Consider the following 56,745-nt stretch of genomic DNA (forward strand, 5'->3'; position numbering starts at 1 on the left):
GTCGTTGCGCTATGCGCCCTCGGCCACGCTGGCGCCGATGCAGTACCTCGAGATCCCGGTGGCCACGCTGATCGGATGGGCCATCTTCGGCAACCTTCCGAACGGGCTGGCGGCTGTCGGCATCGCGATCACCGTGGCCGCCGGGCTCTACATCATCCTGCGGGAGAGGGCCATTGCGCAGCAGACCGTGACAGCGCCTCAAGCAGCGGGCGGAGGGCCGGGCGCGGCAGTATGAGCAGCATCCCCGGCGTCTCGATCCGCAGCCGCACCGGGCCGGAGGTGACGCGGTTGGAGGTGCCGGTGCGGTCGTCCGGGCGCAGGGTCAGCCCGTCGATCGGCCAGTCGATGCCTTCGGAGCGGCCCCGAACCTCGGCCAGCGGGTAGAGCGACAGCCGGTCCCCGGCGGTCAGTTGCAGGGTGAGGTCGGGCGGACAGAGACAGAGCACGTCCTCCGCCCCCGCCAGCACGCAACGCCGGTCCGGGTGTCGCGCCAACACCGTCAGCGCGGCCAGCTGGTGGTCGATCCGCCCGCCAAGGAAGCCCGCGCCAACGACAACCGGCGCGCGCGTCATCCTCAGCGCCTTGTCGAAATCGGTGGTTTCCTGTTCGGTCACGTGGTGCAGTGTGGCGGGGTCCAGCCGGGCGCGGTCGGCCCCTTTCAGACTGTCGAAGTCACCGATCACCGCATCCGGGGTCAGACCCGCCGCCAGCGCAAGCCCCGCGCCACCGTCCGCGGCCACCACCGGCGCGCCCTGCAAGGCAGGCTCCGCACGCAGGAAGGACAGGACCTCTGCCGCCTCCGCTCCCGCGCCGCCGACCATCAGGACCGGGCGGTCGGCGTTCACCACATGTTCAGGGCCGTTGCGGCATAATTCGGTCAGATCGGAGCGCTGCATTGTCGTCAATCCGGGGTCAAAGTGGACAGCTACCATGAAATTGTCACAAAATGAGACGACCCATTCCTTAGATTCGAACCTGTTGGGTCGCATGGTCTGGTCGCAAGAGGTGGCAAATACGAGCAGTCCCACCCAAGTGGCGCATGACAAGAAGCGAGTATCAACGTGGCTGAGTCAAACAAAATCCTGACCGTGTCCTACGGGACCTTCTCCTGCACGCTGGAGGGGTTCGATGACGCCTTCACCACCATGAAGGCGATTGCGGAATACTTCCGCGATCTCGCTGCGGACGACCGCTACTTCGGTGCCGAACCGCCGACCCCCGATCCCGAACTGCTGGCCCAGCTTGCCAGCCGCGCCGCCGCCCGCCGGGTCGAGGCACGCCGGAGCGACGACGGGATCGTGCTGCGCCAGGACAAGACCGCCCTGCCGGTCGAGGACGCCGTGACGGATGAAGCCGCGCCGGCGGCCGATGCGCCCGTTGCGGAAGCTCCGGTCGCAGCCGCGCCCGTTTCCGAACCCGTCGCCGAGACCCCCGCGCCCGAAGCCGTGACCTCTCCTGCCCCCGCGCCGGAAGAGATCAGCGCGCCTGTCGCCACTGATGAAGATACCGAGGCTGATGCCTTCGAGGATGTCGTGGAAGAAGAGGTTGCGCCGGTCGAAGCCGTTGCGGACGAAACCGTTTCCGCGCCCGAGACAGAGGCATCCGCCACGCCGAAGGGCCTTGCCCGCCCCGCGCGCCATGTGGTGGTGACCGCACCGCGCACCGCCCCTGCCCGCCCGCGTGTCCGTGTGACCGCAACAACCCAGCCGGCCCGCCCCGCTGCGCCGCGCCCGGCGCCGCATCCGGATGCCAATTCTGTCGCAGCCAAGCTGCAGCGGATCCGCGACGTGGTCTCCCGCGATCAGGCGGCGATGACGGCTGCCGGGTTCAGCGAAGATCAGCACGCCGACGACACCGGTGCCCGCGCCTATGCCGAGGAATTCGAAACCGAAGCCGACATGATCGAACCGGCCGCCGCCCTGATGCCGGACGTGGCCGACGACGCGGGTTCCGAAGATGACGCCGACGTGGGGGAAGCCCCGGTCGTTGCCGAAGAACAGACGGAAGACGCCGACGACGCGGTAGAGATGGATTTCTCCTTCCTCGACGACGATGTCGCCGAAGAACTCGAACCCGAGGTCGCGGAAGAGTCCGACGACATCGACCTCAGCGCCGCAATGGCCATCGCCAACACCCCCGACGCCGATGAGGCGGAGGCGGAGGACATCGCCGACGCGGACGAGGCCGCCGCGCCCGAGGTGGCCGAAACCGCCCCTATGCCCCAGCCCCGCCCGGTGGCCCGTGTCGTCAAGGTCAAGCGCAGCGACTTCGAAGCTGCCGTCCGCGACGGCGTGATCGAGGCCGAGGATGAGGATCAGGACGAAACGTCCGCGGCCATTGCCGGGGTCGAATTCGGCGAAAGCTCCCTTAGCCCCGAGGATGAGGCGGAACTGCAGAGTGAACTGAAGGCCCTCGAAGCCGAGATCGCACGCGACTCCGCCGGACGCAGCTCCGATGTTGCGGACGTGGTGGCCGAGGACGAGGGTGACGAGGACACGGACTTCTGGGCCGAGGAGGACGATGTCCTGGCCGGTGACGCCTCCGACGACTTTGCGGATGACGCGGAAGAGGATGACGCGGACGAGGCATGGGCCGACGACTTCGCCGCAGACGAGGACGGCGAAGACGATTTCGACCGGGGAGAGGCGGAGTATGACGCCGAGGCCGCCGATGCAGAGTTCGACGATGTCGAGATGGACGACGAAGAGGACGACGCGCCCGCCGCGCCAGTGAATCCGCGCAGCCGCCTGCTGCGTCGCGCCGATGACGACATGGACCGCATCCTCGCCGAAACCAACAACCAGCTTGGCGACACTGACGGGACACGCCGCCGCAGCGCAATCGCGCATCTGCGCGCCGCCGTGGCCGCGACCAAGGCCGAAAAGCAGGCCGGGACCGATCTGGACGACGATGCGGACGAGGAAACCGACGCCTATCGCGACGACCTGGCGCAGGTCGTGCGCCCCCGCCGCCCGGTGGTGCGCAGCGAAGGTCAGGCCCGCCGGGCCGAGGATCGCCCCGCCCCGCTGAAACTGGTGGCGGAGCAGCGGGTCGACCGCGAAACCGTGACGGAGGGCCGCCCCGTGCGCCCGCGCCGGGTCCGTGTCTCCGACCTCGCCGCGAAGGCCGAGGCGCAGGAGAACGCTGTCGCCGCCCGCGACGACATGGACCACGAAGCAGAGGCGCACGCACGCGCCGCCGCCGCCCATGCCGCATCGTTCAACGAATTCGCTGACCGCGTCGGCGCGGTGGACCTGCCCGACATCCTCGAAGCGGCAGCATCCTACCTGGCCTTCGTGGAAGGGCGCGACCAGTTCACCCGCCCGCAGCTGATGTTCAAGGCACGGCAGGCACTGGACGAGGAATTCTCGCGTGAGGACGGGCTGCGCTACTTTGGCCGCCTGCTGCGCGAGGGCAAGCTGCGCAAGGTTGCGGCGGGGCATTTCGCGGTCTCTGACCGGATCAACTTCCGGCCCGAGGAACGCGCCGCCGGCTGACCGGGGCCGACCTTTCAGACATGGAAACAGCCGGTCTCAGCGCCGGCTGTTTCGCATTTCGGGGGGACAAAGCTTGCCAGCAGACACGCCGCCGGGCAATCTGAATCCACGAACAAACAGGGAACGATCGAGATGGGCAATATCGCCGTTCTGGGCGCCACCGGCGTCTACGCCCGCCACCTGATACCCCGCCTCGCGGAGGATGGGCATGTCGTCACCGCCCTCGTCCGGTCCGCCGATCGCGCGGCAACGGCGCGCGCGCTCGGGGCAGAGGTCCGCATCGCAGACATCTTCGATGCGGACAGCCTGACGCTCGGGCTGGCGGGAGCGGAGCTTTGCATCAACCTCGCAACCGCACTGCCCGGGCCATCGGGACGCGGCTCCTTCGCCGATAACGACCGGCTGCGGCGCGACGGGGTTCCGGTGCTGCTCATGGCGCTCGAACAGGCCGGGGTGCCGCGGCTGATCCAGCAGAGCATCGCGATGATCGCCTCCTCCGCCACCCCGACCGACGGCACGATCAGCCCGGACCCGCAGGGCGACGGGCCCGCCGCCAGCGCCTTTCGCGCAGCGCTTGAAATGGAGCGGGCGGTTCAGGCGAGCGCGACGGACTGGATGATCCTGCGCGGCGGGCTGTTCTACGGCCCCGGCACCGGGTTCGACGAAACGTGGTTCGCCCAGGCGGCGACGGGCAAGCTGACCCTGCCCGGCGACGGGTCGGAGATTGTCAGCCTGATCCACATCTCCGACATGGCTGCCGCGACCGCCCGCGCGGTGACCCGCTGGCACAGCCGCAGCACGATTGCGATCACCGACGACGCCCCGGTCAGCTGGCACGACCTTTTCACGCACATCGCCACGCTTGCCGGTGGCCCCACACCACAGGTCGGCGGGCCACCCCGCTTCCCGTCCTTCCCGGTCTCCAACGCCCGCGCGAGGGACCTGCTCGGCTGGAGGCCGCACTTTGCGAGCTACCGTAGCGGGCTGGCGCGCTGAAACCTCTTTGGCCTTGAAAATACTCCGAGGGATCTGAGCCCGAACGAGCTCAAAGGGGGCAAGGCCCCCGTATCGCCGCCGGCCACCCGTATCAGAAGACCGGCTTGCGCCCCGCCATGTTGGCAGCGACGATTTCCTTCTGATGCGCGCCGCCGATCAGCTTGGCCTGTTCGACCGATTCCGCCATCAGAACCTCCGCTTCGGAGGCACCGCTTTCCGCCTGCGCAATCAGCGACTTGGCGAGCCGGGTGGCCGAAGGCGACTTCTCCGCGATCAGCGTCACGATCTCCAGTGCGCGGGCGTGCGGATCATCGGCGATCTCGGTCACGAAACCCCAATCGAGCCCCTTCTCCGCCGCGACAGGTTCGGCCGTGTAGGTCATCAGCCGGATCACGTCCGACCGCATCAGCGTCGGCATAAGCACCATGCCCCCCATGTCGGGGACGAGGCCCCATTTGGCCTCCATCACCGCGAATTTCGTGCCCGGCGCGGCGATGCGCACATCCGCGCCAAGCGCCAACTGGAAGCCCGCGCCAAACGCGACACCCTGCACGGCGGCTATCACCGGGACCGGCACCTTGCGCCAGATCATCGCGACTTCCTGCATGAGGTTGGAGTCTCCGTGCGTGCGCTTCACGATCCGGTCGGTCTGGTCCCCGCCCGAGGCGTGCTTGCCGAAGCTCGCCACGTCGAGTCCGGCGCAGAAGGCGCGGCCCTCGCCCGACAACAGCACTGCGCGGATCTCGTCATTGCCGACCAGCGCCTCCCCGGCGGCGACGATGGCCTCGGCCATGTCGGGGTCGACCGCGTTCATCTTGTCGGCGCGGGTCAGGGTGACGTGGGCGACGTGGTCGCGGATTTCGGTGATAACTCGGGTCATGGCGGTCCTCCCTCGGCCGGTTCCGGGCGATCCTGCCCGCGCGCGCGGCGAAGCGCCAGCCCCCGGCACGCGGAACTGCGCTCTTGCCCCCTGCCCTGCCGCAGGGTTATCTGCACCACCCGCCCCGGCGGGCGAAGAGGAGGATCCGACATGCCGCCGCGCTACACCCGACTGGTCGACAGCCTGCCTGCCACCGTGCCCTTCGTCGGGCCCGAAACGATGGAGCGCGACCGCGGCGCGCCCTTCGACGCCCGGCTTGGCGCCAACGAGAACGTCTTCGGCCCCAGCCCGAAGGCGCTGGAGGCGATGCGCGCGGCGGATGCGGAGATCTGGAAATACGGGGATTCCACCAGCCACGACCTGCGCCACGCGCTCGCCGCGCATCACGGGGTTGCCGCCACGAACATCGTCGTGGGCGAGGGGATCGACGGGCTGCTTGGCTACCTCGTCCGGCTGGTGGTGGAGCCGGGCGACACCGTCGTCACCTCTGCCGGGGCCTATCCGACCTTCAACTACCATGTGGCAGGTTATGGCGGTGTGCTCACCTCCCTGCCCTTCCGCGACGACCGCGAGGATCTGCCAGCCCTGATCGCCCGCGCGACGGAAACGGGCGCGAAGCTGGTCTACCTCGCCAATCCCGACAATCCCATGGGCACCTGCTGGAGCGGCGCGGAGATCGCGGCGGCGCTGGACGGGCTGGGTCACGGCTGCCTGCTGGTGCTGGACGAGGCCTATGCGGAATTCGCGCCCGATGGTTGTGCTGTCGGGCTGCCGGTGGAGGATGAGCGGCTGATCCGGATGCGCACCTTCTCAAAGGCCTACGGCATGGCGGGGGCGCGGGTCGGATATGCCATCGGGGCGGAACCGCTGATCCGGTCGTTCGAGAAAATCCGCAACCATTTCGGCATGAACCGGTCGGCGCAGGCGGCAGCGCTCGCGGCGCTGGCGGATCAGGCGTATCTGGCGGATGTGGTCGCGCAGGTCATCGGCTCCCGCGCAGAGATCGCACGGATCGCCGGAGCATGTGGTCTGCCGGTGATCCCCTCGGCGACGAATTTCGTGACCGTGGACTGCGGCGGAAACGGCGATCTCGCGCGGGCGATGGTCGGAACCCTGGGTGCACGCGGGATATTCGTGCGCATGCCCTTCGTGGCGCCTCAGGACCGGTGCATCCGGGTCAGCTGCGGGACGGCGGCGGACATGGCAGCGCTAGAGGCGGCATTCGCCGGGGCGCTGGCCGAGGCACGGGACAAGGTCGGGGCGACGGTCTGAGCGGCGGAGGGGCCGCCCCCTCACCCTGCCCCTCTCCCCGCGGGGGGAGAGGGAATGGGCCTGTGGCGGGAGGTGCCTGTTCGTTCGGGGCGTCCTCCTGTGGTCAGTCCTGTCATCCTCGGGCCTGACCCAAGGATCTCATGCCGGGAAGATCCTCGGGTCAGGCCCGAGGGTGACAGTTGCGCCCGAGGATGACGGCGCGCCCGGGACGCGCCGGCAATGCCCCCGAAATCATGCTGCTGAAATAGATGATGACCTCGCAGCACACCGCGCTACACTGATCCGAGGGAGGATCCCGACAAGGACCGCTGCACCGTGAACGATCACCGCATGGCCTCCGCCCCGGACTATACCACCGCCGTCCTCTGGATGGCGCTTCTCAACCTGCTCTGGATGCTGGGTGTGGTCTGGGCGCTGTTCGGGCTGCCCGCCGTGATGGCGGCGGGCTACGTGCTGAACCTCGGGATCGACCGGCTGCGCCGCTAGGCCGCCGCGATCACCTTGGCCGCCGCACCAAGGGCTCCGGGACCGTGGTGAACGCCGATGGCCTGCATCCCGGCTTCAAGCGTGCCGAGCATGCCCAGGACCATATGCGCGTTCAGGTGGCCCATGTGGCCGATGCGGAAGAACCCCTCGCCGCGCGGGTCTTCCTTCGTCTCCATGCCAAGACCGATGCCAAGGGTTACACCCGCGTTGTTTGCGACCCACTGCCGCAGCGCCGACCCGTTGCGTTCGCCAAGGCCAAGCGCGGTGACGGCGTGGCTGCGCAAGGCGCGGTCGGCGACGTTGAGGCGCAGCGCCCCATTGTCAGAAGACCAGGCTTCGCAGGCAGCCCAGATGGCCTCTGCCAGTGTGACATGGCGTTTCCAGACCTGCTCCATCCCCTCGTCGTGCAGCAGGGTGAGCGAGGCACGCAGGCCGAAGAGGTGGTGGGTCGGCGCCGTGCCACCGAAGAACTGGTAAAAGAAATCCGGGTCGATACGCGGCGTCCAGTCCCAGTAGCGGGAGACGCGGGGCATGGCTTTGCGCACTTGCTCCGCGCGCGGACCGACGAAGACGAAGGACAGGCCCGGCGGGACCATCAGGCCTTTCTGCGATCCGGTGACGGCGATATCGACGCCCCAGGCGTCCATCTGGAATTCCTCGCATCCCATGGAGGCGATGCAGTCCGCCATCAGCAGCGCCGGGTGTCCGGCGGCATCCATGGCGGCGCGCAGCGGTCGCGGGTCGTTCAGCAACGACGTCGCGGTGTCGACATGACTGAACAGGACGGCCTTGTATTCGTGGGATGTGTCGGCCTTCAACGCCTCCTCCAGCCGGGTGGCGTCGATGCCGGTCTTGGTGCCGAAGTCGATCTTGTCGGCGGTGATGCCCAGCCCTTCGGCCATGTCGGCCCAGCCATGGCCGAACCGCCCGGTGACGCAGACCAGCACCTTGTCGCCGGGGCCGGCGATATTGGTCAGCGAGGCCTCCCACGCGCCGTGGCCGTTGGCGATGTAGATTGCCACTTTGCCGTCGGTGCGCGCGACCTTCTTGAGGTCCGGCACCATGCCCTGCACCATGGTCACGATATCGCCTTCGTAGATGTTCGGCGCGGGCTGGTGCATCGCCTGCAACACCGCGTCGGGCATGACGGAGGGACCGGGAATGGCAAGGTAGGGGCGGCCTGCGGCAAGGGACATCTGGCACCTGTGGAATTTTCAACCGCGCCAGTGTTAGCGAGGCTTTTCACAGGGTCAATCGCAGGGGGATGATATTTGGTGATGGTCAACCTAACGCAAACCGTGGGACCGGATTGCAGGCAGCGCAGGGCCCGCTTTGCTTGCCTGCGACGGCTCTGTCGCCTACATGGGCCCCTACATGGCAAAGACCGGGACGGACCGGGCAGGATATGGACGGCAACCGGGGACGCATGGGCCTGATTTCGCGGATACAGGACTGGGAACGGGGGCTGCGCGCCTCTCTCAACGTCGACCTGTCGACGCCGGAGAACCGGCGGCGCGCGGCAATCTATAACCTGTTCTTTGACCACGCGGTCCTGCGCATCCTCTGGACCAACTTCTTCGAGATCGCACCGGGGGTCTACCGGTCCAACCACCCGACCCATGCGCGGTTCGCAAAGATGAAAGCGCTTGGCATCCGCACCGTGCTGAACCTGCGCGGGGCCGGAGGGGCGGCGCATTACCTTGTGGAACAGGAAAGCTGCGCGGCACTGGGCCTTGGTCTGGTGGACGTGACCCTGCAGGCGCGTTCCGCTGCCCCGGCGGAGGATATCCTTTCGGTGATCGCCGCGTTCCGGACAATCGAGAAACCCTTCGTCATGCATTGCAAGTCCGGCGCGGACCGGGCCGGGTTCGCCAGCACGATCTACCTGATGGTGAACGAGGGGGAGCCGCTGGAGAAGGCCCGGCGGATGCTGTCGCCGCGCTACCTGCATTTCCGATTTACCAAGACGGGGATACTCGACCACATCCTCGACAGCTACGGCTTGGCCGAGGCACGCACCGGCATCGGGTTCGAGGACTGGGTGCGCACCGCCTATGATCCGGCCGTCCTTCAGGCGGAGTTCGACGCCGGGCGGCGCGCGACATGACCGGCCTTCCCGCACCGGTCAGCGACCATACCAAGGGCCTGCTGCGCTGGCTCTGGTCCGGTTATCTGCGGCGTCACGCGGGGCTGCTGGTGCTCGCCGTGCTGTTCATGGCGCTGGAAGGGTCGATGCTGGGCGCGCTCAGCTGGATGATGAAGCCGATGTTCGACGACGTCTTCATCAAGGGCAATACCGGCGCGCTCGGATGGGTCGCGGGCGCGTTCCTGGCGATCTTCCTTGGCCGGGCGGTGGCGTCGATTGCGCAGAAGGTGCTGCTTGCGCGGATCTCTCAGCGCAGTTCGGCGCGGATTCGGACCGACCTGCTGGCGCGTCTGATGACGCAGGACGGGGTGTTTCACCAGACGCATCCCCCTGGCTTCCTGATCCAGCGCGTGCAGGGCGACGTCTCGGCGATCAACGACGTCTGGAACGCGGTGCTGACCGGTGCGGGGCGGGACGCGGTGGCGCTGGTGATCCTCATGGGGGTCGCGGTGTCGGTGGACTGGGTCTGGACTTTGGTGGCGCTGGTCGGCGTGCCGCTGCTGGTGTTGCCGTCGGTCGTGGTACAGCGCTTCGTGCGCCGCCGCTCGCGCGAGGCGCGGGATCTGGGCGCACGGCTGGCGACGCGGCTGGACGAGGTGTTCCACGGAATCGTCCCCGTCAAGCTGAACCGCCTGGAACAGTACCAGTCCGACCGTTACGGCAAGCTCACTGACGATCTGGTCCGGGCCGAGGTGCGCGCAACCACCGGGACAGCCGCCATTCCCGGCATGATCGACGTGATGGCGGGCATCGGCTTTGTCGGCGTGCTGATTTTCGGCGGCGGAGAGATCGTTTCGGGCGAAAAGACCGTGGGGCAGTTCATGGCGTTCTTCACCGCCATCGGCTTCGCCTTCGAACCGCTGCGACGGCTTGGCACCGTCTCGGGCGTCTGGCAGGTCGCCGCGGCGGCGATGGAGCGGGTGCGGGAGCTGATGGAAGCGCAGCCGACGATCCTGTCCCCGGCCAACCCGGTGGCTCCGCCGGCGGGTGTGCCCGGCGCAACGCTGAGGAACGTGCGGCTCAGCTACGGGGATCAGGACGTGCTGCGCGGGCTGACGCTGGACGCGGAGGCCGGGAAGACGACAGCACTCGTCGGAGCCTCGGGCGCGGGCAAATCGACGGTGTTCAACCTGCTCGCCCGGCTGGTGGAGCCGCAGTCCGGCGCGGTGGAGATCGGCGGCATTCCGGTCGGGGCGATGTCTCTGGAGGGGCTGCGTGGTCTCATGTCGGTGGTGTCGCAGGATGCCGCGCTGTTCGACGAGAGCCTGCGCGAAAACATTCTGCTCGGCCGCACCGACGTGACGGAGGCACGGCTGAAAGAGGTGCTGGACGCTGCCCATGTCAGCGATTTCCTTGGCAAGCTGCCGCAGGGGCTCGACAGTCCGGTCGGTCCGCGCGGGTCGAACCTGTCGGGGGGGCAGCGGCAGCGGGTGGCCATCGCCCGCGCCCTTCTGCGCGACACGCCGATCCTGCTTCTGGACGAGGCGACTTCGGCCTTGGACGCAGAGTCCGAAAAGGTGGTTCAGGACGCGCTTGACCGGCTGTCGCACGGGCGCACGGTTATCGTGATTGCACACCGCCTGTCGACCGTGCGGGATGCGGACAAGATCGTGGTGATGGATGCGGGCCGCGTCGTCGACGAGGGCACGCACGAGGAGCTTCTCGACCGTGGCGGGTTGTACGCGCGGCTGCACGACCTCCAGTTCAGGAGCGACGGGATGACCGCCGATAGGCTTGCGCTAGAACGCTCGGGTCGGTCCCGGAAAGATACCGCAGCAGCAGGATCAGGTTCCGGCTCCCTCTCCGCAGCCAGCCTTCCTCGGCGTATCTGGCAAAGCTTGTTCGGGCGGTAGCCGGCAGCGCAGTCAGGCGTGGCAGGCGGCGGACAAGGGCGACGTCCTCCATAAGGGGGATGTCGGGCACGCCACCGGCGGTGTGCAGGTCCTCCGCGCGGATCAGCAGGCCTTGGTCGCCGTAGGGTAGCCCCAAGAGGCGCGACCGCAGGTTGGCCCACGCGGCAGTGATCGCCGGCCCCGCACCGGTTGCGTCATATGCCAGCCGGAAATGGGCCGGGGCGCCTGTGCGCAGGTGGTCGGCGACCGCCGCCGCCCATCCCGGATCGAGCTGGGTGTCGGCGTGAAGGATCAGCAGCCAGTCGGCCTTGGCCATGGCGCATCCCCGCCCGATCTGTCCCCCGCGCGACGGCGGGCCGGTCACGACCTCTGCCCCGATCGCGTCGGCGACTTCGGCTGTTGCGTCACTAGAGCCCCCGTCGCTGACGATCAGTTCGCGGATCAGCCCGGCGTCCAGCCCCTCCATCAGTGCGGCGGCACAGCCCGGCAGGCCGCGGGCGGCGTTCAGGGTCGGGATGACGACGGAAATAGGGGCGCGCATGGGTTTTGCCGGCGATCTGCGATGTTATATCTGGGACCATCACCCATGTGGGGAAAGGCGGATCATGACAAGTGAAAACACCGGCGGAAACGAAGCGCGCAGCGTGCTCCGGGTCGGCGGGGCGGATGCCCGCGACTTCCTGCAGAACCTTGTGACAAACGATGTCACCAAGCTGGACCACGGCCCGGTCTATGCCGCCCTGCTGACACCGCAGGGCAAGCTGGTCGCTGATTTCCTGATGGTCGCGGACGGCGACGCGATCCTGATCGACGTGGCCGAGATCTGGGGCGCGGCGCTGTTGCAGCGGCTGTCGATGTACCGGCTGCGGTCCAAGGTCACGGTGGAGATGACCGACCTGAAGGTGCGCCGCGGCACCGGCACACCGCCGGAAGGCGCGTTCATCGACCCGCGCAATCCTGCGCTTGGCTGGCGGCTCTACGGGCCGGATGGCGGCGATGACGGATCGGACTGGGATGCGATCCGTGTCGCGCAGGCGGTGCCGCTGTCCGGGGTGGAGCTGGGACCGGAGAGCTATATCCTCGAGATGGGGTTCGAGAGACTGAACGGCGTGGACTTCCGCAAGGGCTGCTATGTCGGTCAGGAGGTCACCGCCCGGATGAAACACAAGACGGAGTTGAAGAAGGGGCTGAAGATCGTACGGATCGACGGCAGCGCCCCGGTCGGGACGGAGGTCGAAGCAGGAGGTAAGCCGGCGGGCACCCTGTTTACGCAGGCGGGGGACACCGCGCTGGCATGGCTGCGGTTCGACCGGGTGGCGGCGGGCATGACGGCAGGGGATGCAGTGCTGACACCGCTCGGGTGAACGATAGGCGGACGGCGGGCTTTCCCCTGATTATCGCCACCCCGGGACGTGATCCGAGCGTCTCCGGAGATTGCACGCGGTTGGAGATCCTCGGATCTGGTCCGATGATAACGGTGTGTACTGTGGCAGCGCTGTCGCTTAAAATTCATGCAATCGCCCCGCAGCCGGTATCCCCGCACCCCGTCCGGTCGCGCATAGCGCCGGATTGGAGGGCAACGCACCCTCGGCTATGCTGCATTTCTCCGGGAATTACCTGACGTCAAAGCGCGTCACAAGCTATGCACCGGATGCAGAATCCACGAGCCCGGCGCTGCATGCCTGCGAAAAGCAGACGCCCCGTCGGACGGGACGGGGCGCGGGAATCAGCCGAGGGATCAGGTCCGCGCCACGCGATCAGGCGCGTTCGGAGTATTCCATGGTCTCGGTATTGACGATGATGTCCTCGTCACTGCCGACAAACGGCGGGACCATCACGCGAACGCCGTTGTCGAGCAGCGCGGGCTTGAAGCTGTTGGCGGCCGTCTGGCCCTTCACGACCGGCTCCGTCTCGACAATCTTGCAGGTGACCTTCTGCGGCAGGGTGGCGTTCAGGGCTTCGGACTCGTGGAACTCCACGTGGATGGTCATGCCGTCCTGCAGGAAGGGGCGGCGTTCGCCGAGAATATCCGCAGGCAATTCAACCTGATCGTAAGTTTCCGTGTCCATGAAGGTCAGAACGCCGTCGCTTTCATAGAGAAACTGCATGTCCTTCTGTTCCAGCCGAACCCGCTCAACCTTGTCCGCGGAACGGAACCGTTCGTTCAGCTTGGACCCGTTGCGGAGGTTCTTCATCTCGACCTGGGCAAAGGCGCCGCCCTTGCCCGGCTTGACGTGGTCCACCTTCACCGCGGCCCAGAGTCCGCCGTTATGCTCAAGCACGTTTCCGGGCCGGATTTCGTTACCGTTGATCTTGGGCATGCTGGTTTCCGCCTACTCGGGTTGATCGCAATCAGTGCGGTCCTATATCTGGCCTTCCCGTCCCTGACAAGGGATCGGGCGGCATCCGAAGGCCTTGCTAAGCCATGCAACATGCGCATAACAGGGTTGAGAAACTTGCTGACCCGAATCGCCACATTTTCGCCATAAACGGCGGCACGCCCGAACTGCAAGAGCAATAACAAAGGTCGACACATGAAAGATTTCGTTGATGGCACGGCATTCAACAACGAACAGGGCAACCGGTCCCGCAAGCTGTTCGCAGCTGTGGTTCTGGCTGCGCTGGATGATGCCATTGCCGATGACAAGAAATACGGCAACGGACCGGAGCAGATCGCTCGTTGGGCCCGTTCCCGTGATGGCCGCGAAGTGCTGAGCTGCGCCGGGATCGACCCGAACGAACGTGTCGTGACCGGGCTGATGGACTTCGTCTCGCGGGGTGTGCGCACCTCGGTCGCGCTGTCGCGCGAGGAAAGCGAACGCCGTCACGCTGCCGAACAGGCCGACGCCGCCTGATACAGGCGCACCGGCCCCGAAAAAAACGCGCCCTGTCGGGGCGCGTTTTTTTGTGCTTTGTCGCGGGGGTGAGCAGAGGGAACCTATGACGGCAAAAGTGATGGCACGGGCGATCATGATCCAGGGCACCGGGTCCAACGTCGGCAAGTCGATGCTGGTCGCGGGCCTGGCACGGGCCTTTGCCGACCGTGGTCTGCGGGTGCGTCCGTTCAAGCCCCAGAACATGTCCAACAACGCCGCCGTGACCGTGGACGGTGGCGAGATCGGGCGCGCACAGGCGCTGCAGGCCAGGGCGGCACGGGTGTCACCGGTCACGGACATGAACCCGGTCCTGCTGAAGCCCGAGACGGACACCGGCGCACAGGTGATCGTGCAGGGCCGCCGCCACGCGACAATGGTTGCGCGCGACTACGCGCGGGAAAAGCCGAAGCTGTTGGCGGCGGTGCTGGACAGTTTTCACCGGATCGCGGCAGAGGCGGATCTGGTGCTTATCGAAGGTGCGGGCAGCCCGGCCGAGATCAACCTGCGTGCCGGTGACATTGCCAACATGGGGTTCGCGGAGGCCACGGGGGTGCCAGTGATCCTTGTCGGGGACATCGACCGGGGCGGCGTGATCGCGCAGATCGTCGGTACCAAGGCGGTGCTCGACCCAAAAGATGCCGTGCGGATAAAGGGGTTTGCGGTCAACCGGTTCCGTGGCGATCCCAGCCTGTTCGATGCGGGGATGGAGGAGATCGCGCGGCGGACAGGATGGGCGACCATCGGGCTGGTCCCGTGGTTCGACAAGGCCTGGCGGCTTCCGGCTGAGGACGTGATGGACCTGCGCGGCGGTCGGAACCGGGGGGCATTCCGCATCGCCGTTCCGCGCTTGAACCGTATCGCGAATTTCGACGATCTGGACCCGCTGACCGCAGAACCGGGTGTGTCGGTGGATCTGATCGAGCCCGGCCGCCCCCTGCCCGGCGATGCGGACCTCGTGCTCATCCCCGGCTCCAAGGCGACGATTGCCGATCTGGAGCATTTCCGCGCGCACGGCTGGGACATCGACCTCGCGGCGCATGTCCGGCGGGGCGGGCATGTTCTGGGGCTCTGCGGCGGCTACCAGATGCTCGGGCGTTGGATCGACGACCCTGAGGGGATCGAAGGGCGGCCGGGGCGGCGTGCTGGTCTGGGGCTGCTCGACGTGGAAACGGTCATGAAGCCGGGCAAGCAGGTTCGGCTGACAGAGGCGTTGCATCCCGAGACCGGCCTGACGGTTTCCGGCTACGAGATCCATCTGGGGGAGACAACGGGCGCAGACTGCGACCGCTCCTGGCTGCGTATCGGGTCACGGGCGGAAGGTGCAGCCTCGGCCAACGGGCAGGTGCGGGGGTGCTACCTGCACGGGCTCTACGCCAGCGACGCGTTTCGCGCAGCCGATCTGGCCCGCATGGGCGGGGAAAGCGGATTGGGCTACGAGAGCGGGGTGGAGGAGACGCTGGACGCGCTGGCTGCCCACGTTGAGCGGCACCTCGATCTCGACCAGATCCTTGCACTGGCGGGGCCGGTCAGCACCTGACCGCCCTGCCCCGCCAGCACCGGATCAGAGGATTTCCTGCGAGGTCAGGGCGCGCTGAATTTCACGCCGGACCAGTTTGCGGACGTTGCGGGTGATGCGTTCGCCAAGGGCGCCCTGCAGTTCTTCCCGCACGATCTCGGCGACGAGGTCGCGCAGCATTTCCTCATCCAGGAGTGCCGGCTCTTCGGTCAGGGTCTGACGGTCCGCATCCATGGTGAGGTAGTCACTTTCGGTGCGCGCGCTTTCCCAGTCATCAGTTTCGGCCTGTGTCGGTGCAGCGGCGTCGTCGGCATCGTCCCGGTCGGTAGTCTCCGGTTCCCGCTGCTGCGCAGTTTCGGGTTCGGGGACGGAGCGCAGGTGCGGGCGAAAGGCCGGGGCAATGGCCGCCGCATGGAAGTCGGCTTTTCCGTCGGGCTCGACCTCCCACATCTCGTCGTCGGCATCGCTTTCCGCATAGGCTTCTGCGGCGACGTCGACTTCTGTCTGGCTGTCCTCCGGTGCAAGGACTTCGTCGTTCTCCCCCGCATCCTCCCAGGGGAGCGGATCGAAAGCGGGTTCGGGGGCGGCGTCTGTCGGCTCATCGGCCTCCGGCTCCCACTCTCCGCCATGGGTCGTGACGACGGCCTCGACCTCTGCGATACGCTGGCCGAGAGAGGCGACGCCGCTACGGCGCAGAAAGGTCGGGACAACGTCGGCCTCCATGCCCTCGGAGGCAGCGTCGTCGGGCTCGGGCTGGACAATTTCGGTATCGAGCGCATCGTCGAGGCCGGAGGCGATCAGATCGTCCTCCCCCGCCCCTTCCAGATCGGTTTCGGTCTGATCGGAGTGGTCGTGTTCGTCCGCATCCAGACCGGAGAGCGCCTTGCGGGCGATGTCGGCGTTGAGGTCGGTCACAAAATCGGAATCCTGGTCATCAACGTCAGTGACGGCGGGGCCTACCGTCTGGCCGAAGGAACCGTTGCGCAGTGCGGTTTCCAGCGTGCTGAGGGCCGAAGCGACGGCGGTCTCGGGTTCCTCCGCCGGGGGGGCGGCGGGCGCCGGGCGATCAACCGGCTTGATCCCGGCAGGCCGCTTGATTTCGCCCCCGCCGGAGCGGGTTCCGGCTGCACGCACGCGAGCCATCAAATCGAGAAGGTCGGCTTCCTCATGCGGTGGTTCGGCATGGACGAAACCTGCGACAGGTTCGTCCTCCGCCTGGTCTGCAGAGAGATCTTCAAAGTGCACGGGAGCGGCGTCCGGCGCATCGGCCACGGGCGCGACACGCAGGGACGGCGTGAGGATCAGGCGGTCCTCCGACGCGGCGGGGGTCGCATGGGGGTCACCACGGACACCGTCCCGCGTCTGCGCGCGGACTTCTTCGGACACGAGTTTGCGGATTGAGGACAGCACATCCTCGATCTGCACGTTGGTTACAGAATCTGACATCGCATTCCAGCCGAACTTGCCTCCGCGTCAGGGTAACGCGGAGGGCGGGTTTTCTCAATGGATGCGCGGAATTTTACTTGTTTTCCACCCGGCGCAGGACGCGGTCGAGCTTCTTGCCCTGAGCGCTCATCCCGGCCGGTGCATCCTTGACCATGTTGTAATAGCCCGCCGGGTCGTAAATTCTGACCTTGAGCCTCAGCTTCTGCGCGGTGAGTTCTCCCATCGCAGCCAGCAGGGTATAGCCTGCTGCCAATTCGTCAACCTGTGCCGCGATCAGGCTTGCGCGCGCGTCGAGCAGTTCCTGCTCCGCGTTCAGCACGTCGAGCGTGGTGCGGGCACCAAGAGTCGCCTCCTCCCGCACGCCGCGGAATGCCACCTGCGCCGCGTTCACCTGCTGCTGGCTGGCCTGAATGGAGGCCTGCGCGACCTGAAGGATCGCCAGTGCATTGCCGACATCCTGACGGATCTGATGGGATACGACGTGCAGGTTGGCCCGGCTGGCGTCACGGTTCTGCATCGCCTGCCGCTGGAGGGAGGAGAGCCGCCCGCCGGCGTAGATCGTCTGCTGTCCGGTCAGGCCGATGGAACCGCCCCGCGACCGGGCGGAGTTGCCGAGGTTCTCGCTCAGGCTCAGCCCGCCGGTGATCGACACCGTCGGATTCAGGGCCGCATCGGCAAGCCGCACACGCAGGTCGGATACGGTCGCCTCGCGCCGGGCCTGGTTCATCGCGGGATGCTGGCGCAGCGCCGTCTGGCTGGCCGCGTCTAGCGACCGGGGCAGTCCGCGCAGCCCGCCCGAGGCGGTCAGGCGGCCCGGCTTGTGACCAACTGCGGCCAGGTATTCCAGCTGCGCCTGTGCGAGATCGCCCTGGGCGGCGGCAAGGTTGGCGTTGGCGGCGGCCAGGCGGGCCTCTGCCAGCGAAACGTCGGTGCGGGTGACTTCACCAACCTCGAACCGGTCCTTGGCGGCGCGCAGTTCCTGGGTAATGACGCGGGTGTTGCTTTGACGCAGGGCGACGACCTCGGAGGTCTGGCGCACGGCGAGGAAGGCGCGGGCCGCACGCAGCAGCACCTGCTGTTCCAGCGCGGTCAGGCCTTCGCGGGTGGCGAGCACGGACTCCTTGGCGATCTCGACCCCGATCGCGCTCTGCCCGCCGTCATAAATCAGCATCTGGGCGGAGAGGTTGATCGAGGCGGAGGTGCTGGCGCTGCCGACAAGGGCAAAGCCCGAGGCCGCGTTCGCCGCGACCCCAAAGTCACGCGCGAGGTTGGCCGACCAGCTCACGATCGGGCGCAGCGCCGACAGGGCCTGCGCGACATTCTCGTCCGCCGCACGCAGCAGGGCCCGGTTCTGGTCGAGAAGGCCGGAATGTTCATAGGCGGCCGCCATCGCATCCGCCAGCGTCTCGGCCTTGGCGGCAAGCGGCGCCACGGCCAGGGCCATGACAAGCGCTGCCTGTCTCGCCATCCTGTTCAGTCTGCTCATTTTCCTGCCCTCGTCTGCTTTTGCAGTTCTTGTCTCAGAGAGTGAATGCCCGGTGCCTCTGGAACCCCGGTAGGACCGGCGCCCCCGCGTTGAACGCGAAGCGCCAGTTGATCCGTCCGTCGATCTTGTAACCGACCCGCACGGTGCCAAGCCGTCCTTCGGCGAAGAGCACGGCGATCCGTCCGCCGTCCTTCAGCTGATCGGCGATGGTGTCGGGCAGGTGTTCCACCGCGCCCTCGATCACGATCACGTCGTAGGGTCCGTGCGCAGGCGCGCCTGCGGCAAGCTCGCCCTCCTCCGTCACCACGTTGTCGGCCCCGATGTCGGAGAGCGTGGACTGGGCCTCTGACAGAAGCGCAGGGTCCTCTTCCAGCGCGATCACGGCCTCGGCGAGACGCGCGATGACCGCGGCGGCGTAGCCCGTGCCCGCCCCGAGGTCGAGCACAAGTTCGTCCGGCTGGATGTCCACGGCGTCGAGTATCTTGGCCAGCGTGCGCGGCTCCAGCACCACGCGCCCCTTGCCGAGGTCGATATTGTCACCGAGATAGGCCGCCTCCTGCCGATCCGCAGGCACGAATTTCTCGCGCGGGACAGAGAGCATGGCGTCGATGATCGGGAACTTGGTCACGTCCGAGGGACGGATCTGGGTGTCGACCATCATGGTGCGGCGGGCGGCGAAATCGGTCATACTGAACTGGTCCGTTCGGAATTGGTCTGCCGACGTTCTGGCACATCTCGCAGAGTGCGGCAACGGCTGGCAAGCGAAATCCCATGTAACGCTGTCATTCCTTTCCAAAGCGTTGCATCCCTGCGCCTTGCGGCTTGCAGCCCGGTTCAAGATCGGCTAGTCCACGCAGACCTATCCGAGGCGAGTTGGCGGAGAGGTTACGCAGCGGATTGCAAATCCGTGTAGACCGGTTCGATTCCGGTACTCGCCTCCATTTCTCCCAATTTGATGCGACCCACAGGCATAGCGCCAAATCGGCGCCATGCTATGCAAGATGCGACCTCCGTGTTCTGGAAAGGCCGCAATATCGGCGGTGCCTTGGCGCTATTCGACAGGCTATCGAACTCCGGAGCCTCTGAACCAGAACGCAAGCTGCTCGCCCAGGGTCGGCACCAGGTATTCGGAATTGGCTGGGATGCGGCCGTGAGGAACAGACTGAATTCGTCCGGTTTCTTCAAATACCCGGATCGCTTCTGCCTGTGCCTTCGCAATACAGGTCATGCCGCGCCAACTCAAGGCCATGTAAGTGTCGCCGGGCTCGGGACGGATCCGGCCTTGGGCGACCACTGGTCCTGTGTCGACGCCTGAATCGACTAGAAACGCCGTCCAGCCGATCTCTTCGGGGTGCCCGTTGTATATTGCCCAAAAAGGCGAATGAGCACCCCTGTAATGCGGCGTCAATCCGGGGTGGCCACCGACGACGTATTTGACTGACTCGATTTCGCGCATCGTTTTTGGAACCCAGGAACCGGTATGAACCACCAGTATGTCCGGGCTCAGGCCGGCCACAAAGTCCAGGACTTCGGGCGCGCCAAAGCCGATACAATGCATTTCCTCGAAACTCGCGTCTGAGAGTACCGATTCTATCCGATGTCTCTCGAATATTTCGGCTTTCAACTTCGCGTCGCGCTTACGATTTCGCAATTTGTAGACCATCCGAGCTACAATCTGGGACAGGACCTTGAAGGTGCCGCGTTTGAATATGGACCTTCGGATGTAGCGAATTGGGAGCCCTCCAGTCCGTTCGTCCGAAAAACAGACCCCGACAACATCGACCCCACTTTCGACCAGCGTTGCCAGTGTGCCGCGATGCTGGATGTCATGGCCAAGCAACGCGACGACCCTTGCCTTACGGCTTGTCTGCATCCGGGAACCTTCTTTCGTTGTGTTTGATATAAGCGGCATAGATGGGCTTGCCGTAGATGCGTACGAGACCCTTGGCGGACCGTATGGCGCGGGCGCGCCGGAAACCGCGTCCGTTGGCCCAGGCCGCGACTTGGGTGGTCGGCGTCCTGTTCTTGGGGCAGGCACGTCCGATGACAGTCACACCGTGCCTGACGTAAGGAGAATAATGCGGTTCCGAGGTGAACAGATAGCGGATCCCCGCTTCGGCAGCCGACCTGATCGTATCGTCGTCCATGTCGCCCCCGGGAACGGAGGCTGTCGTGACCGGTGATCCGACAATCTCCGCCAGAATTTCGGTGCTCTGCCGCCATTCGTCCACCTTGTCGGAATAGGCGAGATTCCGGAATACGCCGGGATGGGTATGGGAATGCGCGCCGATCGTATGGCCCTGACGCGAAAGGCGGACAATCTGCTGTTCCGACAGGAAGCCAGGCGTGGAAATCATCGAGGTCGTGACGAAGAAATGTCCGTGCCAGTAACGCTGGTTCAGCATTTCGGCGGAGTGCAGGGCCGAAATACCACCATCGTCGAATGTCATCAGCAGCGAAAGCTGGTCCGTTCCGGCTGCCTCAAAGACGCTCACGGCCCTTTTGTGAACCGCCGCAATCGCTTCAAGGTCATTGAGAAAATGGTGAACGCGATGCTTGTAGGGAATCGCTCCATTCCTTTGGAAGCCCGTCTCTCCAGGATTGTCGGTAACCTCGTGGTACAAAAACGTTATCCACTTCCTGTTCACGCCAACCTCCCGGCAAATCGTTAACCCTCGGACACACAAAAAACGAACTCAAGATCGTGGCCCGAAATCAAAATATCACTGAAGGTTTGCCGAACCAAGTCACTATACGGCAGTGTTCGGTTGAAACCGAAGGCCGCGGCCTAGTCGTCAGCCGTGACCACCGCATACCCCGCATCCCTCTCGTTTATCACCGCCGGCTCTCCCGGCCAGGTGATGTCGAATGCGGGGTCGTTCCAGCGGGCGCCGCGTGCGTGCTCTGGAGAGTAGGTTCCGTTCAGGCCGTATTGGACCAGCGCGTTGTCGGTGAGGGTCAGGAAGCCGTGGGCGAAGCCGGGCGGGATCCAGAGGGCGTTCAGGTGGTCCGAGGACAAGTTGACCCCGTGCCAGCGATGCAGGGTCGGGCTGTCGGGACGCATGTCGACGGCGACGTCCCAGACCTCTCCGGCCAGGCAGCGGACGAGCTTGGTCTCCTCATGCGGGGCGGATTGCCAGTGCAGGCCGCGAAGGGTCAAACGGGCATGATTGAAGGAGAAGAGCCACTGATCCAGCACGGTATCGAGGCCCTGCTTCGCCGCCGCCGTCGCGTCCCAGCCACGGGCGAAATAGCCGCGCGGGTCGGCGATGCGGGGGATCCGGACCTCGTACAGGCCGGCGAGCGGGGTGGCGATGACCTCCATCCCCTGCCCTCTCAGAAAACTTCGATTTCGGGGATGGCGACGACGAACTTCCCGTCCCAGTCGCGGATATGGGCTAGCTGCGTCGCGATCTCCTCGCGCAGGTTCCAGGGCATGATGACAACGTAGTCTGGGCGGAGTTCGTCGATCTTCTCGGGGGCGTAGACCGGCAGATGTGTGCCGGGCAGGAAGCGGCCCTGCTTCTGCGGGCTGCGGTCGACGACGGAATGCATCAGGTCCTTGCGGATGCCGGCGTAGTTCAACAGCGTGTTGCCCTTGGCGGGCGCGCCGTAGCCCATGACGGTGCGGCCCTCTTCGCGGGCGCCGATGAGGAACTTCAGCAGGTCGTGTTTCACCTTGTCAACCCGTGCCTGATAGGCGCGGTAAACCTCCGGCGAAGCCATGCCGGCGGCGCGTTCGGTGGCGAGGCAGGCGGCGACGGAGGGGGTTTCGACATGCGCCGCACCCTCGTGGCAGCAGAAGACCCGGAGCGAACCGCCGTGGGTCGGGATCTCCTCCACATCAAAGACACGGAGGCCTGCGGTCTTCAACACGGACTGAACGGCGAGCAGCGAGAGATAGCTGAAGTGTTCGTGGTAGATCGTGTCGAACTGGTTCTTCGTCAGCAGGCTCAGCAGATGCGGGAATTCGAAGGTCATCGCGCCTTCGGGGGCGAGAATTTCCGGCACGCCTCCGACGAAATCACGGATGTCGGGGACATGGGCGAGCACGTTGTTCGCGGCCATCAGGTCGGCCTTGCCGTGTGTCGCCGCCAGGGCCTTCGCGGTGGCGACGCCGAAGAAGTCGACTGCGGAGTCGATTCCGTGATTGTCCTTCGCCGCCTGCGCGACATTGGCCGAGGGTTCGACGCCCAGCACCCGCATCCCTGCGCCCTTGAAATACTGGAGCAGGTAGCCGTCGTTGCTGGCCAGTTCGACGACAAAGGAGTCCCTGGTCAGGCCGAAGCGTTTGGTCATAGCCTCGGCGTAGGCCTTGGCGTGCGCCAGCCAGGAGGTCGAGAAAGAGGAGAAATAAGCGTAGTCATCGCTGAACAGGCGGCTCGCGTCCTCAAAATAATCCAGCTGGACCAGCCAGCAGCTTTCGCAGACCAGCGCGCGCAGGGGCATGAATTCCTCGACCCCGTTCAGTTCCTCGGGCTTGAGGTTGTAGTTGGAGGGCGGCTGCATTCCGAGGTCGCAGAGTTCCAGCGACAGGTCGCTGCCGCAGTTACGGCACTGGGTGGCTTGTCCGGTGGTCACGTCAGGGCTGTCCTTGTTCGGCGGCGGCTATAAAACGCCCGAGTTGGTCATTGGAAAAGTCGATCATGTCGGCGCCGTCAAGATGCGCGCGGTACCAGGCCATCGTCTCGGCCACGCAGGCGTCAAAGCCCCAGGTCGGGGTCCAGCCCGACTCGGTGCGAACGAGGGAGTTGTCGAGCGTCAGAAGCTGGCTTTCGCGGATCGTCGCGTCGGGCTCGATACGGATGTCGCAGTCCCCGCCCCAGGCCGTTGCGGCGACGCGGACCAACGTGACGACGGAGCGGGTGTCGGCGGGATCGGGGCCGAAGTTGTAGGCCGTTGCGCCCGACAGGCCGCCGCCGTGCAACTGTTCGGCCAGGCGCATGTATCCGGCGAGCGGTTCGAAGACGTGTTGCCAGGGGCGCGTGGCATCGGGGTTGCGCAGGACCAGCGGAGACCGGGAGGCAAAGGCGTTCACGATGTCGGGCACGATGCGGAAATCGGACCAGTCGCCGCCGCCGATGACGTTGCCCGCGCGCACCGCGATCAGCCGGCGTCCCGTGGGTTCGAAGTAGCTGGCGCGGTAGGCGGAGATCACCATTTCGGCCGCGGCCTTGCTGGCGCCGTAGGGTTCGTGACCGCCGAGGGGGTCGGTTTCCCGGTAGGGCCAGGGCCATTCGCGGTTGTCATAGACCTTGTCGGTGGTGATCGCGACGATGGTCTTCAGGGCCGGAACGGGGCGCAGCGCCTCGAGCAGATTGACGGTGCCCATGACGTTGGTGTCGAAGGTCTCTGCCGGTTCGGCATGGGCGCGGCGTACGATCGGCTGCGCGGCCATGTGGAAGACGATTTCGGGCGACAGGCCGGCGACGGCTTCGGCCGTGGCGTTGCGGTCGCGGATGTCACAGAGGATATGCCGGTCGATACGCGCGCCGATCCGCAGGATATCGAACAGGTTCGGCGTGGTTTCGGGCGGCAGGGCGATGCCCGAAACCTTCGCGCCAAGGCCGGTCAGCCAGTGGCAGAGCCAGGCCCCCTTGAACCCGGTATGTCCGGTGACGAGGACCGATTTGCCGGACCAGAAGCCCGGTGTCACCAGACCTTCCACGGCGCCTCTCCCTTCGCCCAGAGGTCTTCGAGCAGGCGCTTTTCGCGCAGGGTGTCCATCGCATGCCAGAAGCCGCGGTGTTCGTAGGACTGAAGCTGCCCGGAGGTAGCCAGCGCATTCATCGGTCCGGATTCCCACACGGTCTGGTCGGAATCGATCAGGTCAAGGCACTTGGGGGAAAGCACGAAGAAGCCGCCGTTGATGAGCCCGCCATCGCCGCGCGGCTTTTCCGCGAAACCGGTGACAGAGGTGCCGTCCGTCTGCAGCGCGCCGTAGCGTCCTGCGGGGGCGACCGCGGCGACGGTGGCGTCGCGGCCATGGGCGAAGTGGAAACGGAATTCGTCCGTCAGGTCGATGTCCGCCACACCGTCGCCGTAGGTGAAGGCAAAGGCATCCTCGTCCTTCACGTAGTCGCGCACCCTGCCAAGGCGCCCGCCGGTCATCGACTCCTCTCCTGTGTCGATCAGGGTGACCTTCCAGTCCTCCGCCCGGCGCTGGTGGACATCCATGGAATTCGCGGCGAGGTCGAAGGTGACGTCAGAGGTATGCAGGAAGTAGTTCGCGAAGAACTCCTTAATGACATAGCCCTTGTAGCCGCAGCAGATCACGAATTCCTTCACGCCATGGGCGCTGTACATTTTCATGATGTGCCACAGGATCGGCTGCCCGCCTATTTCCACCATGGGCTTGGGGCGCAGGTGCGTCTCTTCCGAAAGGCGCGTTCCGAACCCGCCAGCGAGAATCACGACCTTGCGGACTTTCTTCGACATGTAACCCTGCTCTACCCTGTCTTGCCGTGCACGAACGTGCTACGGGAGCCTGAACTTCGAGGGTTGTGGCACATTCCCGATGCGATGGAAACCGCCCCGCAGCCGGTTTCCCAAGCCGCAACTTGGGCTTAGTGCATCACCCGGCGAAACCGCGATAGGAACGGCGATGGTCTACAACAAGGTCTGGCGCATTCTGGTCCCGCTGTATGTCGCCGGTATGCTGTCGATCGTATACTGGGATCCGGTTTACATCGCGCACGAGGCCTATTCGCTGCACGTGACGGCGATGATCTGCTTCCTCACCGGGTTCCTGCTGCCGGGCCTGTTCCTGATCGTGTCGGGCCGGGGGCGAAGCTGGGACAGGTTCGAACTGCCGTTCAGGGACGGAGAGTCGATCCGGCGGTTTTCCAATGTCATGGCCTTCGCCGCGGCGGTGTTCTCCATCATCTACATGGGGTTCAACGGGTTCGAGAAGTTCACGCTGCTGAACAAGAACGTCGATGCGCTCGACTTCCGTTTCATCGGGCTTGAAAACGTGCCGGCCTATCTCGTCTTTCCGATGGAGGGTTCGCGGCGGCTGCTGTTCCCCCTCGCGATCCTTCTGAAGCTGGGCCTGAAGGCGAGCGGGCATCCGCGTGCCGGCGAATACCTGTTCCCGATCATCGTGATCTATTTCCTGATCTCGATCATCAATCTCGACCGCGGACCGGTCTTCGTTATGATCGCGGTCTTCGGCTTTGCCTTCATCCGGCTGGAACGGTCGCTGATGCGCAAGGCCATGATTTCGCTTGGCATCGTGACGGTGGTCGCGCTTGCCGGGTATGTCGTGAACCGGCTTCAATACAACAACGCCAGCTTCTCGCTTGCCGACTTCCGCGACAGTCTCGGCCCGACGCTGATCAATCGCATCGTGCTGAGCCCGGTGAAAATGGCGCAAGGCTGGATCTTCAACCAGAGCAACCTGTTCGAGTCGCCCCTGATGCTGGAATATGCCCGCATCTCGGTTCTCTGGGGCGGGGAGTACGTGTCGAGCCGGGTGACGTTCTCGGAATATGTCGCTCCGGTCGGGCTTTTCGGGGATACGTATCGCAATTTCGGGTTCGCCGGGATGTTCTTCTACGGCGCACTTGTGGGTACGCTGTTCGTCGCGATCCAGGACCGGGTCAAGAAGTTGCCGCTTCCTTTGTGGCTGGCCTTCGATTTCATCGGCCTGGTCCTGGTGCTCTACATCTACTACGGCAACGTCACCTCGCTCGGCCCGTTCATGATCGCCATGTTCCTGCTGTTCGCCCCCATGCTGGTCAGCCGCCGGGCGGAAGCGCAGGACTGGAGCATGGAGACGGTCGACGTGAGCGCCCCGGCCACGCAGGGTCAGGCCCATTTCCGGATCAGCGAAACCGCGTAGAGCGAGGCGGCGGCGCACATGCCAAGGACCGAAGCCGCGGTGAAGGCCAGTGTCGCGATGGTCAGCGTGTAGGACTCCTGCAAGATCAACGGCACCAGTAGGATCATGGCAGCGAGGACAAGGGACAGCAGCCAGAACGGCTCCTCCTCTCGCGTGCGGAACAGGTAGCCCCAGGCAAAGTAGACCTGGTTGGCGCAGGCCGCCAGGGCGTAGAGTGCGACCAGAGGCAATGACGGGAAACGCTCTGCAATGGGCAGGTCCCAGTAGGCCAGCCCGGCCACCATGGCGATGACAAGCAGAGCGGCGACGGCGGTCAAGGCCGTGCTGGCGGCCAGCACGCGGCGGAAGCTGAACAGCAGCCCGCGCCAGTCCGAGGCGACAGCGAGCGCGGTCCAGGATTTGATCGAGAAGGTCAGGAAGATGTTCGCGGAGGTGTTGATCGCCTGGAAGATCTGCATCATCAGCCCGAACTGCCCGGCCGCAACCGGCCCGGCGTAAAGGAACAGCAGCGGTACCTGCGCCTGAAAAATTCCGTAGGAGCCGATGAAACTGGCCGCCACGCGGGACTGGAAGGGCAGCACATCGCGGCGCCAGTGGATCGGGCGGCCTCCGGCGTGCGCGCGCCCGAAGGCGGAGCGGATCTTGGCGGAGGTCAGCCAGAAATAGGCCGTGGCCCCGGCAAGGGCGAGCGCAAGCGCGCCGACGACCGCCCACATCTCCCATCCAAGCAGTGCCAGCGCGACGAGGGCGAGGATGTTGATGAGGCTTTGGATAGAGCGGGCGAGCGCGGCCTCAACCACGAAGCCGACGGCTTCGAAGATGCGCAGAACCATGTGAAGGGACATGGTGTAAGCCGCCAGCACGGCATAGGCATACCAGATCGTGACCAGCGGCCCGTGGCCCGTGTCAATGCCATGAAAGACCCGCCAGCCAAGGATACCGAGGACAATGACCAGGACCGCTCCGGTCAGCAGACACCAGTGAAGGGCAAAGCGGGTGATCTGGCGCATGTTCGCCAGAGCCTCAGGCTGGAACGGATCGCCGTGCACGTCGCCGGCGGTGCGGCGGCCGGCGATGTTTCCGAGGACGAAACCGACGCCGAGGTCGCAGAAATACTGCGCCGCACCGAGGCTGAGGAAGGTGTAGAAATAGCCCTGCTGTTCCGGCGTGAACAGCAGCGTCGCCACCAGCACCAGCCCCAGCCCCGCGGCAAGGTTCCACACGCGTGCCAGCGCGACGATCTGGAATTTCCGTATCCGTGTCATGGGGTTTGCTTAATCGCTATTTTCCGGCTTGCCCATGGGCGGCGGACCGCCGGGGGGCATGACTTGACACGAGGGGCCTGTCGTCTAAGACGAACGGGCAATTTTGAATGGAAACCGGGTCGATATGGTAGCTCTCTCCGAGGAAGACGCGCGCAAGCGGGAAGAAATGGAATTCCACGACGCGCGGGAACGCGACCGCAAGTCGATGTCGGAAGACGAGTTCTGGAAGAAGTATTCGAACAAGAAGTGGTACACCACGACCGCCAAGATCAAGGACGACCTGTTCGCCATGATCGGCGACATGCCGGCGGGGTCCAGTTTCCTCGATCTCGGCTGCGGGCTTGGCGGGCAGTCCCTGATGGCGGCGAAAAGCGGGATGAAGGTGTCGGCGATCGACATCTCTCCGGAAAGCGTCAAGGAGACGCGGGCGCTGCTGGAAAAGAACGGCTTCACTGACTTCTTTGCCGAGGTGATGGACGCCGAATACCTCGACTTCCCGGACAATTCCTTCGACCTGATCGTCTGTTCCGGCGTGCTGCACCACATGGATGTCAACGCGGTTTTCCCGCAGATGGCGCGCGTCCTGAAGCCGGGGGGCCGGGTCATCGCGCTCGAGGCGCTTGGCTACAATCCCGCGATCCGGCTCTACCGCCGCATGACGCCCAAGCTGCGGACGGCTTGGGAACCGGACCACATCATCACCTTCAAGGAAATCAACCTCGCCAAGAAGTCCTTCGGGTCGATCAAGACGCGGAATTACTTCCTGTTTTCGGTGCTGGCGGCCTATTTCCACAAGAAGCCGTATTTCAAGCCGCTGCTGGCGACCCTGTCGGCGGTGGACAGCGTGATCCTGTCGATACCGGGGGTGAAGCACCTCAGCTGGCAGATCATGGTCATCTTCTCGGACCCGAAGAAGTAACGCGCCATGGCGCTGGTCTGGAAACGGGCGCTCGATCTGGCGGTGACGCTGCTGTTCGCGCCGGTCTGGGTGCCGGTGATGCTGCTTGGCATGGCGTTCGTTGCGCTGGTGTCGCCGGGGGCGAGCCCGATCTACGTGTCGCGGCGGGTCGGGCAGTTCGGGCGGGACATCCTTATCCCCAAGATCCGCACCATGGTGCCGGATGCCGACAAGATCGGATCGGGCGCGACGGCGCGGAACGACCCCCGGTTCATCCCCGGCGCACGCTTCCTGCGCGCGACCAAGATCGACGAGATGCCGCAGTTTCTATCCGTCCTGAAGGGGGAGCTGTCGCTGGTCGGCCCGCGCCCGGAACTGCGCCAGTACGTCGACCTCTACTCGCCCGAAGACCGGGAGATCATCCTCTCCGTCCGCCCCGGCATCTTTGATCTCGGTACGCTGGCTTTCACGGATCTTCAGGCACACCTTGGTGAGGGTGACGCAGAGGCGATTTTCCTTGAGAAATTCGCCGCCAAGAAGATCGAGCTGCGCCGAGAGTACGTGACGCAGCGCAGCTTCTGGGGCGACGTGGTGATCCTTATGAAGACCCCGGTGCATATCTTTGCCAGCCTTCTGGCGCGGCGGAAGGCCTGAGGTGCGTATCGCGGGGCGCGTCACGGGGCCGGTCGGCTTCGGCTGCGGGCCGCTTGGCGTTCACGGATTCGGACAGGTGGATCTCGACGATTGCCGACGAGCGGCGCGGATGGCGCTGGATCAGGGCGTGACCTTTTTCGACACATCGGACGCCTATGGCATGGGCGTGTCGGAGGAACAGTTGGCCCTGGCTCTGACAGGGCGCATGGCCGAGGCGGTTGTGGCGACCAAGGGGGGCATCCGGCTGGGGCCCGACGGCGTGTTCTACGACAGCTCGCCGCAGTGGCTGGCAGAGGCGCTGGATCTCAGCCTCCGGCGGCTCGGCGTCGACTATGTTGATCTATACCAGCTGCATTACTGGGACGGGGTGACGCCGCTGGAAGAGGTCTTCGGTGCCTTCGCCCGGTTCCGGGAGGCGGGCAAGATCGGGGCGTTCGGAATATCGAACCTGGTGGTGCCGGTGTCGGCGCCGACCGAGGGTCTGGCGACATATTCTTTCGAATACAGCATGGTAGCGCGGGACCGGACGGCTGACATTGCGGCGATGCAGGCCGCCTTCCCGGAGGCGGTGTTCATCCCGACGGGCGTGCTGGCGCAGGGTTTGCTGAGCGGGCGTTATGACGGCACCGCGACCTTCGGAGAAAATGACCGCAGGGCCAGCCCGAAATACCTGAACTTCGGGGCCGGTAAGCGGGCGGCTCTGGCCGGGTTTCTGGAGACCCTGCGAACCCGCCCCTGCCCCGTGGCAGAGGCCGTCGCCTGGGCGCATCACGCCTGGCCGAACGCCCTGCCGCTGGTCGGGGTCAAGTCGGTGGCGCAGCTCTCAGGTCTGCTCGATGCGCGTGACCTGATCGATGCCGGACACGGCGACTGGGATTGGGACTGGGTGGACACCGCGCTCGGGGATTAGCCGAGTGCCGCCTTCACCACATGCGCCGCCGACATGCCGTAGGCATTGCGCAGAAAATCCTGATCGCCGACCTGACTCGGGTAGCAGTCCTGAAGGCCGAGCTTTACGAAACGGTCTGGGCGCAGGCCGCCGGTCATCATCGCGTCGGCCACCAGCGTGCCGAGCCCGCCGCGGGTGTTGTGCTCTTCCAGCGTGATGACGGTGCTGGCGGGACCGATGGCCGCCAGCAGCGGCGCCGGGTCGAGCGGCTTCAGCGCGTTCAGCACGACGACGCGCGCGGCGACCCCCTGCCCCTTCAGCGTTTGCTGCGCCGAGAGCGCCTCTTTCACGATGCCGCCGATGGCGACGATGACCAGGTCCCCGTCGCCGTAGACCCTTGGCTTGCCGAGGGCCACGTCCGGTTCGGGCGCAAGCCCCGCGGCGCCCTTGTCGATGCGCAGGTACTTCGGCCCGCGCCGGGTCGCCATCTGGTGTGTCAGCGCCTCGGCCTCCCAGGGGTCGGCGGGCACGATCACTTCCATGTTGGGCAGGGCGCCCATGATCGCCATATCCTCGGTCGCGAAGTGCGACATGCCAAGCTGGCCATAGGAAAAGCCGCCGCCCACGGCCACCACGGTCACGTCGGCGTCATGGTAGCAGACGTCGTTGCGGATCTGTTCGAGACAGCGCAGTGTCGGGAAATTCGCGATGGAATAGGTGTAGGCGCTGTAGCCTTCCAGCGCCATGCCGCAGGCGATGGCGGTCATGTTCTGTTCGGCCACGCCGGCGTTGATGAACTGGTCGGGGAAGCGCTGTGCGAAATCCGTCAGCACGCCGAAGCCGAGGTCGCCGGTGATCAGCACGACCTTGGGGTTCTTTTCGGCCAGCGCGGTCAGGGCGCGGATGAACGCGTCTCTCATGTCCGGCCCTCCAGTTCCGCGATGGCGGCGTCGTATTCCTCGCCCTGCGGGGTACGATAGTGCCAGAGGACGGAGTTTTCCATGAAGGAGATCCCGTTGCCCTTGGTGGTGTTGGCGATCACGACGCTTGGGCGGTCCGTGGTCTTCGCGGTCTCGTAGGCGGCGATCAGGGCCGCATGGTCGTGGCCGTCCACGTCATGCACGTCCCAGCCGAAAGCCGCCCACTTGTCGGTGAAGGGTTCGAGGCCGAGCGTTTCGCTCACCGGGGCAAGCGACTGGATCTTGTTGTAGTCCACGGTGGCGGTGAGGTTCGACAGCTTGTGGTGGGCGGCGAACATGATCGCCTCCCAGTTCGACCCCTCGTCGCATTCGCCGTCGGACAGGACCACATGCACCCGGTGCCCCTTCCCCGACCGTTTGGCGGCCATGGCCATGCCGGTCGCGACGCCCAGCCCGTGACCAAGCGACCCGGTGGAGAATTCCACCCCCGGCACGCCCTTGTGCGACACGTGACCGGAAAAGATCGATCCGTTCTGGTAGTGCTGCGCCAGCATCTCCGGATCGAAGAAACCGGTTTCGGCCAGCGCGGCATAGACCCCTGCCCCGGCGTGGCCCTTGGACAGGATGAAGCGGTCGCGCCCCGGATGGTCGGGCTGGTCGGGGTAGATTGTCATCACCTGCCCGTAGAGCACCGCTAGGATGTCGGCGATGGAGAGGATCGACCCGACATGAGAGGACTTGCCGCGATGCGTCATCTCGACAGCGTGGCGACGGATGCGGGCGGCGAGGTCGGGGGTGGTCAGGGTGTTGCGCTCGGCCATGGGTCAGTCCAGCACCGCGAAACCGATGTAGGGGTCGAATTCCAGCCGTTCGATCCTGAGCGGGCGTTTGGCGTGGGATTCCAGCATCGCCAGCGTCTCGCCGGGCCAGAGCGGGTTGTCGAGTTCGTCGAAGGCGACGACCGCCCCCTTCGGCATGCGCGGCAGGAAGGTCTCGAGCGCAACCTTTGTGGGTTCGTAAAGGTCGAAGTCCATGAAGAGCAGAGAGACGAGAACGTGCGGGTTCTTCTCCACGAACTCCGGGATGGTCTTCGTCGCATCGCCCCGCACGAGGTTCACCTTGTTGACGTGACCAAGGAAGCGGGTGCTGTCGTAGATGTCGATCAGCCCGGTCAGTTCGTCATGCACGTCTGCCGCAAGGTCGCCGACCTTCACGTGATCGGAATGGGCGGACATGTCCTTTTCATCGACGCTCGGAAAGCCTTCGAAGGTGTCGAAGCCATAGATGCGGCGGGTCAGGTTCACCGGTTCGAGGATTGCGGAGAACTTGGCCCAGCTCATCAGCCCGAAGCCGTGGTTCACACCGCATTCGACAACCGACCCCTTGATCGGCAGGACCTTCTTGTAAATCTCGTAAAGCGCGAGGAAGCGGGTCAGATTCTGGCGACGGACATACTTGGGAAAGTTCTCCATCTTCTTTTCCCAGCTGACCGGGCTCTGGTCGAAATAGGCCTGGTTGCGACCAGCCTCCTCGGCCTCGGCCGAGGTGCGCAGACCGCCGGAGACGTTGATTTTTCCGGAGTTGTCGGACGTCATCGTGACTCCTTTCCGATCAGAGAGATTCAAACCCGAGGGCCTGCGCCGCCAGGTCCTTGTGGAAGATGCCCTTGAGGTCGATAACAGGCGCACCGGGGCGGCCGAAATTCTGGATCGCCTGCGGACCGAGGTCGCGGAATTCGTTGTGGGCGACGGCGATGATGACCCCGCTGTAGGCGGCGGTTTCCGGGTCGGTCAGCGCGATGCCAAGGTGCGCCTGCGCCTCCTCCTCCGGTATCCAGGGGTCGTGGATGTCGACCGACAGGCCGAAGCCTTCCAGGAAATGCGCGATGTCGGTGACGCGGGTGTTGCGGATGTCGGGGCAGTTTTCCTTGAAGGTCGCGCCCAGGATCAGGACCCGCGCGCCCTCGGCCAGCTGGCCGGTGCGCATCATCGCGCGCAACAGGCGCTGGCCGACATATTCGCCCATGCCGTCGTTGATGCGCCGGCCCGCCAGCACGATTTCCGGGTAGTAGCCAAGCGACTGCGCCTTGCTGGCAAGGTAGTAGGGATCGACCCCGATGCAGTGCCCGCCGACCAGACCGGGGCGGAAGGGCATGAAGTTCCACTTGGTCCCCGCAGCCTCCAGCACGTCGAGCGTGGAGATGCCCATGCGGTCGAAGATCAGCGCAAATTCGTTGATGAGCGCGATGTTGACGTCACGCTGCGTGTTCTCGATCACCTTCGCGGCCTCGGCCACGCGGATCGAGGGCGCCTTGTGGGTGCCCGCCGTGACCACGGTGCGGTAAAGCGCATCGACATAATCCGCGATCTCGGGGGTGGAGCCGGAGGTCACCTTCCTGATCGTCGCGAAACTGCGGTCCTTGTCGCCGGGGTTGATCCGTTCGGGGGAATAGCCGGCGAAGAAGTCGGTGTTGTAGGTCAGACCGGAGAGGCGTTCGATGACGGGAAGGCAATCCTCCTCCGTCGCGCCGGGGTAGACGGTGCTTTCGTAGATCACCACGTCGCCGGGGCGCACCAGTTGGCCGAGCAGTTCGGAGGCGGACAGAAGCGGCGTCAGGTCGGGGCGCTTGTAGCCGTCGATCGGGGTCGGGACCGTGACGATGTAGGTGTTGCAGCCTTCCAGCGCCTCGGGATCCGCGGACAGGGTAAGGCGATCAGCGGCCTTCAGTGCGTCGGGCGCGATTTCGGCGGTGGAATCGTGACCGGCCTTCAGTTCGTCGATGCGGCGCTGCGACAGGTCGTAGCCTACGGTCGGGAAATGCCCGGCAAAGGCCACCGCCAGCGGCAGCCCGACATAGCCAAGCCCGATGATACCGATACGGGCATTGCTGATTTCTGGCACTGGCACGGACCTCTGTCGTCAACGGATCGGCGACGGAGTCCGTCACTGCGAGTGCCTGCATAACAGATTGCTTCTCAGGCTCAATACGTGCGCGTCAGTTCCCGCCGCCGCTCAGGCCGTCTGGGCCGCAAGGCTGCTGCGGCGGCGGAAAATCCGCATGACCAGCACGAAGAAGACCGGGACAAAGACAACGCCCAGCACCGTGCCCGTGATCGTCCCGCCCAGCACCGCCGTGCCGACGGCCGTACGCGCGCCCGCCCCCGCGCCCGAGGACAGGACCAGCGGCACCACGCCGAGAGAGAAGGCCATGGAAGTCATGATGATCGGGCGGAAGCGCTGGCGGGCGGCGGTGACGACGGCCTCGAACAGACCCTTGCCTGCGTCCACCTGTTCGCGGGCGAACTCGACGATCAGGATGGCGTTCTTGCCCGTCAGGCCGATCACCGTCAGCAGACCGACCTGGAAGAATACGCCGTTCTGGAACCCGAAATACCAGGCGGAGGCCAGCGTGCCGAGGATACCGACCGGCATCGCCAGCATGACCGACACCGGGATCGCCCAGCTTTCGTAGAGCGCGGCGAGGCAGAAGAAGATCGCGGCGAGCGAGAGCATGTAGAGCATCGGCGCCTGCGAACCGCTTTCGCGTTCCTCCAGCGACAGGCCGGTCCAGGCGACGGAATAGCCGCCGTCGATCTGGGAGACGAGCCGCTCGATCTCGGCCATGGCTTCGCCGGTGGAGACGCCGGGCGCGGGGGAACCCTGGATCTGCATGGCGGGAGAGCCGTTGTAGCGGGTCAGGCCCTGCGGACCGTAGACCCACCTTTCGGTAGTGAAGTTGGAAAAGGGCACAAGGTCGCCGGAGCTGTTTCGGACCCGCCATTTCTGAAGATCCGAGGGGTTGGCGCGCGACGTGGCCTCGCCCTGGACGTAGACCCGCTTGGTGCGGCCGTTGTCGTTGAAATCGTTGACGTAGGTGCCGGCCATGGCGATGGCCAGCGTGGTGCCGACCTCGCTTGGCGACACGCCCATGGCCCCGGCGGCGCGCCAGTCGATGTCCAGCTTGAACTGGCTCGCGTCCTCCAGCCCGTTCGGCCGGGCAGAGGCGATCAGCGGGCTCTGTGCCGCCATGCCGAGCAGCTGGTTGCGGGCCTGCAACAGCTGGTCGTGCGACTGTCCGCCCTGCGCCTGGAGGTAGAAGTCAAAGCCCGAAACGTTGCCGAGTTCGATCACCGCCGGGGGGACGATCGGGAAGACCATCGCCTCCTGGATGCCCAGCATCACCGGGAAGGCGCGCCCGGAAATGGCCTGTACCGAGCGGTTCGGGCCAGGACGTTCGTCCCAGTCCTTCATGCGGATGAAGGCGAGCCCGTTGTTCTGTCCCGCGCCGGAGAAGGAGAAGCCCACGACGCTGAAGACCGCCTCCACGTTCTCGGCCTCAGCCGACAGGAAGTATTCCCGCATTTGGTCGTTGGCCTTCAGCGTGTTCTCCGCCGTCGATCCCGAGGGGCCGGAGACGAGGGCCAGCATGATCCCCTGATCCTCATCCGGCAGGAAACCGGTCGGGGTCTGCAGGAACAGCCATGCGATGCCGCCGCCCATGACCGCGTAGATCATCAGCATCCGCAGCGGACGCTTGATGACATAGCCGACCGTGCCACCATAACCACGCGACAACCCGTCGAAGCCCTTGTTGAACCAGCCGAAGGGGCCGCGTTTTTTATGGTGTACCGCCTTGGATTTCAGCAGCGTCGCGCACAGCGCCGGGGTCAGCGTCAACGCCACGACAACCGACAGGGTCATGGCCGATACGATGGTGATGGCGAACTGGCGGTAGATCACGCCGGTCGAGCCGCCGAAGAAGGCCATGGGGATGAACACCGCCGACAGGACCAGCGCGATGCCGATCAGCGCGCCGGTGATCTGGTCCATGGACTTGCGGGTCGCCTCGCGCGGGTCGAGCCCCTCTTCCTCCATGATCCGCTCGACGTTCTCGACCACCACGATGGCGTCGTCGACCAGCAGGCCGATGGCCAGCACCATGGCGAGCATGGTCAGCACGTTGATGGTGTAACCGAAGGCCGCGAGGATGCCGAATGTGCCAAGCAGCACGACCGGGACCGCAAGCGTCGGGATCAGCGTGGCGCGGAAGTTCTGCAGGAACAGCAGCATGACGAGGAAGACGAGGCCAATCGCCTCCATCAGCGTCTTCTGCACTTCGTGGATGGAAATCTCGATGAAGGGCGTGGTGTCGTAGGGGATGACGTAGGTCATGCCCTCGGGGAAGAAGGCGGAGTATTCCTCGATCTTCTCGCGCACCCGCTCGGAGGTGTCGAGCGCATTGGCCCCCGGTGCCAGTTGGATCGCCATGCCCGAGGACGGCTTGCCGTTGTAGGCGGCGATGGTCGAATAGTTCTCGGCCCCGATTTCCACGCGGGCGACGTCTTCGAGCAGGACAAGCCCGCCGTTCGCCTCGGACCGCAGGATGATGTTGTTGAAATCGTCGGGGGTCTGGAGCAGCGATTGAGCGGTCAGCGTGGCGGTGAAGGCCTGCCCGTCCACCGCCGGAAGCGACCCGAAGGCCCCGGCGGAGATCTGGGCGTTCTGCGCCGACACCGCACCCACCACGTCCGACGGCGTCATGTTGAACGCGGCCAGTTTGGACGGGTCCAGCCAGATTCGCATAGCGTATTTCGCGCCGAAGACCTGGGTGCCGCCGACGCCTTCGATGCGGCTGAAGGCGTCCACGAGGTTGGAGTTCAGGTAATCCGACAGGTCCGCCTGATCCATGCTGCCGTCTTCGGAGATGACCGCGATCACCATCAGGAAGCCGGAGGAGGATTTCTGCACCGTCACCCCCTGCCGCTGCACCGCTTCGGGCAGCAGGGCCGTGGCCTGGGAAATCTTGTTCTGCACCTGCACCTGCGCGATGTCCGGGTCGGTGCCGGTTTCGAAGGTCAGGGTGATCGACGCCGTGCCGGAAGAGGTCGAGGAGGAGGACATGTAGCGCATGCCGTCCAGCCCGGTCAGCTGCTGTTCGATCGTCTGTGTCACGGTGTTGGCGACGGTTTCCGCGGAGGCCCCGGGATAGACCGCGTTGACCGACACCGTGGGCGGCGCGATCTGCGGATACTGGGCCACCGGCAGGGTCGAAATGGACAGGAGCCCGATGCCCATGATGAGGATCGAGATCACCCAGGCAAAGACGGGACGGTCGATGAAGAAACGGGCCATGTCGGGTCCTGATCGGTTGGTGCGGCGTGGTCGGGGCTGGTGTCAGGCGGGTCCGGTCAGTCCGAGGCGGCGGGGGCAGCCTCAGCGGCCGTGGCTTCGGTCCGGGCTTCGGCCCCCTGCCCTTTCGCGGCCTGTTCTTCGGACGCCTGTGCCTCCGCTGCCTGCTCCGTCGGGTTGACGGTCGCGCCGGGCCCGACCTTCTGCAGGCCCGCCACGATGACGCGGTCTCCGGCAGCAAGGCCTTCGGTGACGATCCAGTCGGTTCCAAGGTCCTGCAGAACGGTCAGCGTTCGCTGTTCGACGACGTTCTCGGCGTTCACCGCATAGGCCGTCGGCTGACCGCGCCGGTCGCGGCTGACCGCGATCTGCGGCACGCGCACGGCATTGTCGATGGTGCCCTGCGGCATTTCCACCTGCACGTACATGCCGGGCAGCAGGAACCGGTCGGGATTGGCAAAAGACAGGCGCAGGACGATGGTGCCGGTCTCCTCCTTCACATGCGGTTCGGCGGCAGCCAGCTTGCCCGCCTGTTCATAGGCCGTGCCGTCGGCAAGGGTCAGGATGACGTCATAGGACATCTCCTCCGCCATCGAGGGCGCGGCCCCGCTGCGACGCCAGCGAAGGATGTCGGCTGCGGACTGGGTGACGTCCACGTAGACCGGATCCAGCGTGCGGATTGTGGTCAGTGCCGTCGCCTGACCCGAAGTGACAAGCGCCCCCTGCGTCGCCTGCGACAGGCCGGCGACGCCGGAGATCGGGGCGCGGATGATCGTGCGTTCCAGATTGATCTGGCTGGAGAGCAGGTTGGCCTCGGCCACCTTCACGGCGGCGGCGGCACTGTCGCGCTGCGCGGTGGCGCTGTCGAGTTCCTGCTGCGCGACGACGTTACGCTCCTTCAGGCGGGTCTGGCGGTCGAATTCCACCTCCGCCGATTTCAGGGCGGCGCGGGCCTGGTCGACGCTGGCCTCGGCCACGGCCTGCGCCGCTTCATATGTCGCCGCGTCGATCTGATAGAGCGGATCGCCCTTTTCCACGGCGCGCCCCTCCGTGAACAGCCGCTCCTGGATGATACCGTTGACCTGCGGGCGCACCTCCGCCTCGGTCGAGGCGGCGACGCGACCGGGCAGCGGCACGGTGAGGGTGATCTCCTCGGCCTTCAGCGTAACGACCGTAACCGGCGAAGGCGGCATCTGCTGCTGCGCCAGCACCGGGGCTGCGGCGAGGCCGATCGCAAGCGCGAGGGCCGTGCGCGGGCTGACAAGTCGGGACATGGGCATCGGGATGCTCCGCTCTGAACGTCTGAGGGACGGACGCCGGGTCGGGACGGCGCGCCGGATGGCCGGACTTCCGCCGTGACGGAGGAGACCACTTGCCACCAGTTATTGAAACCCGCTAGTTTTGTAAATACCGGAACGCACACTGCGGAGAGCTGGCGCAATGGCTGCTGACAAAGGTGACACGGAAGGAACCGCGCGACGGGCCGCCGCGCCAGCCGCAACGCGCCGGGGTCGTCCGCCGCAGATGGATCAGGAGACCCGGCGGGCGCAGATCCTGTCCGCGGCGCAACAGCTCCTGAACAGCGCGCCCTTCGACTCCGTCCACATGGATGCCATCGCGGTCGAGGCGGGGATGTCCAAGCGGACTCTTTACGACCTGTTCGACAACCGCAACGCCCTGCTCGGCGAGGCGATTTCCGAGATGGGGCGCGGGATTTTCCGGTCGCTCGCCCCGGAGGAACGTGCCCTGCCGCTGGCAGACCGGCTGAATATCCTGCTGACACTCAACGTCCCGCCCGAGGCGGAGATCAAGAAGATCGACTTCCTGCGCGCCATCATCGCCAAGGTCGACCTCTATCACGACATCGCGCAGTCGATGTGCCGCAACGGGCGCGACGCGCTGCGGGCCAACCTGACCCGGGAGCTAGAGCGCGCAGCCGGGGCCGGAGAGATCGTCCTGACCGAAGGCACCATAACAGAGGCCGCAGAGATGCTCTGCGACATGGCCTTTCACAATCCGATGGAGCGGCTGCTCGATCCGGCGGCGGCTGCCCCGTCCCCGGCAGAGGTCAGGGCACGGCGCGACATGGCCATCCGGGTCTTTCTGCGGGGCTGCGGGGCGGGGTAAGTCAGGCCTCGCGCGGGGGAAACAGCTGTTGCAGGATCCCGGCGCCGAGCAGGTAGAGAGAGGTCGTCACCAGCCCGACCTGGCCAATCACGCCCGGGTCGAAGTGATCGCGCGCGGCCCAGGCGGCGAAGCCGGTCCACAGCACCGCCACCGGCAGCGACACCATGCGCCAGCGGCGGGTCCTGACGGGGTGGATGAACTTCAGCGGCGCGAACATTGCGGCGGCAAGGATGGTAATGACGGGTATGATGACACCAGGCGGCGGCGTGGTCGCGAAAAGCACCAGAACCAGCATGTTCCAGCAGCCGGGAAAGCCGAGGAAACTGTTGTCCGAGGTCTTCATCCAGTTGCCGGCAAAATAGAGCCCGCTTGAAAAGGTGATGCCGAACAGTGCGATCCACGACCAGACACCCGGCAGAATGCCCGACTGGAACAGCGCGTAGGCCGGGATGAACACATAAGTCAGGTAATCGATGATAAGGTCGAGCAGCGCGCCGTCGATATGCGGCGCATAGGTACGGACGTCGTATTTACGTGCCAGCGGGCCATCGATGCCGTCCACCGCGAAGGCGACGACCAGCCAGAGAAACATGTGTCCCCACCTCTGTTCCACCGCCGCGAGAAGTGCGAGCATGGCAAAAACCGCTCCGGTGGCGGTCAGGAGATGAACCGAAAAGGCCCTGAGGACGGAGGTCGACATTCACATGTATTAGCGCAATGCGGTGGAAATGGAAGTCCTGCATGCTGCGGTGGAGGAGGATGGTAGTCCCGGGGCGAAACGGCAACATGCAACAACAACTGCCCGAATATTCCGCGCCAGACACTATCAGTAGTTGTCCGACTCGCGGATCTGCGGCACGTTAACCGAATATTAAGTAAATCATCACATGAGAGATCCGAGTGCATTCTTGATGGATCCGGCGGAGCAGGACGAAGGAGAGGGCTTGAGCTTTCAGCGGAAACTTACGGTTCCCCCGGCCCTGTCGCAGTTCGATGCGACGGACATCCGCACGCAGTACGCGGCGCTCTGCTATCGCATCGTGAACGACAAGGTCCGGGTGCTTCTGATCACCAGCCGGGGCACGAAACGCTGGATCGTGCCGAAGGGGTGGCCGATGGCCAAGAAGGACCCGCACGAGGCCGCGCTGCAGGAGGCGGCGGAAGAGGCCGGCGTGATCGGGCGCGCGTGGTCGGACCCTCTCGGCCAGTATACCTACATGAAGCTGATGCCGGACGGGTCCGAAATCCCCTGCATCGGGTTGCTGTTCCCGGTGCGTGTCCGCCTGCTCAAGGCCGAGTACCCCGAGGCGAACGAACGCGACCGCAAGTGGTTCAGCCGCAAGAAGGCCGCGCGCAAGGTGGACGAGCCCGACCTGGCCGGGCTGATCCGCGATTTCGATCCTGCCGCGCTGGACTGACCCGGGCGGACCGAATGGCCGGGACGGCGGGGCGGCTTGCATCGACCGGATGCACGGCTATGTAATATGTCAGTTCCGCGACAGGGATTGACCGGGAAAAAAATGATCCAGTTCAGCCTGAAATGCGACAGGGACCACCGTTTCGACAGCTGGTTCCAGTCGGCCGACGCCTTCGACACGCTCCACGGCAAGGGCCTTGTGACCTGTGCCGTCTGCGGCTCCTCCACGGTCGACAAGGCCATGATGGCCCCGCGGGTGTCCAAGGGGCAGGCCAAGCCGCTCTCCACCCCCGCGACGGCTGCGGAACAGGCGCTGGCCGATCTGCGCCGCCGGATCGAGGCGGAGTCGGACTATGTCGGGTCAGACTTTGCCCGCGAAGCCCGCCGGATCCACGAGGGCGAGGCAGAGGCGCGTTCCATCCACGGCGAAGCCCGCGCGGACGAGGCACGCGCGCTGATCGAGGACGGCGTATCGGTCGTACCCCTTCCCTTCCTGATGACCCGCAAGGCACACTGACGGTGCGGGTGGCGATCACAGGTGCCAGCCGGGGCATCGGCGCCCGGCTGATGGCGGCCTATTCCTCTCGGGGTGCCGAGGTGATGGGAACCTCGCGCCGTGGCGGGAACGGGCTGGTGGCGCTGGATTTGGCAGAGAGCCCCGACTTCGCCCCCCTCGTCGCGTCGGTCGGGGACGGGCCGCTGGACCTGCTGGTCTGCAATGCGGGGATCTACCCGGACAAGGGGCAGTCGCTGGACACAGGCTTTGACTGCGCGACCTGGGCGCGGTCGATGGCGGTGAATGTCGCGGGGCCCTTCCTGACCGTGCAGGCCCTGTTGCCCGCGCTGCGGCGGACCGCGTCAACGTCGGGGGGCGCGAAGATCGCGATCATCTCCTCTGCCATGGGCAGCCAGGCGCGGGCGCCGGGCGGGTCCTATATCTACCGCGCGTCCAAGGCGGCGGCGCTGAACGTCGCGCGGAACCTGTCGCGCGACCTCGCGCGGGACAGCATCGTGGTCGGGGCCTACCATCCGGGATGGGTCCGGACGGACATGGGCGGCGCAGGGGCCGAAATCGACGCGGATCAGTCGGCCGAGGGGCTTGTGGCGCGTTTCGAGGAACTCACTGCGGCGACGACAGGCTGTTTCCGGAACTGGGACGGAGCGGACATTCCGTTCTGACCAGGCGCCTTGCGCGCCATGCTCCTGTTATCGACGCCACTTGCGCTTTGCCCCTTCTTCGGCGCCACTTGCGCTTTGTCCCTTCTTCGGCGCCACTTGCGCTTTGCCGTGCACCTCTCTAAACCGCCGCGGAACCAGGTCAGGGACAGATTGATGCCCGTTCTCGTCATGAAATTCGGCGGCACCTCCGTCGCCACGCTGGACCGCATCCGCCGCGCCGCCAAGAAGGTCGGGGTGGAGGTCGCCAAGGGCTATGACGTGATCGTCATCGTTTCGGCCATGTCCGGCAAGACCAACGAACTTGTGGGCTGGGTCAACGAAACCTCCAAGTTCTACGACGCGCGGGAATACGATGCCGTCGTGTCTTCGGGCGAAAACGTGACCGCCGGGCTGATGGCGCTGACGTTGCAGGAAATGGACGTTCCGGCGCGCTCCTGGCAGGGCTGGCAGGTGCCGCTGAAGACGAACTCCGCCCATTCCCAGGCCCGGATCGAAGAGATCCCGACCGACAACATCAACGCGAAGTTCGCCGAGGGCATGAAGGTCGCCGTCGTCGCGGGCTTTCAGGGCGTCAGCCCAGAGGGGCGGATCACCACGCTTGGCCGTGGCGGGTCCGACACCACGGCAGTGGCCTTTGCGGCCGCCTTCGGGGCCGAGCGCTGCGACATCTATACCGATGTGGACGGCGTCTATACGACCGACCCGCGAGTATCGAACAAGGCCCGTAAACTGGACAAGATCGCCTTTGAGGAGATGCTGGAGCTCGCCTCGCTCGGGGCCAAGGTGCTCCAGACCCGCTCTGTCGAGCTGGCGATGCGGTTCGGGGTGCGCCTTCGGGTGGTCTCGTCCTTCGAGGAACAATCAGATGACGCCGGCACACTGGTCTGTGCCGAGGAGGATATCATGGAAAACCGTCCCGTCTCCGGCATCGCGTTCTCGCGCGAGGAAGCCAAGATGACCCTGATCTCGGTCGCCGACCGGCCCGGGATCGCCGCCGCCATCTTCGGTCCGCTGGCCGAGGGCGGGATCAACGTCGACATGATCATTCAGAACATCGCGGAGGAGGGTCGCACCGACATGACCTTCTCCTGCCCCGTCGATCAGGTCGCGCGGGCGGAAAAGGCGCTGAACGATGCCAAGGCGCGGGGCGAAATCAACTTCCACGACCTCGTCGCGGACACGGATGTCGCCAAGGTGTCGGCGGTCGGCATCGGCATGCGGTCGCAGTCGGGCGTCGCGGCGCGGATGTTCAAGACGCTCTCGGACGAGGGTATCAACATCAAGGTTATCGCAACGTCGGAGATCAAGATCTCCGTCCTGATCGACCGGAAATACATGGAACTTGCGGTGCAGGCGCTGCACGACGCGTTCGAGCTCGACAAGGTCTGACAGCAGCTGGTCCGGCATCTCGGCGGTGGTGGCGGGCTGAAGCCCGCCCTACGCGCAGTGTAACCGCGCCGCATGCATAGACCGGGCTTCAGCCCGGCACGCGCCCCCGCCATCGAAATGCTCACTCGCGTTCCAATCCCCCTGCCCCGGCAAAAGGCCCTTTGGCTTTCCGCCGCAATGGTCTAGGCATGGCCCGCAGGGGGACGAAAGGCCGGCACGCGGGATGAGCGACGATTTCCAGACCGACAGCCGCCAGTTGCTGGCCAGGCTGCGCACGGCGATGGCCGAGGACGCGGCCGGGCAGGCACGGCTGGACAAGATCACGCATCTGATCGCCGATTCGATGCGCACGGAGGTATGCTCCGTCTACCTGTTCCGCGATGCCGAGACGCTGGAGCTTTGCGCCACCGAAGGCCTGCGCGCGGAAGCCGTGCACCAGACCCGGATGCGGCTTGGCGAAGGTCTGGTTGGTCGTGTGGGACGCACCGGGCGGATCATCAACACCCCTGACGCGCCGACCGAACCCGGGTTCCGTTTCATGCCCGAGACGGGGGAAGAGATTTATTCCTCCTTCGCGGGTGTCCCGATCCAGCGGCTTGGCGAAAAGCTCGGTGTGCTCGTGGTGCAGTCCAAGACCGCCCGTCGCTTTTCCGAGGACGAGATCACCGCGCTGGAGGTTGTCGCAATGGTGCTGGCCGAGATGACGGAGCTGGGCGTCTTTGTCGGTGAGGGCGCGGCCCTGACGAAACTGCACACCAAGCCTGTCGTCTTTCGCGGACTGACCGGACAGGAAGGCGCGGCAGAGGGCCGTGTCTGGCTGCACGAACCCCGCGTGGTCATCACCAATCCGATCGCCGACGATCCGGTGCGCGAGGGTGAGCGGTTGAGTACCGCGATGGACCAGTTGCGCGACGTGGTCGACCAGCTGGTCACCGGCATCGCCGGAGATGACAAGGAACAGCTGGAGGTTCTGGAGACCTACCGGATGTTCGCCAACTCCAAGGGCTGGAAACGCCGGATGGAGGAGGACGTCGCCCGGGGTCTTTCCGCCGAGGCGGCGGTCGAAAAGGAACAGTCCACCGCCCGCGCGCGGATGGAGACGATCACCGACCCCTACCTGCGCGGCCGGATGCATGACCTCGACGACCTGTCCAACCGGCTGCTGCGCATCCTGTCGGGTCAGGGCAAGGAGACGGGGGCCGACATGCCCGCCGACCCGATCCTCGTCGCGCGCAACATCGGCCCGGCGGAACTGCTGGACTACGGACGGTCCCTGCGCGGCATCGTGCTGGAGGAGGGTTCCGTCGGGTCCCACGCCGCCATCGTGGCCAGGTCGCTGGCGATCCCGCTGGTGATCCATGCCGAACGCATCACGACAGAGGCGCTGAACGGCGATCACATCCTGCTCGACGGGGACAACGGCATCGCCCACCTCAGGGCCGAGGATCAGGTCGTCAATGCCTTCCGCGACAAGCTGGCGATGCAGAACAAGGCGCAGGAGCGCTACGCCTCCATCCGCGACACGGATGCGGTATCGGCCTGTGGCGAACGGGTGCATCTGGTCATGAACGCCGGGCTCATGGCCGACCTGCCCTCGCTTGCCAGTTCCGGGGCGGAGGGGGTCGGGCTGTTCCGGACCGAGCTGCAGTTCCTCGTCCGCAACCAGATGCCGAAACGGTCGGAGCTGTCGGCGCTCTATTCCAAGGTGCTTGATTCCGCCGGCGGCAAGAAGGTGGTGTTCCGCACGCTCGACATCGGGTCGGACAAGGTGCTGTCCTACATGAAACCGACCGACGAACCGAACCCCGCGCTTGGCTGGCGGGCGATCCGGGTCGGTCTGGACAAGCCCGGCGTGATGCGGATGCAGCTGCAGGCACTGGTGCGCGCGGCCAACGGACGGCCGCTGACGGTGATGTTCCCCTTCGTCGCGCAGTACGATGAATACCGCGCCGCCCGGGCCGAGATGGACAAGGCGCTGGAGCGCGAGCGCATCCTCGGCCACCCCCTGCCGGAAACGCTGGAGGTCGGGGCGATGCTGGAAACCCCTTCCCTCGCCTTCGCGCCGCGCCGGTTCTTCGAAGAGGTGCAGTTCCTGTCGATCGGCGGCAATGACCTCAAGCAGTTCTTCTTCGCGGCGGACCGGGAAAACGAACGGGTGCGGCGGCGCTATGACACGCTGAACGTTTCGTTCCTGAGCTTTGTGCAGAACATCGTCGACCGTTGTGCGGAAACCGGCACCCCCCTGTCCTTCTGCGGAGAGGACGCGGGCCGCCCGGTCGAAGCCATGTGCCTTGCCGCAATGGGGCTTCGGACGCTGTCGATGCGCCCGGCCTCCATCGGGCCGGTGAAATCGCTGCTGCTGCGCACCGACCTCGGAGCGCTGCGCGGGGTGATCGAACAGGCGCGCGAGGATGGTCTGCAGTCGGTCCGCGAACCGGTGATGGAGTTCCTGCGGTCTCAGGGCTGAGCGTTCAGGCACCCTCAAAGGCGCAGAGCGCGACCACCGGCATCCCCAGCCTTTCCAGTAGCGCGCGCCCGCCCAGCTCCGGCAGATCGACGACGAAGGCGCAGCCGGCGATCTCTCCGCCAAGGCGCTCGACCAGCGAAATCCCCGCGGCGCAGGTACCCCCGGTCGCCAGCAGGTCGTCGACGATCAGCACACGCTCACCTGCCGCGATGGCGTCGTCATGGATCTCCACACGCGCCTGGCCGTATTCCAGCGTGTAATCCTCTCCGATCACCGCGCCCGGCAGTTTTCCCGCCTTGCGCACCGGTACGAACCCAGTGGAAAGCTGATGCGCCACCGCGCCGCCCAGGATGAAGCCCCGCGCCTCCAGCCCGACGACCTTGTCGATGCGCTGCCCCGCAAAGGGGGCGACCAGCTGGTCCACGGCCATCCGGAAACCGCGCGGGCTGGCGAACAGGGTCGTCACGTCGCGGAACATGATCCCCTCGTGGGGGAAATCGGGGATCGTCCGGATGTAGTCCTTCACGCTGTCCATCATCAGCCTCCCAGAACGCGGCCGGCCACGGTCGCGAGTTTCGCCACCAGTACCGGGTCGCGGCGGTCCGGGGCGGTTATGATCGCATATTCCAGGGCCCTGTCGCAGGCCTGATCGCACCGATGGTCCAACCGGGACGGCATGCCCGCTATCATTTCCCGCGCGCGGGCCGAGTTTCCGGTCAGCACGCGCACGATCTCGGTCACGTCGACCTCTCCGTGATCCGGATGCCAGCTGTCATAATCGGTGACCATGGCAACCGTGGCGTAATGCAGCTCTGCCTCGCGGGCGAGCTTGGCCTCGGGCATGTTGGTCATGCCGATGACATCCGCGCCCCAGTGCTCACGATACATGCGGCTTTCGGCGAGGGAGGAAAACTGCGGCCCCTCCATCGCCAGGTAACAGCCGCCGTCGTGCACCGTGACACCCGCCGTCCGCGCCGCGTCAGCCGCGGCCCTGCCGAGCGCCCTGCAGGCAGGATGGGCCATGGAGACATGGGCGACGCAGCCCGATGAGAAAAAGCTCTTCTTCCGGTCGACGGTGCGGTCGATGAACTGGTCGCAGATCACGAAATCGCCAGGCTTCATCTCTTCCCGGAACGATCCGCAGGCCGATACCGACAGAACATGGGTCGCGCCAAGCTGTTTCAACGCATCGATATTGGCGCGGTAAGGCACATCCGTGGGGCTGTGCACATGACCCCGACCGTGGCGCGGCAGGAAGGCCATGGGCAGCCCGTCAAGCACCCCGGTGAGGATCGCGTCGGAGGGCGCACCCCAGGGGGTCGATACCTCCTGCCAGACCGCGCCTTCAAGGCCTTCGATCTCGTAAAGGCCGGATCCGCCAATCACGGCCAGCATTGTGTCGCTCATCGCGTCCTCCGTTCAACCCTGCCCGTTCTGGCCAATACCGTCTGAAAGAACAACGCAAATCGCCTCCCGCGCCCGTTCCTGCTTTCACCTTGCCCGAAATATCCCGGGGGAGTCCGAAGGACGGGGGCAGCGCCCCCGACTCACACCCGGCTGCAAGTCGGGACGGTGCCCATTTTCGGTCCGGCTTTGCCCCGCCGTCCCCCGTCAGGCCCGCGAATTGGACAGGCCACCCCGCCAGTTCCGCCGAAAAAAGATGCGGCTGCCCCGTTGTCTCCATCAAAAAAACAGTCACGACTGTTTTTTTGTTTGTTCGAGTTCCCGGACGAGCCTCTTCTGCCGGAAAGACCGGCGGAAGGCGTGATGACGACAGACACGGACATAACGGACGGGCGCGAACTCAAGGGCGCCGCGATGCGGGCCCGGCTGAGAGCCGCGACCGAGGCAATCATCGCGGAGGTCGGCGTCGAGGCGGCCTCCGGAAAGGCCGTGGCCGAGCTGTGCGGCGTGTCCCGCGGCGCCCTGTTGCACCACTACCCGACCCGGGACGATCTCATTATAGATACCGCCCGCCATTTCTGGCAGCGCGCCCGCGACGTGGTCGTGCGACTGGCCGAAGAAGTGGCCGCCGGGCGGAGCGACGTGCGCCGTTATGTCACCACGCTTTACGACGAAGTCTTTCCGGCCAACGCCCTCGTGACCATGCTGGACCTCGTCGTTCTGGGCCGGAAGGAATCGCAGATCGGCGAGGCGGTGGACGAGATCCTGTCGGACCTGTTCCACGCCTACGAGGAATTCGGCATCCGCGCGCTGTCGCATTCGCGGCTCCCGGCCGAGGAGGTCAGGATCATCATCACCTTCACCGTTTCGACCCTGCGCGGTCTGCGGATCCAGAACAACATCGAGCCGGACAGCGAAAAGGAAGCCGCGGTCCTGGACATGCTCGTCGCCGCCATCCAGAGCCGGATCGACGCCGCCAAGGTGGACCATTCCGGCGGAGGTGCGGCATGAGTGTCGCGCGCATCGAAGTCGACGGCCTGAGCAAGGTTCTCGGCGGGGTGACCGTGGTTAACAACGTCTCCTTCCAGGTCGATCCGGGGCAGATCATGGGCCTGATCGGGCCGAATGGTGCGGGCAAGACCACCATGTTCAACCTGATATCGGGCGTTCTGCGTCCCGACGCGGGCAAGCTGCGGGTCAACGGGCGGGATGTCACCGGGCTGCCGCCCTACAGGCTGGCCCGGCACGGCATTGTCCGCAGCTTCCAGCTGTCGCGCGAACTGGACCGCCTGTCGGTTCTGGACAACGTGCTGCTGGCCGCGCCGAGCCACCCCGGCGAAACGCTTGGCGGCGCGCTGTTCCGGCCCTTCGCCGTGCGCCGTGCCGAAACCGAACTGACCCGCACCGCGCGCGAGATGCTGGCGCTCGTCTCACTGACGCCACACGAATCCAAACCGGCCGGCGCCCTGTCCGGCGGGCAGAAGAAGCTGCTGGAACTGGCGCGCGCCCTGATGGCCGGGGCCGACACGATCCTGCTGGACGAAATCGCGGCCGGCGTCGCGCCGCATCTGGTGGAGGAGATCATCGCCATCGTGCAGAAGCTGAACCGGGATCTGGGCAAGACCTTCCTCATCATCGAACACAATGTCGGGTTCATCCGCGCCCTCACCAGCCGGGTCGTCGTCATGGCGGCGGGCGAACTGCTGGCCGAGGGCAGCTTCGATCACGTCTCGCGCAATCCCGCGGTGATCGAGTCCTACCTGGGACAAGCCGCATGACCCGGCTCACCCTCGATCACCTCAACGTGGGCTACGGCGGTGCGGATATCGTGAAGGACATCTCACTCTCGGTCGGATCCGGAGAGATCGTCGCGATCATCGGTCCGAACGGCGCGGGCAAGTCGACCCTTCTCAAGGGCCTGGCCGGGGTCGCCAGGGTCACCTCCGGCGGGCTCGAGGTGGACGGGACCGACCTTGTCCCGCTCAGCCCGTTCGAAAGGGCGATACAGGGTGTGGCGTTCATGCCCCAGGATCGCAACGTCTTCCGCACGCTGACCGTGACAGAGAACCTCGAGACAAGTGCGTGGGGACACGATGACATCCGCGCCCGCATGGACGAGGTGATCGCCCTTCTGCCGACCCTCTCGGGTTATCTGAACAAGGCGGCCGGGGGGCTGTCGGGCGGCCAGCGCCAGATGGCAGCGCTTGGCATGACGCTGATGTCGCGGCCGACCATCCTGCTGGTTGACGAACCGACCGCCGGACTGTCCCCCAACCTGGTGGGAGAGATGCTGGACGTCCTCGCCAACCTGACCCGCCACGCCGGGATCGGAGTTCTGATCGTCGAACAGAATGCCCGCGCAGCGCTGACGCGGGCGGATCGCGCGGTCGTGCTTGTCGATGGCCGCCTGCGCCGGGTCGGACCCGCGGCAGAGCTGGCCGGAGAGCCGGATTTCGGGGCGCTTTTCTTCGGAGACCACGCCTGATGCAACTTATCCTGAATGCAATCGCCAGTGCCGCCGTGCTCGCCCCTGCCGCCATCGGTTTCACACTGATTTTCACCCTGTTCCGCTATACCAATTTCGCGGCCGGAGCACTGATGACCGCCGGGGCCTTTGCCGCCTGGCAGATGAACGACCTCGGCCTGCCGATCTGGCTGGGCGGAATCTGCGCGGTGGCCTTCGCCTCGGGCCTGCTGATGCTCAGCGACCGGGTGGTCTTCGAGCCGCTGCGGGGACGCAGCGGCGGCACGCTGCTGCTGGTCTCCATCGCGCTGTCGGTCATCATCGACAACGTGATCCGCTTTGCCTACGGCACCCAGATCCGGGCTTTCGACCTGCCGCTCAGGCCGCCGCTGACCTACGCGGGGCTGCGGTTCACTCCTGAAACGCTTTCAGTCATCGGCATCTCTGTCGTGGCAACCCTGGCCGTCGGTGCGCTGCTGGCCTTCACCCGGCTCGGGCGGGCGCTGCGTGCGGTGGCGGACAACCCGTCCCTGTCGTCGATCCGGGGGCTGCCGGTGCCCCGGATCGAGGCGGCGGGCATCCTGCTGGCCGGCGCGCTCTTCGGTCTCAGCGGCACGCTCGCCGGGCTGGACCTGGCGATCGAGCCGAACCTGAGCTGGGCCCTGACCATTCCCGTCATCGCCGCGGCCATCGTGGGCGGGCTCGGCTCTCCGCTCGGGGCGGCGCTTGGCGCGGTCATCATCGGCCTGGCCGAGGAACTGACGGTCGCCTTCATCTCTGCCCCCTACAAGGGCGCGGTCGGGTTCGTCGTCATCGCGCTGGTCCTGCTTCTGCGCCCGCAGGGACTGCTGGGCCGCGCCGTGGAAAGGAAATAAGACATGGACGCCTATCTCGTCGCCATCCTGACCACGGCCGCGATCTACGTGATCCTCGCGCTGGCGCTGAACATGCAGTTCGGGCTGACCGGTCTGATGAACTTCGGCGTCGTGGGTTTCTACGGGCTGGGAGCCTATAGCAGCGGCATCATGACGGAAACGCTCGGCCAGCCGATCGTCATGGGAATGCTGGCCGCGATGATCGTGGGCGGCACGGCAGGGGCACTGGTATCCCTGCTGTCAATCAGGCTGAGCGGAGACTTCCTGGCCATCGTGACCCTGGGCTTCGCCGAGACGATGCGCCTGGCCTTCAACAACGAGGACTGGCTGACCCGCGGACCGCGCGGTTTTCTCATCATGACCCGACCGGTGCTGGAAGGCCTGGGCCGCGACGCCACCGCCTGGTTCATCCTCGGGGTATTCCTGCTGGTCGCGGCCGTGGTCTTCGTGGTCTTCAACCGTCTGGCCGGGTCCCCCTTCGGCCGCGTCCTGCGGTCGATCCGCGAGGACGATCTTGTTCCGGCGACGCTTGGCAAGAACGTGCTCGCCTACCGGCTGAAAGCCTTCGTGCTGGGGTCTTCGGTCATGGCGCTCGCCGGGTCGCTCTATGCGCACTATGTGCAGACCGTCACGCCGGACAATTTCACCACCCAGGTCGCGGTTCTGGTCTGGATGTCGCTGATCGTCGGCGGCGCGGGCAACATGAAGGGCGCGGTGCTGGGCGCACTGGTAGTCACTGCGATCTACGAAGGCACCCGCTTCCTGGCCCCGCTGATGGAGTTCCTGACGCCGACGCAGGTGTCGGCGCTGCGGTTCATCATCATCGGCACCCTGCTGATCGTCGTGGTCCGTTTCCGGCCCGAGGGTCTGCTCCCCGAACGCATCGTCGCCCGCCCGGCGGCGCGGGACCCCGCGCCCGGCTGAAGCCCCCTTTGCCCGCAGGGCCAATGGCCTTGTGCAATTCCGGTGACATCGGTCGCAGAAACCGGCGCACCACCCCCCCGCGCGACACGTGCTTCCTCCTCCTCATGTGCGCGTTCCCCTCCAACAGAAGGATACTGCAATGAAACTATCCCGAAGACTGTTCATTTCCTCCGCCGCCGTCGCCCTGACGGCCCCGGCCTACCTGCGTACAGGCCTCGCCCAATCGGCCCCGATCGTCATCGGCAGCATGACCCCGCTGACCGGCGGCGGCGGCCCCTACGGCCCCGAGAAAAGCGACGCGCACCGCGCCGTGGTCGCCGAGGTGAATGCCAACGGCGGTGTCATGGGGCGCGAGGTCCGACTGATCTCGGAAGACAGCGAAACCAATCCCGAAGCCGCCGTGCGGGCCGCGCGCAAGCTGATCGACGCCGACAAGGTCTCCGCGATCCTGGGGACATGGGCATCCTCGGTGACGCTCGGGATCATGCCGCTGTGTCAGGAGGCAAACGTGCTGCAGCTGTTCTCGGGCTCCTCCGACTACCTGCCGGACGGGGACAGCAAGGGGCTGATCTTCAACCTGCAGCCGCTGAACAAGGCCTGGGCGGTGGCGCTGGCCGACCTCGCCGTGCAGCGCGGGTTCAAGGAGGTTGCCTTCGCCGGGCCGAAGAACGACTTCGCGGCTTCCATGGGAGAAAGCTTCGCAGCCTCATTGCAGGCGCTTGGCGGATCGATCGTCGGGGAGCCGTTCTATTACAACCCCGGCCAGGCCTCCTACCGGGCCGAAGCCGAACAGCTGATCAGGATGAACCCGCCCGCCATCTTCATGGCCGGCTACGTCACCGACTTCATCCCGGTCTACCGGGAACTGATCCGCGGCGGGTTCACCGGCCAGATCATCACCCTGTCCTTTGCCGTGGGTCCCGACTTCAAGGACGCGGTCGGGTCGGCGGCGGACGGCATCCTGCACGGGTCGCCCATCCCGCCGATCGGGAAGGACAGCTACGACGCCTACCTCAAGCTGGTCGGGATCGAGCCTAACGGCCAGGTCCAGAATTCGTACGGCTGCATGGCCTATGACGAAATCAACCTGTGCCTGCTTGGCATGGAGATGGCGAAAAGCACCGTGTCTTCGGATGTCGCCGCGGCCATCCGCCAGATCGCCAACGGTCCTGGCGACCGCGTCACCACCTTTGCCGAGGGCAAGGCGCTGATCGATGCGGGCAAGCCGATGAACTACGACGGGGCCAGTTCCTCTGCCGACTTCCAGGAGAACGGGATGCTCAAGAGCCGCGACTTCGCGCTTTACGAGATCAAGGACGGCAAGGACGAGATCATCCTGACGACGACCAGCGACGCGACCAAGTAAGGCCGCGCCGGAACCAAGGGCGTCCCGCGGTCCGCGGGGCGTCCCACCACTTTAGCAGACAACAGGTTTCAGACTCATGACGACGCAGAGAAACGAGGGGCGGATCAACGAAGGCATGTGGGCCTGGCGGCAACCCGAGAACCACAACAGGATGATCGGCTTCCAGTCCGGGAAAACCCCGGTGCCTGCGCCCAGCAGTGCCGAAAGCGACAGCTTTGAGCTGGCCTATTTCGGCGGCTCCGCCTTTCGCCTGACCGCCCCGTCCGGGCTGACCCTGATGATCGACCCCTGGCGCAACCTGCCGACCGGGAACTGGGACTGGTATCACTATGATTTTCCGCGCGAATGTGTCGATATCGTGCTGTCGACACACGCTCATTTCGACCATGACGCAGTACATATGGTCAGCGCCTCGGTCGTGCTGGACCGGCTGATCGGCAGTTTCGAATTCGGCGACGTCCGGATCATCGGCGTTGCGGACAAGCATGTGAGCGACAGCACCCACAACGCCTATGACTGGGCCGAGATGACACGCCGCCTGACCCCGATCCGGACGGATCCGGACACCAACTGGCGGCCCTTCGACAACTGCATCATCGTGATGGAGATGGCTGGGATGCGGATCCTGCACTGGGGCGACAACCGCCCGAACCCGCCTCAGCATGTCTGGGACGCCATCGGCGCGATCGACATCGCGCTGCTGCCCGTGGACGGGTCGCAGCATGTCCTCAGCGATGCGCAGGCCGACGAGGTGGCCGCGCGCCTGAAGGCCAAGGTCATCGTGCCGCATCACTACGGTATCTGGAACCTGACCGCGCGCGCCTCGACCATGCTTCCCTGCGACGACTGGGTCGATGCCCATGCCGATCCGATCCGGACCGGCAGCGGAACCTACAGGTTCAGCCGGGACTTCGTCATGTCCCAGTCCGGCCGCGTCGTGCATTTCGGAGAGAACCTGGCCTTCGATCCGCCGCTGCAGGCGCCTCCGGAGGACAAGGACCGGCGCAACACGCCCTGACCTTCCCTCCCCCTGCCTCTCCCTCCAAGTCATGGAACCCTCAGGATGCACCTCTCTCCGCTTGTGACCTCGATGCCGGTCAATCCGCTCAGGGCGCTGTTTCCCTATGCGGCCCGGCCGGGGATGCTGAACCTTGCCAGTGGCCATCCCTCGCGCGATGCCTATGACGCCGAGGGTCTCGAGGCCGCCGCCGCGCGTGCGGCCTGCGAAGCGGCCGGGTGGAGCTATGGGCCGGCCGCAGGCGATCCCGAACTGGTCGCGGCGCTGACCCGTCTGACCGTCCCGATCGCCGACGGGCAGCGGTTGCTGGTCACGTCAGGCGCACAGCAGGCCGTGGACCTCGCACTCAGGGCGCTGGTGCCACCGGGGAGCCGCGTTCTGCTGCCGGAACCGGTCTACCCGGCGATCCTGGCGCTGGCTGCCGCCGCCGGGATCGAGGTGGCGGGCTACGAGGTTCCGGCGGACGACGACCGGCTGGAGGGGCTGGCAACCGCCCTGCGGGCGGGCGACGTACGGGCGATCTACACCCTCCCCACCTTCTCCAACCCGACCGGCGAATGCTGGAGCCTGGCGCAAAGGCTGCGGGTGCTCGCCCTTTGTGCGGAAGCGGGCGTTCCAGTGGTCGAGGACGACCCCTACCGGATGATCCGCTTCGCCGAACCGCCGCCGAGCCTGGCCGAACTGGCGCCGCAGGTGGCAGGGTCCTGTGTGATCTACGCCGGCAGCCTGTCGAAATTCGTCGCGCCCGGTCTTCGGCTGGGCTGGGCGATCGCGCCGGAACCGCTGGCGAAGGCCATGCAGGAACTTCGGCAGGCCGCCGATCTTCAGCCCAATTCGCTGGCGCAGCGGGTGGCCGTGCACTACCTCGAGTCCGGCCGGGTCGACAGCCACGTCAACCGTGTGCGCGACCTTTATTCGGCGCGCAAGGCACGGCTGGCGTCCGTACTGGCGGAGGCCGGGTTCCGGGTGCCCGACACGGAAGGTGGCATGTTCCTGTTTCCCCGCCTGCCCGAAGGCCAGACCGCCAGCGCGCTGTTCGATCGGGCCGTGGCGGAAAACGTTCTGATCGCCCCCGGTCCGGCCTTTGCGCTGCCGGGGCGCGGTGCGGGGCTTTCGGACCGGGTGCGGCTGTGCTTCGCCGGACTGTCCGAAACGCTGATCGGTGAGGCGGCCGAACGCCTGGTCGGGGCGCTGGCGCCGACCGGGGCACAGGTCTAGGCAAGTCTCGGGCACCAGGTACAGGGCAAAGGCACCATGGATATCTTCGTTGCGCTGCTGCCCGACATCGGGCTGATCCTGATCGGCGTCCTGCTGGCCCGCACCCCCGGCATTGGCGAGGCCGGGTGGAAGGCGATTGACGCCCTGAATTTCCGCGTGCTCTTTCCCGCCCTCATCTTCATGGCTGCGAGCCGGGCGAGCTTTGACCTCGGGGACCTGACGGTGATCGGGCTGGGCGCCTGGTTCATCATGGGGCTGGGGTGCGGGCTGGCCTGGCTGGTGCGGCCGCTTGGTCCGGCGAAGTTCCTCGATTTCGCGGGCCTCTGGCAGACCGCCTGGCGCTTCAACACCGCAATCGCCCTGGTGGCGGCCAATGCGCTTTCGGCGGACGTGAGGTCGATGATGGCCGTGGCAATCGGTGCGGCGGTGCCGCTGGCCAATGTCATGGCGGTCAGTGCTCTGTCGCGGGGAAACGCGCTCGGCTTTCGCAAGACGGTGATCCAGGTCGTTTCCAACCCGTTCTTTCTGGCCAGCCTCGGCGGGCTGCTCATGTCCTTCAGCGGCCTGACCCTGCCGGAGCGGGTGCTGGACATTCCCGCGCGGCTCGCACAGGCTGCGATCCCCGTCGCTCTCCTGTCTATCGGAGCATCCCTGAACCTGCGGGCGCTGGCGCGGATGGACCTGTTCCTGGGCGCGCTCAACGTCATCAAGCTGCTGGTCCTGCCGGGCGTCACGCTGCTTGTCACCTCACTGGCCGGCCTGCCTCCGGCGCAGAGCGCGACACTGGTGGTCTTCTCGGCCCTGCCCACGGCTTCCGCAGCGCATGTCCTCGCCTCGGTCTTCGGGGCGGACCGGGCCATCGTCGCCACGATGATCGCGCAGTCCACGCTGATCGGATGCGTTACCCTGCCGATCTGGCTGGCACTGATCGGCTGATCCCGCCCCCTTTCGCCTTGCCGGAAATATCCCGGGGGAGTCCGAAGGACGGGGGCAGCGCCCCCTGCCTCAGACACACGAGCCCAGTACACCCCTCCCCCTCCGCGCCTTGCCGCACAGCAGCAATTGCGCTATCGGGGCCGCAACCGAAAAGACCCAGCCAAGGATCCTGATGCGCCGAACCTCACTGGCAGCCTTTGCCAACCGGATCACCCTGCCCGACCTCCGCCTGTCTCCGGGCGAAAAGCTGACCCCGGAACGCATCCGGATCGAGTTGCTGTCCGGTCTGACCGTCGCGCTGGCGCTGGTGCCCGAAGCGGTGGCCTTTGCCTTCGTCGCCGGGGTGCATCCGCTGGTCGGCCTCTATGCCGCGTTCCTCGTCGGACTGGTGACGGCGCTGATCGGCGGGCGGCCCGGCATGATCTCGGGCGCGACCGGCGCGCTGGCGGTGGTCATGGTGGCGCTGGTGGCGCAGCACGGAGTGGAGTACCTCTTCGCGACCGTTGTTCTCATGGGCATCCTGCAGGTCATCGCGGGCGTGATGAGATGGGGCAAGTTCATCCGGCTGGTGCCGCATCCGGTGATGCTCGGCTTCGTGAACGGGCTGGCCATCGTGATTTTTCTTGCCCAACTGACGCAATTCAAGGTGCCGGGCACGGTCGAAAGCACCGGGCACGGCGCGGGCGGTGGCGAATGGCTGTCTGGCGCGCCGCTCTGGATCATGCTGGGACTGGTGGCGGCGACCATGGCGATCATCTGGGTCATGCCGCGGATCACCAAGGTCATCCCGGCACCGCTCGCCGGAATCGGGATCATTGCTGCAGTGGTGATCGCCTTCGGCCTCGACGTGCCGCGGGTCGGCGACATGGCCTCTATCCAAGGCGGGTTTCCGGCGTTTCACATCCCGTC

52 protein-coding genes, 1 tRNA gene and 2 pseudogenes (2 of these 55 only partly in view) are annotated in these 56,745 nt (G+C 65.8%); 31 read left to right on the top strand and 24 right to left on the bottom strand.

What is annotated here, in order from left to right:
• Positions 1-235 carry the 3' portion of a DMT family transporter gene (locus IEV87_RS10660; RefSeq protein ID WP_188477664.1) on the top strand. The gene continues 716 nt to the left of window position 1, outside the view, so the window shows 235 of its 951 coding nt (coding positions 717-951); its start codon lies off the left edge, out of view; the stop codon is at positions 233-235.
• Here the strand turns inward: IEV87_RS10660 and IEV87_RS10665 are convergent.
• On the bottom strand, positions 153-896 hold the full coding sequence (locus IEV87_RS10665) for a thiamine diphosphokinase (protein ID WP_188477665.1): 744 nt from the start codon (positions 894-896) through the stop codon (positions 153-155). The two genes, IEV87_RS10660 and IEV87_RS10665, sit on opposite strands and share 83 nt — an antisense overlap.
• A gap of 165 nt (positions 897-1,061) precedes the next feature.
• Between IEV87_RS10665 and IEV87_RS10670 the strand changes: the two genes are divergently transcribed.
• Both IEV87_RS10670 and IEV87_RS10675 read left to right on the top strand, forming a co-directional pair.
• Positions 1,062-3,497: a hypothetical protein gene (locus IEV87_RS10670; protein WP_188477666.1), complete on the top strand. Its 2,436-nt coding sequence runs from the start codon at positions 1,062-1,064 to the stop codon at positions 3,495-3,497.
• 132 nt (positions 3,498-3,629) lie between these two features.
• Entirely contained in the window at positions 3,630-4,493 is an 864-nt protein-coding gene (locus tag IEV87_RS10675) for an NAD-dependent epimerase/dehydratase family protein (protein WP_188477667.1), read from the top strand.
• 91 nt (positions 4,494-4,584) lie between these two features.
• Here IEV87_RS10675 and IEV87_RS10680 read toward each other — a convergent pair whose 3' ends face one another.
• Positions 4,585-5,373: a crotonase/enoyl-CoA hydratase family protein gene (locus IEV87_RS10680; protein WP_188477668.1), complete on the bottom strand. Its 789-nt coding sequence runs from the start codon at positions 5,371-5,373 to the stop codon at positions 4,585-4,587.
• Positions 5,374-5,523: 150 nt separating this feature from the next.
• On the opposite strand from IEV87_RS10680, the gene IEV87_RS10685 reads away from it, so the two are divergent.
• Both IEV87_RS10685 and IEV87_RS10690 read left to right on the top strand, forming a co-directional pair.
• Positions 5,524-6,645, top strand: coding sequence for a pyridoxal phosphate-dependent aminotransferase (locus IEV87_RS10685; RefSeq protein ID WP_188477669.1), 1,122 nt, complete (start codon positions 5,524-5,526; stop codon positions 6,643-6,645).
• 315 nt (positions 6,646-6,960) lie between these two features.
• A complete protein-coding gene (locus tag IEV87_RS10690) occupies positions 6,961-7,131 on the top strand; it encodes a hypothetical protein (RefSeq protein ID WP_188478465.1) in 171 nt (56 codons plus the stop codon).
• Here IEV87_RS10690 and IEV87_RS10695 read toward each other — a convergent pair.
• On the bottom strand, positions 7,128-8,327 hold the full coding sequence (locus tag IEV87_RS10695; protein ID WP_188477670.1) for a pyridoxal-phosphate-dependent aminotransferase family protein: 1,200 nt from the start codon (positions 8,325-8,327) through the stop codon (positions 7,128-7,130). The two genes, IEV87_RS10690 and IEV87_RS10695, sit on opposite strands and share 4 nt — an antisense overlap.
• A gap of 209 nt (positions 8,328-8,536) precedes the next feature.
• On the opposite strand from IEV87_RS10695, the gene IEV87_RS10700 reads away from it, so the two are divergent.
• Entirely contained in the window at positions 8,537-9,238 is a 702-nt protein-coding gene (locus IEV87_RS10700; RefSeq protein WP_229737529.1) for a tyrosine-protein phosphatase, read from the top strand.
• The gene (locus IEV87_RS10705; protein ID WP_188477671.1) at positions 9,235-11,130 is read left to right on the top strand and encodes an ABC transporter ATP-binding protein; all 1,896 of its coding nucleotides are present in this window, start codon (positions 9,235-9,237) and stop codon (positions 11,128-11,130) included. The genes IEV87_RS10700 and IEV87_RS10705 overlap by 4 nt, the downstream gene beginning before the upstream one ends.
• Positions 11,131-11,365: 235 nt before the next feature.
• Here the strand turns inward: IEV87_RS10705 and IEV87_RS22975 are convergent.
• Positions 11,366-11,671 (bottom strand): annotated as a pseudogene (locus IEV87_RS22975) (glycosyltransferase); the annotation flags it as partial.
• Positions 11,672-11,735: 64 nt separating this feature from the next.
• Here IEV87_RS22975 and ygfZ point away from each other — a divergent pair.
• The gene (ygfZ, locus tag IEV87_RS10715; protein WP_188477672.1) at positions 11,736-12,494 is read left to right on the top strand and encodes a CAF17-like 4Fe-4S cluster assembly/insertion protein YgfZ; all 759 of its coding nucleotides are present in this window, start codon (positions 11,736-11,738) and stop codon (positions 12,492-12,494) included.
• Between the two features lie 393 nt (positions 12,495-12,887).
• On the opposite strand, the gene efp is transcribed toward ygfZ, so the two are convergent.
• On the bottom strand, positions 12,888-13,451 hold the full coding sequence (efp, locus tag IEV87_RS10720) for an elongation factor P (protein WP_188477673.1): 564 nt from the start codon (positions 13,449-13,451) through the stop codon (positions 12,888-12,890).
• A gap of 213 nt (positions 13,452-13,664) precedes the next feature.
• On the opposite strand from efp, the gene IEV87_RS10725 reads away from it, so the two are divergent.
• Together IEV87_RS10725 and IEV87_RS10730 are read left to right on the top strand one after the other, a co-directional pair.
• The gene (locus IEV87_RS10725) at positions 13,665-13,985 is read left to right on the top strand and encodes a DUF6280 family protein (RefSeq protein WP_188477674.1); all 321 of its coding nucleotides are present in this window, start codon (positions 13,665-13,667) and stop codon (positions 13,983-13,985) included.
• A 100-nt stretch (positions 13,986-14,085) separates the two neighbouring features.
• Positions 14,086-15,543, top strand: coding sequence for a cobyric acid synthase (locus IEV87_RS10730; RefSeq protein ID WP_188478409.1), 1,458 nt, complete (start codon positions 14,086-14,088; stop codon positions 15,541-15,543).
• 24 nt (positions 15,544-15,567) lie between these two features.
• On the opposite strand, the gene IEV87_RS10735 is transcribed toward IEV87_RS10730, so the two are convergent.
• The 3 genes from IEV87_RS10735 to IEV87_RS10745 form a co-directional block, all read right to left on the bottom strand.
• Positions 15,568-16,968 (bottom strand): hypothetical protein, encoded by a 1,401-nt coding sequence (locus IEV87_RS10735; RefSeq protein WP_188478466.1) that lies wholly within the window; start codon positions 16,966-16,968, stop codon positions 15,568-15,570.
• Positions 16,969-17,041: 73 nt separating this feature from the next.
• Positions 17,042-18,454 (bottom strand): TolC family outer membrane protein, encoded by a 1,413-nt coding sequence (locus IEV87_RS10740; RefSeq protein ID WP_188477675.1) that lies wholly within the window; start codon positions 18,452-18,454, stop codon positions 17,042-17,044.
• A 34-nt stretch (positions 18,455-18,488) separates the two neighbouring features.
• On the bottom strand, positions 18,489-19,142 hold the full coding sequence (locus IEV87_RS10745) for a protein-L-isoaspartate O-methyltransferase family protein (protein ID WP_188477676.1): 654 nt from the start codon (positions 19,140-19,142) through the stop codon (positions 18,489-18,491).
• 179 nt (positions 19,143-19,321) lie between these two features.
• Between IEV87_RS10745 and IEV87_RS10750 the strand changes: the two genes are divergently transcribed.
• A tRNA-Cys gene (locus tag IEV87_RS10750) sits at positions 19,322-19,395 on the top strand.
• Positions 19,396-19,517: 122 nt separating this feature from the next.
• Here IEV87_RS10750 and IEV87_RS10755 read toward each other — a convergent pair.
• The 6 genes from IEV87_RS10755 to rfbF form a co-directional block, all read right to left on the bottom strand.
• Positions 19,518-20,327 carry a formyltransferase family protein gene (locus IEV87_RS10755; RefSeq protein ID WP_188477677.1) on the bottom strand — a complete coding sequence of 270 codons (810 nt, stop codon included), beginning with the start codon at positions 20,325-20,327 and terminating at the stop codon, positions 19,518-19,520.
• Positions 20,311-21,102: a polysaccharide deacetylase family protein gene (locus tag IEV87_RS10760; protein ID WP_188477678.1), complete on the bottom strand. Its 792-nt coding sequence runs from the start codon at positions 21,100-21,102 to the stop codon at positions 20,311-20,313. Before IEV87_RS10760 ends, IEV87_RS10755 begins: the two co-directional genes overlap by 17 nt.
• A 140-nt stretch (positions 21,103-21,242) precedes the next feature.
• Positions 21,243-21,779, bottom strand: coding sequence for a dTDP-4-dehydrorhamnose 3,5-epimerase family protein (locus IEV87_RS10765; protein WP_188477679.1), 537 nt, complete (start codon positions 21,777-21,779; stop codon positions 21,243-21,245).
• A gap of 11 nt (positions 21,780-21,790) precedes the next feature.
• The gene (locus IEV87_RS10770; RefSeq protein WP_229737530.1) at positions 21,791-23,035 is read right to left on the bottom strand and encodes a class I SAM-dependent methyltransferase; all 1,245 of its coding nucleotides are present in this window, start codon (positions 23,033-23,035) and stop codon (positions 21,791-21,793) included.
• A 1-nt stretch (position 23,036) separates the two neighbouring features.
• A complete protein-coding gene (gene rfbG / locus IEV87_RS10775; RefSeq protein WP_229737531.1) occupies positions 23,037-24,122 on the bottom strand; it encodes a CDP-glucose 4,6-dehydratase in 1,086 nt (361 codons plus the stop codon).
• Positions 24,107-24,892: a glucose-1-phosphate cytidylyltransferase gene (rfbF, locus tag IEV87_RS10780; RefSeq protein WP_188477680.1), complete on the bottom strand. Its 786-nt coding sequence runs from the start codon at positions 24,890-24,892 to the stop codon at positions 24,107-24,109. Before rfbF ends, rfbG begins: the two co-directional genes overlap by 16 nt.
• Positions 24,893-25,058: 166 nt before the next feature.
• Here rfbF and IEV87_RS10785 point away from each other — a divergent pair, with 166 nt between their 5' ends.
• Positions 25,059-26,297, top strand: a complete 1,239-nt coding sequence (locus tag IEV87_RS10785) for a hypothetical protein (RefSeq protein ID WP_188477681.1) — start codon at positions 25,059-25,061, stop codon at positions 26,295-26,297.
• On the opposite strand, the gene IEV87_RS10790 is transcribed toward IEV87_RS10785, so the two are convergent.
• A complete protein-coding gene (locus IEV87_RS10790) occupies positions 26,264-27,562 on the bottom strand; it encodes a hypothetical protein (RefSeq protein ID WP_188477682.1) in 1,299 nt (432 codons plus the stop codon). The genes IEV87_RS10785 and IEV87_RS10790 overlap by 34 nt on opposite strands.
• Positions 27,563-27,686: 124 nt before the next feature.
• Here IEV87_RS10790 and IEV87_RS10795 point away from each other — a divergent pair, with 124 nt between their 5' ends.
• Genes IEV87_RS10795 through IEV87_RS10805 form a run of 3 tightly spaced genes read left to right on the top strand, consistent with a single transcriptional unit; the run spans position 27,687 to position 30,024 of the window.
• The gene (locus tag IEV87_RS10795) at positions 27,687-28,481 is read left to right on the top strand and encodes a class I SAM-dependent methyltransferase (protein WP_188477683.1); all 795 of its coding nucleotides are present in this window, start codon (positions 27,687-27,689) and stop codon (positions 28,479-28,481) included.
• Between the two features lie 6 nt (positions 28,482-28,487).
• A complete protein-coding gene (locus tag IEV87_RS10800; protein WP_188477684.1) occupies positions 28,488-29,114 on the top strand; it encodes a sugar transferase in 627 nt (208 codons plus the stop codon).
• Position 29,115: 1 nt separating this feature from the next.
• Entirely contained in the window at positions 29,116-30,024 is a 909-nt protein-coding gene (locus IEV87_RS10805) for an aldo/keto reductase (RefSeq protein WP_188477685.1), read from the top strand.
• Here the strand turns inward: IEV87_RS10805 and IEV87_RS10810 are convergent.
• From IEV87_RS10810 to IEV87_RS10835, 6 genes are all read right to left on the bottom strand, one after another.
• Entirely contained in the window at positions 30,021-30,923 is a 903-nt protein-coding gene (locus tag IEV87_RS10810) for a transketolase family protein (RefSeq protein WP_188477686.1), read from the bottom strand. The genes IEV87_RS10805 and IEV87_RS10810 overlap by 4 nt on opposite strands.
• Positions 30,920-31,744, bottom strand: a complete 825-nt coding sequence (locus IEV87_RS10815) for a transketolase (RefSeq protein ID WP_188477687.1) — start codon at positions 31,742-31,744, stop codon at positions 30,920-30,922. Before IEV87_RS10815 ends, IEV87_RS10810 begins: the two co-directional genes overlap by 4 nt.
• Before the next feature lie 3 nt (positions 31,745-31,747).
• Entirely contained in the window at positions 31,748-32,518 is a 771-nt protein-coding gene (locus IEV87_RS10820; RefSeq protein ID WP_188477688.1) for a class I SAM-dependent methyltransferase, read from the bottom strand.
• 16 nt (positions 32,519-32,534) lie between these two features.
• Positions 32,535-33,824 carry a nucleotide sugar dehydrogenase gene (locus IEV87_RS10825; RefSeq protein ID WP_188477689.1) on the bottom strand — a complete coding sequence of 430 codons (1,290 nt, stop codon included), beginning with the start codon at positions 33,822-33,824 and terminating at the stop codon, positions 32,535-32,537.
• A 111-nt stretch (positions 33,825-33,935) separates the two neighbouring features.
• Entirely contained in the window at positions 33,936-37,055 is a 3,120-nt protein-coding gene (locus IEV87_RS10830; protein ID WP_188477690.1) for an efflux RND transporter permease subunit, read from the bottom strand.
• A 56-nt stretch (positions 37,056-37,111) separates the two neighbouring features.
• Complete coding sequence (locus IEV87_RS10835; RefSeq protein ID WP_188477691.1) at positions 37,112-38,332, bottom strand: efflux RND transporter periplasmic adaptor subunit; 1,221 nt, start codon at positions 38,330-38,332, stop codon at positions 37,112-37,114.
• 160 nt (positions 38,333-38,492) lie between these two features.
• Here IEV87_RS10835 and IEV87_RS10840 point away from each other — a divergent pair, with 160 nt between their 5' ends.
• The gene (locus tag IEV87_RS10840; protein ID WP_188477692.1) at positions 38,493-39,179 is read left to right on the top strand and encodes a TetR/AcrR family transcriptional regulator; all 687 of its coding nucleotides are present in this window, start codon (positions 38,493-38,495) and stop codon (positions 39,177-39,179) included.
• A gap of 1 nt (position 39,180) precedes the next feature.
• Here IEV87_RS10840 and IEV87_RS10845 read toward each other — a convergent pair whose 3' ends face one another.
• Entirely contained in the window at positions 39,181-39,879 is a 699-nt protein-coding gene (locus tag IEV87_RS10845) for a CDP-alcohol phosphatidyltransferase family protein (protein WP_188477693.1), read from the bottom strand.
• Between the two features lie 244 nt (positions 39,880-40,123).
• On the opposite strand from IEV87_RS10845, the gene IEV87_RS10850 reads away from it, so the two are divergent.
• From IEV87_RS10850 to ptsP, 5 genes are all read left to right on the top strand, one after another.
• Complete coding sequence (locus IEV87_RS10850) at positions 40,124-40,597, top strand: NUDIX hydrolase (protein ID WP_229737532.1); 474 nt, start codon at positions 40,124-40,126, stop codon at positions 40,595-40,597.
• Between the two features lie 102 nt (positions 40,598-40,699).
• Positions 40,700-41,113 (top strand): DUF1178 family protein, encoded by a 414-nt coding sequence (locus IEV87_RS10855; RefSeq protein WP_188477694.1) that lies wholly within the window; start codon positions 40,700-40,702, stop codon positions 41,111-41,113.
• Positions 41,114-41,115: 2 nt separating this feature from the next.
• On the top strand, positions 41,116-41,775 hold the full coding sequence (locus tag IEV87_RS10860) for an SDR family NAD(P)-dependent oxidoreductase (RefSeq protein ID WP_188477695.1): 660 nt from the start codon (positions 41,116-41,118) through the stop codon (positions 41,773-41,775).
• Positions 41,776-41,928: 153 nt separating this feature from the next.
• Positions 41,929-43,164 carry an aspartate kinase gene (locus IEV87_RS10865; protein ID WP_188477696.1) on the top strand — a complete coding sequence of 412 codons (1,236 nt, stop codon included), beginning with the start codon at positions 41,929-41,931 and terminating at the stop codon, positions 43,162-43,164.
• Positions 43,165-43,387: 223 nt separating this feature from the next.
• Positions 43,388-45,631, top strand: a complete 2,244-nt coding sequence (gene ptsP / locus IEV87_RS10870; protein ID WP_188477697.1) for a phosphoenolpyruvate--protein phosphotransferase — start codon at positions 43,388-43,390, stop codon at positions 45,629-45,631.
• Positions 45,632-45,635: 4 nt separating this feature from the next.
• On the opposite strand, the gene IEV87_RS10875 is transcribed toward ptsP, so the two are convergent.
• A complete protein-coding gene (locus IEV87_RS10875; protein WP_188477698.1) occupies positions 45,636-46,166 on the bottom strand; it encodes an adenine phosphoribosyltransferase in 531 nt (176 codons plus the stop codon).
• Between the two features lie 2 nt (positions 46,167-46,168).
• A complete protein-coding gene (locus IEV87_RS10880; protein ID WP_188477699.1) occupies positions 46,169-47,038 on the bottom strand; it encodes an S-methyl-5'-thioadenosine phosphorylase in 870 nt (289 codons plus the stop codon).
• Between the two features lie 360 nt (positions 47,039-47,398).
• On the opposite strand from IEV87_RS10880, the gene IEV87_RS10885 reads away from it, so the two are divergent.
• The 10 genes and pseudogenes from IEV87_RS10885 to IEV87_RS10930 form a co-directional block, all read left to right on the top strand.
• On the top strand, positions 47,399-48,046 hold the full coding sequence (locus tag IEV87_RS10885; RefSeq protein ID WP_188477700.1) for a TetR/AcrR family transcriptional regulator: 648 nt from the start codon (positions 47,399-47,401) through the stop codon (positions 48,044-48,046).
• Positions 48,043-48,813 (top strand): ABC transporter ATP-binding protein, encoded by a 771-nt coding sequence (locus IEV87_RS10890; protein ID WP_188478412.1) that lies wholly within the window; start codon positions 48,043-48,045, stop codon positions 48,811-48,813. Before IEV87_RS10885 ends, IEV87_RS10890 begins: the two co-directional genes overlap by 4 nt.
• Positions 48,814-48,875: 62 nt before the next feature.
• Positions 48,876-49,520, top strand: a pseudogene (locus IEV87_RS10895) (ABC transporter ATP-binding protein); the annotation flags it as partial.
• Positions 49,520-50,374 carry a branched-chain amino acid ABC transporter permease gene (locus tag IEV87_RS10900; RefSeq protein ID WP_188477702.1) on the top strand — a complete coding sequence of 285 codons (855 nt, stop codon included), beginning with the start codon at positions 49,520-49,522 and terminating at the stop codon, positions 50,372-50,374. The pseudogene IEV87_RS10895 and the gene IEV87_RS10900, both read left to right, overlap by 1 nt.
• A gap of 3 nt (positions 50,375-50,377) precedes the next feature.
• The gene (locus IEV87_RS10905) at positions 50,378-51,298 is read left to right on the top strand and encodes a branched-chain amino acid ABC transporter permease (RefSeq protein ID WP_188477703.1); all 921 of its coding nucleotides are present in this window, start codon (positions 50,378-50,380) and stop codon (positions 51,296-51,298) included.
• Positions 51,299-51,437: 139 nt separating this feature from the next.
• Positions 51,438-52,664 (top strand): ABC transporter substrate-binding protein, encoded by a 1,227-nt coding sequence (locus IEV87_RS10910; RefSeq protein WP_188477704.1) that lies wholly within the window; start codon positions 51,438-51,440, stop codon positions 52,662-52,664.
• Positions 52,665-52,740: 76 nt separating this feature from the next.
• Positions 52,741-53,682: an MBL fold metallo-hydrolase gene (locus tag IEV87_RS10915; RefSeq protein ID WP_188477705.1), complete on the top strand. Its 942-nt coding sequence runs from the start codon at positions 52,741-52,743 to the stop codon at positions 53,680-53,682.
• A gap of 45 nt (positions 53,683-53,727) precedes the next feature.
• Positions 53,728-54,900, top strand: coding sequence for an aminotransferase-like domain-containing protein (locus tag IEV87_RS10920; protein ID WP_188477706.1), 1,173 nt, complete (start codon positions 53,728-53,730; stop codon positions 54,898-54,900).
• Between the two features lie 36 nt (positions 54,901-54,936).
• Positions 54,937-55,836 (top strand): AEC family transporter, encoded by a 900-nt coding sequence (locus tag IEV87_RS10925; RefSeq protein ID WP_188477707.1) that lies wholly within the window; start codon positions 54,937-54,939, stop codon positions 55,834-55,836.
• A gap of 172 nt (positions 55,837-56,008) precedes the next feature.
• A protein-coding gene (locus IEV87_RS10930) for a SulP family inorganic anion transporter (RefSeq protein ID WP_188477708.1) crosses the window boundary here: on the top strand, positions 56,009-56,745 show its 5' end (the start). The gene runs 892 nt beyond the window's last position; 737 of the gene's 1,629 nt are visible here — the first part of the coding sequence; it begins with the start codon at positions 56,009-56,011; its stop codon lies off the right edge, out of view.

It is taken from the genome of Primorskyibacter flagellatus (assembly GCF_014638275.1).
Taxonomy (GTDB): domain Bacteria; phylum Pseudomonadota; class Alphaproteobacteria; order Rhodobacterales; family Rhodobacteraceae; genus Pseudooceanicola; species Pseudooceanicola flagellatus_A.

Excerpts from the sequence above, each read along its gene's own strand:
- IEV87_RS10845 (WP_188477693.1), bottom strand. The coding sequence starts at position 39,879 with ATGTCGACCTCCGTCCTCAGGGCCTTTTCGGTTCATCTCCTGACCGCC.
- IEV87_RS10735 (WP_188478466.1), bottom strand. The coding sequence starts at position 16,968 with ATGTCAGATTCTGTAACCAACGTGCAGATCGAGGATGTGCTGTCCTCA.
- IEV87_RS10705 (WP_188477671.1), top strand. The coding sequence starts at position 9,235 with ATGACCGGCCTTCCCGCACCGGTCAGCGACCATACCAAGGGCCTGCTG.
- ptsP (WP_188477697.1), top strand. The coding sequence starts at position 43,388 with ATGAGCGACGATTTCCAGACCGACAGCCGCCAGTTGCTGGCCAGGCTG.
- IEV87_RS10840 (WP_188477692.1), top strand. The coding sequence starts at position 38,493 with ATGGCTGCTGACAAAGGTGACACGGAAGGAACCGCGCGACGGGCCGCC.
- IEV87_RS10830 (WP_188477690.1), bottom strand. The coding sequence starts at position 37,055 with ATGGCCCGTTTCTTCATCGACCGTCCCGTCTTTGCCTGGGTGATCTCG.
- IEV87_RS10885 (WP_188477700.1), top strand. The coding sequence starts at position 47,399 with ATGACGACAGACACGGACATAACGGACGGGCGCGAACTCAAGGGCGCC.
- IEV87_RS10790 (WP_188477682.1), bottom strand. The coding sequence starts at position 27,562 with ATGACACGGATACGGAAATTCCAGATCGTCGCGCTGGCACGCGTGTGG.
- IEV87_RS10745 (WP_188477676.1), bottom strand. The coding sequence starts at position 19,142 with ATGACCGATTTCGCCGCCCGCCGCACCATGATGGTCGACACCCAGATC.
- IEV87_RS10680 (WP_188477668.1), bottom strand. The coding sequence starts at position 5,373 with ATGACCCGAGTTATCACCGAAATCCGCGACCACGTCGCCCACGTCACC.
- IEV87_RS10700 (WP_229737529.1), top strand. The coding sequence starts at position 8,537 with ATGGACGGCAACCGGGGACGCATGGGCCTGATTTCGCGGATACAGGAC.
- ygfZ (WP_188477672.1), top strand. The coding sequence starts at position 11,736 with ATGACAAGTGAAAACACCGGCGGAAACGAAGCGCGCAGCGTGCTCCGG.
- IEV87_RS10920 (WP_188477706.1), top strand. The coding sequence starts at position 53,728 with ATGCACCTCTCTCCGCTTGTGACCTCGATGCCGGTCAATCCGCTCAGG.
- IEV87_RS10795 (WP_188477683.1), top strand. The coding sequence starts at position 27,687 with ATGGTAGCTCTCTCCGAGGAAGACGCGCGCAAGCGGGAAGAAATGGAA.
- IEV87_RS10910 (WP_188477704.1), top strand. The coding sequence starts at position 51,438 with ATGAAACTATCCCGAAGACTGTTCATTTCCTCCGCCGCCGTCGCCCTG.
- IEV87_RS10665 (WP_188477665.1), bottom strand. The coding sequence starts at position 896 with ATGCAGCGCTCCGATCTGACCGAATTATGCCGCAACGGCCCTGAACAT.
- IEV87_RS10855 (WP_188477694.1), top strand. The coding sequence starts at position 40,700 with ATGATCCAGTTCAGCCTGAAATGCGACAGGGACCACCGTTTCGACAGC.
- IEV87_RS10800 (WP_188477684.1), top strand. The coding sequence starts at position 28,488 with ATGGCGCTGGTCTGGAAACGGGCGCTCGATCTGGCGGTGACGCTGCTG.
- IEV87_RS10685 (WP_188477669.1), top strand. The coding sequence starts at position 5,524 with ATGCCGCCGCGCTACACCCGACTGGTCGACAGCCTGCCTGCCACCGTG.
- IEV87_RS10675 (WP_188477667.1), top strand. The coding sequence starts at position 3,630 with ATGGGCAATATCGCCGTTCTGGGCGCCACCGGCGTCTACGCCCGCCAC.
- IEV87_RS10810 (WP_188477686.1), bottom strand. The coding sequence starts at position 30,923 with ATGAGAGACGCGTTCATCCGCGCCCTGACCGCGCTGGCCGAAAAGAAC.
- IEV87_RS10820 (WP_188477688.1), bottom strand. The coding sequence starts at position 32,518 with ATGACGTCCGACAACTCCGGAAAAATCAACGTCTCCGGCGGTCTGCGC.
- IEV87_RS10765 (WP_188477679.1), bottom strand. The coding sequence starts at position 21,779 with ATGGAGGTCATCGCCACCCCGCTCGCCGGCCTGTACGAGGTCCGGATC.
- IEV87_RS10730 (WP_188478409.1), top strand. The coding sequence starts at position 14,086 with ATGGCACGGGCGATCATGATCCAGGGCACCGGGTCCAACGTCGGCAAG.
- IEV87_RS10925 (WP_188477707.1), top strand. The coding sequence starts at position 54,937 with ATGGATATCTTCGTTGCGCTGCTGCCCGACATCGGGCTGATCCTGATC.
- IEV87_RS10815 (WP_188477687.1), bottom strand. The coding sequence starts at position 31,744 with ATGGCCGAGCGCAACACCCTGACCACCCCCGACCTCGCCGCCCGCATC.
- IEV87_RS10695 (WP_188477670.1), bottom strand. The coding sequence starts at position 8,327 with ATGTCCCTTGCCGCAGGCCGCCCCTACCTTGCCATTCCCGGTCCCTCC.
- IEV87_RS10890 (WP_188478412.1), top strand. The coding sequence starts at position 48,043 with ATGAGTGTCGCGCGCATCGAAGTCGACGGCCTGAGCAAGGTTCTCGGC.
- IEV87_RS10865 (WP_188477696.1), top strand. The coding sequence starts at position 41,929 with ATGCCCGTTCTCGTCATGAAATTCGGCGGCACCTCCGTCGCCACGCTG.
- IEV87_RS10755 (WP_188477677.1), bottom strand. The coding sequence starts at position 20,327 with ATGCAGACAAGCCGTAAGGCAAGGGTCGTCGCGTTGCTTGGCCATGAC.
- efp (WP_188477673.1), bottom strand. The coding sequence starts at position 13,451 with ATGCCCAAGATCAACGGTAACGAAATCCGGCCCGGAAACGTGCTTGAG.
- IEV87_RS10740 (WP_188477675.1), bottom strand. The coding sequence starts at position 18,454 with ATGAGCAGACTGAACAGGATGGCGAGACAGGCAGCGCTTGTCATGGCC.
- rfbF (WP_188477680.1), bottom strand. The coding sequence starts at position 24,892 with ATGTCGAAGAAAGTCCGCAAGGTCGTGATTCTCGCTGGCGGGTTCGGA.
- IEV87_RS10900 (WP_188477702.1), top strand. The coding sequence starts at position 49,520 with ATGCAACTTATCCTGAATGCAATCGCCAGTGCCGCCGTGCTCGCCCCT.
- IEV87_RS10905 (WP_188477703.1), top strand. The coding sequence starts at position 50,378 with ATGGACGCCTATCTCGTCGCCATCCTGACCACGGCCGCGATCTACGTG.
- IEV87_RS10835 (WP_188477691.1), bottom strand. The coding sequence starts at position 38,332 with ATGCCCATGTCCCGACTTGTCAGCCCGCGCACGGCCCTCGCGCTTGCG.
- IEV87_RS10785 (WP_188477681.1), top strand. The coding sequence starts at position 25,059 with ATGGTCTACAACAAGGTCTGGCGCATTCTGGTCCCGCTGTATGTCGCC.
- IEV87_RS10725 (WP_188477674.1), top strand. The coding sequence starts at position 13,665 with ATGAAAGATTTCGTTGATGGCACGGCATTCAACAACGAACAGGGCAAC.
- IEV87_RS10875 (WP_188477698.1), bottom strand. The coding sequence starts at position 46,166 with ATGGACAGCGTGAAGGACTACATCCGGACGATCCCCGATTTCCCCCAC.
- IEV87_RS10915 (WP_188477705.1), top strand. The coding sequence starts at position 52,741 with ATGACGACGCAGAGAAACGAGGGGCGGATCAACGAAGGCATGTGGGCC.
- IEV87_RS10880 (WP_188477699.1), bottom strand. The coding sequence starts at position 47,038 with ATGAGCGACACAATGCTGGCCGTGATTGGCGGATCCGGCCTTTACGAG.